The sequence below is a fragment of the Dictyobacter arantiisoli genome, assembly GCF_008326305.1.
In the GTDB taxonomy this organism is placed as follows: Bacteria; Chloroflexota; Ktedonobacteria; order Ktedonobacterales; family Ktedonobacteraceae; genus Dictyobacter; species Dictyobacter arantiisoli.
Genome location: NZ_BIXY01000005.1, coordinates 1 through 57671 on the forward strand (window position 1 = coordinate 1; position 57671 = coordinate 57671).

45 protein-coding genes and 1 pseudogene (1 of these 46 running past the window's edge) are annotated in these 57671 nt (G+C 49.1%); 27 read left to right on the forward strand and 19 right to left on the reverse strand.

Going from position 1 to position 57671, the window contains the following annotated elements:
- Window positions 1-195: 195 nt before the first annotated feature.
- The 9 genes from F1593_RS02800 to F1593_RS02840 all read left to right on the forward strand — a co-directional run bounded on the left by F1593_RS02800 (window position 196) and on the right by F1593_RS02840 (window position 11885).
- On the forward strand, window positions 196-1722 hold the full coding sequence (locus F1593_RS02800; RefSeq protein ID WP_149400048.1) for a sensor histidine kinase: 1527 nt from the start codon (window positions 196-198) through the stop codon (window positions 1720-1722).
- Between the two features lie 31 nt (window positions 1723-1753).
- Window positions 1754-2416 carry a response regulator gene (locus tag F1593_RS02805; protein WP_149400049.1) on the forward strand — a complete coding sequence of 221 codons (663 nt, stop codon included), beginning with the start codon at window positions 1754-1756 and terminating at the stop codon, window positions 2414-2416.
- A gap of 332 nt (window positions 2417-2748) precedes the next feature.
- Window positions 2749-2997, forward strand: a complete 249-nt coding sequence (locus tag F1593_RS02810; RefSeq protein ID WP_149400050.1) for a hypothetical protein — start codon at window positions 2749-2751, stop codon at window positions 2995-2997.
- 270 nt (window positions 2998-3267) lie between these two features.
- The gene (locus tag F1593_RS02815) at window positions 3268-4983 is read left to right on the forward strand and encodes a sensor histidine kinase (RefSeq protein ID WP_149400051.1); all 1716 of its coding nucleotides are present in this window, start codon (window positions 3268-3270) and stop codon (window positions 4981-4983) included.
- On the forward strand, window positions 4984-5637 hold the full coding sequence (locus F1593_RS02820) for a response regulator (RefSeq protein ID WP_149400052.1): 654 nt from the start codon (window positions 4984-4986) through the stop codon (window positions 5635-5637). It abuts the gene before it with no gap.
- Window positions 5638-5696: 59 nt separating this feature from the next.
- Window positions 5697-6821: a WD40/YVTN/BNR-like repeat-containing protein gene (locus F1593_RS02825; RefSeq protein ID WP_149400053.1), complete on the forward strand. Its 1125-nt coding sequence runs from the start codon at window positions 5697-5699 to the stop codon at window positions 6819-6821.
- Window positions 6822-6868: 47 nt separating this feature from the next.
- Entirely contained in the window at window positions 6869-9898 is a 3030-nt protein-coding gene (locus F1593_RS02830) for an FtsX-like permease family protein (protein ID WP_172631815.1), read from the forward strand.
- Between the two features lie 66 nt (window positions 9899-9964).
- Entirely contained in the window at window positions 9965-11149 is a 1185-nt protein-coding gene (locus tag F1593_RS02835) for an ABC transporter ATP-binding protein (RefSeq protein ID WP_149400055.1), read from the forward strand.
- Between the two features lie 19 nt (window positions 11150-11168).
- Complete coding sequence (locus F1593_RS02840; RefSeq protein WP_149400056.1) at window positions 11169-11885, forward strand: ABC transporter ATP-binding protein; 717 nt, start codon at window positions 11169-11171, stop codon at window positions 11883-11885.
- Window positions 11886-12318: 433 nt separating this feature from the next.
- On the opposite strand, the gene F1593_RS02845 is transcribed toward F1593_RS02840, so the two are convergent.
- Both F1593_RS02845 and F1593_RS02850 read right to left on the reverse strand, forming a co-directional pair.
- On the reverse strand, window positions 12319-13110 hold the full coding sequence (locus F1593_RS02845) for a nicotinamide-nucleotide amidohydrolase family protein (RefSeq protein WP_172631816.1): 792 nt from the start codon (window positions 13108-13110) through the stop codon (window positions 12319-12321).
- A gap of 339 nt (window positions 13111-13449) precedes the next feature.
- Window positions 13450-13596, reverse strand: coding sequence for a helix-turn-helix domain-containing protein (locus F1593_RS02850; RefSeq protein WP_149400058.1), 147 nt, complete (start codon window positions 13594-13596; stop codon window positions 13450-13452).
- A 37-nt stretch (window positions 13597-13633) separates the two neighbouring features.
- Between F1593_RS02850 and F1593_RS28150 the strand changes: the two genes are divergently transcribed.
- From F1593_RS28150 to F1593_RS02860, 3 genes are all read left to right on the forward strand, one after another.
- Window positions 13634-13777, forward strand: a complete 144-nt coding sequence (locus tag F1593_RS28150; protein ID WP_172631817.1) for a hypothetical protein — start codon at window positions 13634-13636, stop codon at window positions 13775-13777.
- An 86-nt stretch (window positions 13778-13863) separates the two neighbouring features.
- Complete coding sequence (locus tag F1593_RS02855; protein WP_149400059.1) at window positions 13864-14664, forward strand: metallophosphoesterase; 801 nt, start codon at window positions 13864-13866, stop codon at window positions 14662-14664.
- Between the two features lie 40 nt (window positions 14665-14704).
- The gene (locus tag F1593_RS02860) at window positions 14705-15571 is read left to right on the forward strand and encodes a MurR/RpiR family transcriptional regulator (RefSeq protein WP_149400060.1); all 867 of its coding nucleotides are present in this window, start codon (window positions 14705-14707) and stop codon (window positions 15569-15571) included.
- A gap of 76 nt (window positions 15572-15647) precedes the next feature.
- On the opposite strand, the gene F1593_RS02865 is transcribed toward F1593_RS02860, so the two are convergent.
- Entirely contained in the window at window positions 15648-16004 is a 357-nt protein-coding gene (locus F1593_RS02865) for a helix-turn-helix domain-containing protein (protein WP_149400061.1), read from the reverse strand.
- A 181-nt stretch (window positions 16005-16185) separates the two neighbouring features.
- On the opposite strand from F1593_RS02865, the gene F1593_RS02870 reads away from it, so the two are divergent.
- Entirely contained in the window at window positions 16186-17580 is a 1395-nt protein-coding gene (locus tag F1593_RS02870; protein ID WP_149400062.1) for an ArnT family glycosyltransferase, read from the forward strand.
- A gap of 111 nt (window positions 17581-17691) precedes the next feature.
- Here F1593_RS02870 and F1593_RS02875 read toward each other — a convergent pair whose 3' ends face one another.
- Window positions 17692-18324, reverse strand: coding sequence for a LysE/ArgO family amino acid transporter (locus F1593_RS02875; RefSeq protein WP_149400063.1), 633 nt, complete (start codon window positions 18322-18324; stop codon window positions 17692-17694).
- A gap of 565 nt (window positions 18325-18889) precedes the next feature.
- On the opposite strand from F1593_RS02875, the gene F1593_RS02880 reads away from it, so the two are divergent.
- The 3 genes from F1593_RS02880 to F1593_RS02890 all read left to right on the forward strand — a co-directional run bounded on the left by F1593_RS02880 (window position 18890) and on the right by F1593_RS02890 (window position 26306).
- The gene (locus F1593_RS02880) at window positions 18890-19933 is read left to right on the forward strand and encodes a hypothetical protein (RefSeq protein ID WP_149400064.1); all 1044 of its coding nucleotides are present in this window, start codon (window positions 18890-18892) and stop codon (window positions 19931-19933) included.
- Window positions 19934-20702: 769 nt separating this feature from the next.
- A complete protein-coding gene (locus F1593_RS02885) occupies window positions 20703-24710 on the forward strand; it encodes a glycosyltransferase (RefSeq protein ID WP_172631819.1) in 4008 nt (1335 codons plus the stop codon).
- 39 nt (window positions 24711-24749) lie between these two features.
- Window positions 24750-26306 (forward strand): ArnT family glycosyltransferase, encoded by a 1557-nt coding sequence (locus F1593_RS02890; protein WP_149400066.1) that lies wholly within the window; start codon window positions 24750-24752, stop codon window positions 26304-26306.
- Window positions 26307-26410: 104 nt separating this feature from the next.
- On the opposite strand, the gene F1593_RS02895 is transcribed toward F1593_RS02890, so the two are convergent.
- Window positions 26411-26875, reverse strand: coding sequence for a hypothetical protein (locus F1593_RS02895; protein WP_149400067.1), 465 nt, complete (start codon window positions 26873-26875; stop codon window positions 26411-26413).
- Window positions 26876-27251: 376 nt separating this feature from the next.
- Window positions 27252-28127 carry a COG4705 family protein gene (locus F1593_RS02900; RefSeq protein WP_149400068.1) on the reverse strand — a complete coding sequence of 292 codons (876 nt, stop codon included), beginning with the start codon at window positions 28125-28127 and terminating at the stop codon, window positions 27252-27254.
- A 718-nt stretch (window positions 28128-28845) separates the two neighbouring features.
- On the opposite strand from F1593_RS02900, the gene F1593_RS02905 reads away from it, so the two are divergent.
- Window positions 28846-30327 (forward strand): cellulase family glycosylhydrolase, encoded by a 1482-nt coding sequence (locus tag F1593_RS02905; protein ID WP_149400069.1) that lies wholly within the window; start codon window positions 28846-28848, stop codon window positions 30325-30327.
- A gap of 117 nt (window positions 30328-30444) precedes the next feature.
- Here F1593_RS02905 and F1593_RS02910 read toward each other — a convergent pair whose 3' ends face one another.
- Entirely contained in the window at window positions 30445-30849 is a 405-nt protein-coding gene (locus F1593_RS02910; RefSeq protein ID WP_149400070.1) for a nitroreductase family deazaflavin-dependent oxidoreductase, read from the reverse strand.
- A gap of 71 nt (window positions 30850-30920) precedes the next feature.
- Window positions 30921-32240, reverse strand: a complete 1320-nt coding sequence (locus F1593_RS02915; RefSeq protein ID WP_172631820.1) for an MFS transporter — start codon at window positions 32238-32240, stop codon at window positions 30921-30923.
- Between the two features lie 615 nt (window positions 32241-32855).
- On the opposite strand from F1593_RS02915, the gene F1593_RS02920 reads away from it, so the two are divergent.
- The gene (locus tag F1593_RS02920) at window positions 32856-33701 is read left to right on the forward strand and encodes an LLM class flavin-dependent oxidoreductase (protein ID WP_149400072.1); all 846 of its coding nucleotides are present in this window, start codon (window positions 32856-32858) and stop codon (window positions 33699-33701) included.
- A 167-nt stretch (window positions 33702-33868) separates the two neighbouring features.
- Here the strand turns inward: F1593_RS02920 and F1593_RS02925 are convergent, their stop codons facing one another.
- Window positions 33869-34840, reverse strand: coding sequence for a hypothetical protein (locus tag F1593_RS02925; RefSeq protein ID WP_149400073.1), 972 nt, complete (start codon window positions 34838-34840; stop codon window positions 33869-33871).
- 306 nt (window positions 34841-35146) lie between these two features.
- On the opposite strand from F1593_RS02925, the gene F1593_RS02930 reads away from it, so the two are divergent.
- The 3 genes from F1593_RS02930 (at window position 35147) to F1593_RS02940 (ending at window position 38411) form a co-directional block, all read left to right on the forward strand.
- A complete protein-coding gene (locus tag F1593_RS02930; RefSeq protein ID WP_149400074.1) occupies window positions 35147-36568 on the forward strand; it encodes a WD40 domain-containing protein in 1422 nt (473 codons plus the stop codon).
- 158 nt (window positions 36569-36726) lie between these two features.
- Window positions 36727-37281, forward strand: a complete 555-nt coding sequence (locus F1593_RS02935) for a hydroxypyruvate isomerase family protein (RefSeq protein ID WP_149400075.1) — start codon at window positions 36727-36729, stop codon at window positions 37279-37281.
- Between the two features lie 197 nt (window positions 37282-37478).
- Window positions 37479-38411, forward strand: coding sequence for an LLM class F420-dependent oxidoreductase (locus F1593_RS02940; protein ID WP_149400076.1), 933 nt, complete (start codon window positions 37479-37481; stop codon window positions 38409-38411).
- A 51-nt stretch (window positions 38412-38462) separates the two neighbouring features.
- On the opposite strand, the gene F1593_RS02945 is transcribed toward F1593_RS02940, so the two are convergent.
- From F1593_RS02945 to F1593_RS02975, 7 genes are all read right to left on the reverse strand, one after another.
- A complete protein-coding gene (locus F1593_RS02945; RefSeq protein ID WP_149400077.1) occupies window positions 38463-38882 on the reverse strand; it encodes a VOC family protein in 420 nt (139 codons plus the stop codon).
- Window positions 38883-39091: 209 nt separating this feature from the next.
- Complete coding sequence (locus F1593_RS02950) at window positions 39092-39895, reverse strand: helix-turn-helix domain-containing protein (protein ID WP_149400078.1); 804 nt, start codon at window positions 39893-39895, stop codon at window positions 39092-39094.
- Window positions 39896-40197: 302 nt separating this feature from the next.
- Window positions 40198-41565, reverse strand: coding sequence for an LLM class flavin-dependent oxidoreductase (locus F1593_RS02955; RefSeq protein WP_149400079.1), 1368 nt, complete (start codon window positions 41563-41565; stop codon window positions 40198-40200).
- Between the two features lie 88 nt (window positions 41566-41653).
- Window positions 41654-42646, reverse strand: coding sequence for an ABC transporter substrate-binding protein (locus F1593_RS02960; RefSeq protein ID WP_172631821.1), 993 nt, complete (start codon window positions 42644-42646; stop codon window positions 41654-41656).
- 59 nt (window positions 42647-42705) lie between these two features.
- Window positions 42706-43521: an ABC transporter permease gene (locus F1593_RS02965; protein ID WP_149400081.1), complete on the reverse strand. Its 816-nt coding sequence runs from the start codon at window positions 43519-43521 to the stop codon at window positions 42706-42708.
- A gap of 21 nt (window positions 43522-43542) precedes the next feature.
- Window positions 43543-44358, reverse strand: coding sequence for an ABC transporter ATP-binding protein (locus tag F1593_RS02970; protein ID WP_149400082.1), 816 nt, complete (start codon window positions 44356-44358; stop codon window positions 43543-43545).
- 90 nt (window positions 44359-44448) lie between these two features.
- Entirely contained in the window at window positions 44449-44982 is a 534-nt protein-coding gene (locus tag F1593_RS02975) for a flavin reductase family protein (protein WP_235932473.1), read from the reverse strand.
- A gap of 398 nt (window positions 44983-45380) precedes the next feature.
- On the opposite strand from F1593_RS02975, the gene F1593_RS02980 reads away from it, so the two are divergent.
- A complete protein-coding gene (locus tag F1593_RS02980) occupies window positions 45381-45590 on the forward strand; it encodes a hypothetical protein (protein WP_149400084.1) in 210 nt (69 codons plus the stop codon).
- Here F1593_RS02980 and F1593_RS02985 read toward each other — a convergent pair.
- On the reverse strand, window positions 45585-46592 hold the full coding sequence (locus F1593_RS02985; protein WP_149400085.1) for a LacI family DNA-binding transcriptional regulator: 1008 nt from the start codon (window positions 46590-46592) through the stop codon (window positions 45585-45587). The two genes, F1593_RS02980 and F1593_RS02985, sit on opposite strands and share 6 nt — an antisense overlap.
- Window positions 46593-47330: 738 nt before the next feature.
- Between F1593_RS02985 and F1593_RS02990 the strand changes: the two genes are divergently transcribed.
- The 5 genes from F1593_RS02990 (at window position 47331) to F1593_RS03010 (ending at window position 56823) form a co-directional block, all read left to right on the forward strand.
- Entirely contained in the window at window positions 47331-48716 is a 1386-nt protein-coding gene (locus tag F1593_RS02990; protein ID WP_149400086.1) for an extracellular solute-binding protein, read from the forward strand.
- A gap of 165 nt (window positions 48717-48881) precedes the next feature.
- Window positions 48882-49877 (forward strand): carbohydrate ABC transporter permease, encoded by a 996-nt coding sequence (locus tag F1593_RS02995; RefSeq protein WP_149400087.1) that lies wholly within the window; start codon window positions 48882-48884, stop codon window positions 49875-49877.
- Between the two features lie 6 nt (window positions 49878-49883).
- Window positions 49884-50858 (forward strand): carbohydrate ABC transporter permease, encoded by a 975-nt coding sequence (locus F1593_RS03000; protein WP_216368754.1) that lies wholly within the window; start codon window positions 49884-49886, stop codon window positions 50856-50858.
- A gap of 331 nt (window positions 50859-51189) precedes the next feature.
- Window positions 51190-54114, forward strand: a complete 2925-nt coding sequence (locus F1593_RS03005) for a malectin domain-containing carbohydrate-binding protein (RefSeq protein WP_149400088.1) — start codon at window positions 51190-51192, stop codon at window positions 54112-54114.
- A 237-nt stretch (window positions 54115-54351) separates the two neighbouring features.
- Window positions 54352-56823 (forward strand): glycoside hydrolase family 31 protein, encoded by a 2472-nt coding sequence (locus tag F1593_RS03010; RefSeq protein ID WP_149400089.1) that lies wholly within the window; start codon window positions 54352-54354, stop codon window positions 56821-56823.
- A 336-nt stretch (window positions 56824-57159) separates the two neighbouring features.
- Here F1593_RS03010 and F1593_RS03015 read toward each other — a convergent pair whose 3' ends face one another.
- Window positions 57160-57624 (reverse strand): ATP-binding protein, encoded by a 465-nt coding sequence (locus tag F1593_RS03015; RefSeq protein WP_149400090.1) that lies wholly within the window; start codon window positions 57622-57624, stop codon window positions 57160-57162.
- Window positions 57625-57665: 41 nt separating this feature from the next.
- Window positions 57666-57671, reverse strand: a pseudogene (locus F1593_RS03020) (acyl-CoA dehydrogenase family protein); its annotated part runs 111 nt beyond the window's last position; the annotation flags it as partial.

A 57671-nucleotide genomic window follows, 5' to 3' on the forward strand; every position in this document is an offset into this window, starting at 1 on the left:
CGACCTTTGCCCCACAACCTGCTCCTCGGAAGGGACGAACGGAGGGGCAAAAACGATGGGGAAGGCAAACTTTTTCGCGCCACGTTCTTCAAGAGGGCTCTGCAAAAAAATGAATGGCACCCTAACAGAACTACAGGTGCATGTGAGCGGATAAAGTTGTGTTATACTTTTATATCAGACGGGAGGATCAACGGCATGCAGCGCATCAAACGCCTATTTAGACAGCTTCAATGGAAATTGACCTTTTCGTATACGTTGATCACCATTGTTGCTATTTTATTGATTGAATTTTTGACAGTACTGGTAGTGCTCGGCTATTTTCTTTTCAACCAGGCCGAAATACAGGTTAGCAGCCTGCGTAATCAGGCAACGCAGGCACTTCCCTTCTTCGTTCACAACAGTCCTGACCAGGCGACTCTCGCGCATTGGTTAGCCAGTTCGGGAAAGCTCGTGACGCCACAGTTGGATGCCCATACGCGAGGATTTCTATGCGTGCTTGATATCCATGGTCGTGTACTGGCAAGCCTGGGCGATCATCCTCCAGCAGTAGCCTCTACGCTTACGTTGCCCTCCAGGGCGGTCTCGCCCACACAGTTGCACGCACTTCTGAATGGAGAGGTTGTCGCAATCTCATTGAGTGAACCAGAACAGATGCAGTTGATCGTGGTTCCGATTCGGGATGGTCAGCAGAGGCCGGTAGGCGCATTGGTCGCCCATCTTGAGCAACTCAATCTGGCAAACGTATCGACAAGCTATGGACGTTTGCTATCACTTTTCGGCGTAAACATACTCTTATTGACATTATTGGTAGGTATTGTTGGCACATTCTTCGGCTTTTTTACGGCGCGCAGCTTTACTCGCCGTTTTACGCGTCTGACTCTGGCTGCTGATCATTGGAGCAGAGGAGATTTCTCCTTGCTTGTGCGGGATGCTTCCCAGGATGAGGTCGGACAACTGGCGCGCCGCATGGATCGTATGGCAGAGCAATTGCAGCACTTGATGCAGACCCGTCAACAACTTGCTACGGCGGAGGAACGTAACCGCCTGGCTCGCGATCTGCATGATAGTGTGAAGCAGCAAATATTTTCTGTGGCGATGCAATTGGGATCGTTACGTGTGCTCCTCAAGCGCGATACCGATAAAGCTCTGCGCCGTCTGGACGAGATTGAGGGTGTTGTTCATCAGGCTCAACAGGAATTGACTGCTCTAATCCGTGAACTTCGGCCCGGCACTCTGGCAGACCGTTCGCTACCGCAGGCACTGCAGGATATGGCGATGCGCTGGAATCAGCAAACGTGGATCGCTATCCAGTTTGAGCTTGAGAATACTGTTGTGACGGAGCAGGATAGAGAGACGACGCAAAACATCTCTATCGCCTCTGAGATCGAAGATGCCTTCTTTCGGATCGCGCAGGAGGCGCTCTCTAATGTGGCTCGTCACAGCAATGCTACCAATGTCCAGCTTCAATTGCGTTATAGCGCGGAGAACATCAGCCTCACCATCGCAGATAATGGGTGTGGTTTCTCACCTGCTCGTGTTTTAGCGCGAAGTGAACAGAAGAGGCAGGGAGGCGTTGGTCTCCATTCGATGCGTGAACGTATACAGGAACTGGGTGGCCATATTGACATCCACAGCGCCGAAGGAAAGGGCACACGTATCACCGTTGCCTGTCCTATGCGACCAGTGGTTGCCAGGTTGCAACCGGAATCTTCTATTCTGTAAAGAGGAATAAACAGAGGAAAGCGGGCTTGTTATGGTTGAGCGGATTACATTGATGATGGTTGACGATCATCATCTGGTGCGCCAGGGAATTTTATCCCTGCTGGAAGTGCAGGATGATATTGAGGTGGTAGGAGAGGCCTCTTCAGGCGAACAGGCGCTACAAATGGTTGCAGTATTGACCCCTGATGTTGTGTTAATGGATCTGATGTTGCCTGGTATCAGCGGTGTAGAAGCGACGCGCAAGGTCAAGCAGCTTAGCCCGCAGACGCAGATAATTGTGCTGACCTCGTACCATGACGATGAGCATATTTTTCCAGCACTGAGGGCCGGCGCGCTCTCCTATGTCCTCAAGGATGTAGGACCCGATGAACTGGTTGCTACGATTCGTAAAGCTGCACATGGTGAAGCCGTGGTGCATCCACGCGTTGCTGCCAGATTAGTGCAAGAGATCCAGGGGGTCAAGAAAGAAGCCCATTCTGTTTTAACCGATCTCAGTGAGCGTGAGCGCGAAGTATTACGCCTCATCGCCAGAGGACATAGCAATGCGGTTATTGCCGAGAAGCTGGTTATCAGCGAAAAAACTGTTAAAGGACACGTCAGCAATATTCTCAGCAAACTGCATATGCTGGATCGCACCCAGGCAGCCGCCTTTGCCTGGGAACAAGGTGTCGTACAACGTTCGAATGAGGCATAACCTGTTTCCCCTGGTTGACAAGTAGTGCATGGCATGCTATTCTCGCTTTTTAAGCACTATTCAGATCTTCGAGACAGGAGGTGCCCCGATGGGTACCAGCATCATTATCCTCAACTAGTGCCGCTGTACTTGTTTGAGGGTGCATGTTTTTTTGTCATCGAAATACCTGCTATCCCCTTATCCGGCCTGATGATTTCGCTAGCGAAATCATGGCTGATTTTCTGGTATCCTCCTCTTGGCCAGCGACACTCCCATCATTGCTCCATTCCTTCTTTCCTGACAGTTCTTGCTTGCTATGGTTTTGTGTGTCACAGAACGGGGAAACTATGAAAATGACATCTGATAAGGATCAGCCTGGCGCCGTCGCTGGCAAAAAACCTCTTTTTCTCAATCGTTCCTTTGCACTGCTGTGGAGTGGGCAGACGATCTCATTGATTGGCTCACATATCAGCGCCGCGGGACTGCAAATAACGGCGGTTCTCACAATGGCAGCATTGACGCCACTCTTTGGTCTCTGGTTCCTGTTATTACCACGACATGATTTTGTTTCTACAATTGAGCCTGCTTCATCTTCGTTGTAATAAAACGAGGTCTATTTACCTTTGCAGGAGTCAAGTGCCCACCAGCAGCGGCGTATGGTGGACACCCTTATTTGATCTGGATAGGGAGATATCCCCCACACAGGGGATGGTGAACTGCTGGTACTTTGTTATACTACTTTACACATGGTTGTGTTTGACGATCTTGATTGAACGCAATGGCCTGTTTCACTATCTGGACAGCACAGGCTACCGACTGAGCAGTGTTTCTCGCTGCATACTCCCGCACCAGCCATAGAGAGGAAAGATATCGTGCAGCGTGAAAAAATGTATCGCATTCCCGTTTTTTTGTTTCTCCAGCTCCTCATCAGTTATGTGATGGTTGGCTTTGTGGTTGCCATACTGCTTTCTCGCTATGGGATAGTGCTTAGTCTGGTAATTGGATGTGGTGTGGGTCTCTTGCTAAGCGCTAATCTTTCTCAAGGCGTGTTTGCATTGCAGGTGGTACTGGATCGATTGGCGGAGGGGCTACCGGTGGAACTGACCGCTTTACGCCGTTATTGGCCGCTCCATACGTTATTCCAACGTATCAGCAGGCTAGAACAGCAGTACAGGTTGCGTAGTGGTCAGCAGATCCAGGTTGAGCAGCAGACAGTTGCTTATAAAGATCAGCTAATGCAACAGGTAATCAAGACAACTGCACAAGAGGAGCGGAACCGTCTGGCTCGCGATCTGCATGATTCGATTAAGCAGCAGATCTTTAGCATTACGATGAGCGCAGCAGCAGCCAGGGCGCGTTGGGAACGCGATCAGCCGCGTGTACGTAGCATTCTGGATGATATTGAGCGTACCGCACGTGAGGCTCAGGTGGAGATGCAGGCGATGTTGCAACAATTGCGTCCACGAGCTTTAGAGAATATCGGACTGATCGAGTCGTTGCGCATGCAAAGCCAGGCCCTGGAATATCGTACCGGGGCTAACGTGGCGCTGGAAATCAGTACTCTGCCTTCTGAAGAGGATCTTCCACCGGGATCGCAAGAGGTACTATTTCGGATTGTGCAGGAGGGCTTTGCGAATATCGCCCGCCATGCACGCGCCTCTAATGTATGGTTAAGTCTCTATCAGCAAGGACAATTTTTGTTGTTGGAAATTGGAGATGATGGGCAAGGCTTTAATATCTCTCATATGCCGAAACAGTCCAATGCTGGTGGCATGGGTATGCAGAATATCCAGGAACGTATCAAGGCATTGCATGGTACAGTTCAGATCTGGAGTGTAACTGGCACGGGAACAACGATACAGATTGCTATTCCTCTGGCGGAGCAGGCAGCGCCAGAGCGCATACCTGAGGTGGAGGAACCCGCGCTGAGAAAGTCTATGAAGCGTGTTCAACTCATGTTAGAGGTTGGTCTACGCATGATTGATGTGGCAGCGGCCTGTGTCTTGCTCTATACACCCATAGGTCTTGCTCGCCCGCTCCTGATCCTGTGTCTGTTCGGTGCTGGTTGTGCCTGGCTCATGGCGCAAACCTCGCGTATGCAGGTCGCGTTAAGCATGGGGAGCAAGCATATTCAGCATCTATCGTTGGTGGCTCAGAGTGATCAGCTCTTGATTGGTTTCCTCATCATTGGTACATGCTATATTGGCTATTCGCAGTACTATTATTGGCTGTTTGCTGGATTGTTCTATCTGTTTGCTGCGTTCGTGCTGGTGCTGGCGGTACACTATTACGTTGTGCGCTGGCGCTATAGCCGCAAGTTGACCCGATCGGAGCGACGAAAACTTATCCGTAAGCAAGCGCGGCAGATCGGATTGGATTTGCTCGTCTGGGCCAGCGTGATTGGCTACAGCATATATCGGGGGATCATCACTCTCAATGCCAGGATTTTTACATTTGACTGGAATCATTGGGCGCAAAGTATGGCTGTGCTTTTTTGCCTCTTATGGTTGCTTGTGATCCTGCTGAAGGGGATTGAGATGCTTTGCTGGCGCTGGTTGCCGCTAAGGCGAGAAAGGAGTGAGCGATAGATGGAAACTATTCGCGTTGTACTGGTCGATGATCACAAGGTGGTGCGCTACGGATTGCGCACCTATCTGGAATCATTTCTGGATATGGAAATTGTGGGAGAGGCCTCCAGTGGCGAGGAGGCTTTGCGCACTATTGAGCAATGGGTTCCGGATGTAGCGGTACTGGATCTCTTGATGCCGGGTGGCATTGATGGGATCGAGACAATTCAACGCATGCGTAAGTTGACTCCACTCACACAAATTGTGGCGTTGACGAGCTATACCGATGAGGCACGGGTGGTTGCTGTATTGCGGGCCGGTGCGATTGGTTATGTGCGTAAAGATGCCGCGCCCGAGATTCTCCTGGAGGCGATTCGCAGTGCGGCCAAAGGACAATCCTTGCTTGATCCACAGATCGCTGACGCTGTGCTCATGGAGTTATCCCAGAGCACAAAGTCATCGACAGTATTATCCGAGCGCGAACAGGAAGTCTTGCACCATCTAGCTCTGGGGCGTACGAACCGTGAAATTGCTGAACTTATGATTGTCAGTCCTGAAACAATAAAAACGCATGTTGGCAATATTCTCACCAAGCTACAGCTTGCCCATCGTACCCAGGCCGTCATTTATGCCTTGAAACAAGGCTTTATCTCTTTAGATGATATTGAATTATAACCAAGTACTCAGTTCTCAGTAAACCTCCCGAGAGCATCAGGAAGGAGTCCCATTCTCGTATGCGCCGTTATGCTTTACGTTATCTGCCCTTACTCATCATTGGACTGCTCTTGTGGCCTTTCCCGCAAGAGATCAACCATTCGGAGACAGCAACTCCTTCTGCTAACAATGGGGATTTTCCAATCGAAGCCTCACCTTTTACCGCAGGTTCAGCTCTCTACGGATTGGCAATGCCGTCCGCTCAAGATGTCTGGGCCGTCGGAGGTGTCTTTAAGATCGTGAAAAACCAGCAGGAACATCTTCAGAAAGTTGTGCCTGCGCAGGGCCAGATTCTGCATTACCAGAATGGTAGCTGGCTGGCAAATACGTCTTTGCAACTGCCATTACTGGCGATCTCAATGTCCTCGGTGCAGGATGGATGGGCTGCGGGCTATGGTGGTCAGCTTGCCCATTACGATGGTCATGCCTGGCAGGCAATGAAGGCACCAACTAATGCCATTCTTTGCAGTGTTGCAATGTTATCCGCTAGAGAAGGCTGGGCGGTTGGTTTTAATGGAACGATCCTGCATTTCCACGATCAGCGTTGGGAGCTGTTCCCAACTCCGACGACGGTGGCAGTAGATCTTTTAAGTGTCAAAATGGTGTCTGCTCAGGAGGGTTGGGCTGTGGGCAGAAATGGTACGATTTTGCACTATAGTCAGCAGCGCTGGCAACTCTACCATAGTCCGACCGACCATACATTGAATGGCGTCTCATTTCTCTCTCCTGATGAAGGCTGGGCCGTGGGAAATCAAGGCGTCATCTTGCACTATCGAGATGGTGTCTGGTCAACCGTTCGATGGTTTCCGCCGGATGGAAGTACGCTCTATCCAAACTTATTAGATGTAGCAATTACCTCAGAACATACTGGATGGATCGTTGGGGTCCAGTCAATGCTGACATATGACAAAGAGGTCTGGCAATCAATAGCAATTACTTCAGAATACACGGGATGGATTGTTAAGGATCAGTCAAGATTGACATATAACAAAGAGGTCTGGCAAGCAAAAGCATCAGGTAATGTTTCTCCAGGCATATTGTATGCAATCGTCATGAATGCCTCCAATGAAGGCTGGGCGGTTGGTGACAATAATAGTATTTATCATTATCGATCAGGTTCCTGGCAACTTACGTATGCCTATTAATAAACTAGTTTCTTATGATAAAGGACGATAAAAAGGAGCGCTTATTCATGGTAACCCATACTCAAAAGCTCAAGCGACAACGCAGTGTCGCGCTTCTTCCCGCGATTACCTTGCTCGCTAAAAATCTCTGTAAACAGACGTGGGGCATCCTATTGATTACCTTCTGTGGCATAGTGGCCTGTGTAGGGCTGGTTTGTGCCGTTCCCCTTTTCATGCAGACTGCCATTCAGACAGGTTTGCAAGGAGTCATCCAGCAAGAGCCAGGGGGAACAGCGATTATAAATTATGTCTCCACTGATCAGCCAACTCCTGCCTTTATTCAGAAGATCGGTGGTCGTGTCGATCAAGTTTTTCAAGCGCACCTGTCCAATTATCTGGCTGGTGGGGCTCAACTCTCGCTCAGTACTCCTAAGCTTCAAGTTCTAGATAGTCGAAGTGGTAAAGCTGTCTCTCAATTGTCTGTGAGCGTCTTTGGTTATGACCCGGCCCCATTGGCGCAGCGCGTTACCCTGGTAAAGGGACGACTTCCCCAGGCACATACGGCGGCGAAGGCGCTAGAGGTCGCGCTTACCCAGCCTGTCGCTGATAACCTTGGCTGGCAAATAGGAAGTTGGCAGCAAGTGCGCTTTCCCGTTGCGGCTAGCTCGACCGTCTGGCGCTTGCACGTCGTGGGCATCGTAGCGCCTGGTTCCGCTACGAGCGATATCTGGCATATCTCGAATCCCTCTGGTGACAATTATGCAGGTATGAATGGAGGAACTGATAACATTCTGGCCTCACTACCAGCTCTCTTGTCTAACTCAGCGGCGCTTCAAATTACTTCTGGTATATCTGGTATCGGATCAAACGTTGCTCCTCTCGCGCAAACAACCACAACACCGATCACAACGCGTCCTCTCCAATATACGATCCCGCATAGCGGAGGTCCAGGTACGGATCCAAGTGCGATCTTCATGGTATATTGGAGCTATCCTATCTCACTTTCACATATTGATGGTAATAATCTTAATACTTTTATACATCCCTATGGAACCCTGGTATCGGATTTATATGATTCTGTGCAGGATGCGCACATCATATCTCATAACACAATATCTCCAGTAGAGACGCAGTTGGAGTCTTATCAGCATGAGATGCCTTATGAGATGGTGGCCGTGATCCTCTTGTTGGTCTCTCTACTGGTGCTGGCATTATTCATGGTCAGTATGTTAGCCAATGTGCTGGTTGAGGGTCAACTTGCCACAATTGTCATGTTACGGAGTCGTGGGGCAACACAACGTCATATCTTTGGGGCATTCACCTTGCAGGGAATCTTGCTAAGTATCACTGCGCTCGTGTTGGGCCCTATCTGTGCGATATTCCTGGTGGGTGTGATCGGACAACTCCTGCTACCTGCGACCGCCTCATCAACTTTTGGTGCACTGATCGGTAATTTGCCGCACACATTTGGACAGATCTGGTTTATCGCGCTCATAACGGTTGTGGTTGCCCTGTTTGTCATGATCATGGCGCTACGGCGTGCTTCTCTGATTGATATTGTCGAGCTGCGACGCAACGCATCCCGGCCCAATCGCACTCCTTTATGGAAGCGGCTCTATCTGGATTTCTTCCTGTTATTGGTGATAGTTGCTGGTATTGCCTACTATCAACTGCTTGCCAAATCGGGTATCGGTGATCCAATTCTGCTGGCTCCGCTGGCATTTCTGGCGGCTCCCTTGACGCTGTTAGCTGTTTCGCTCTTCTTCTTGCGCATCTATCCCTTCCTGACACGGCTGGGTACCAGATCGCTGGCGAAGAGTAAGGCTGCCCCTGGCGTGCTGGCCTTCTCGCAGATGGAACGCCAACCACATGCGACCCTCCGTATGATTCTACTGCTGGCGCTGGCGCTGGCATCCTCAACCTATCTACTATCATTCATTGCCACGCAACAGTATCGCATCGAAGAAATAGCGGATTATCAAATTGGTGCTGATTTCAGCGGGAAGCTTGCTGGTATAAATGCCCGGCAGTCCTTCAAAGATCTTCAGCATCAATATTCCTCTGTTGCTGGTGTTGCATCCGCTACACTGGGTTATCATGACATCGCGAATTCGACGGTTACGCAGACGTATGTGCCACCAGTCGTGGTGAGTGCTATCGACGCCAGTACCTATGCTCAAACGGCTGTCTGGCAATCCTTTTATGCAAAGCAAACTTTACCATCTCTGACCAATCAATTGATTGATCACCGTGCTTCAGCCATTGCCAATGATGAGATCCCCGTGATTGCTGATACCCAGCTCTGGGATCGTCTGAATCTCTATCCTGGCATGCACTTCACGTTAACGACGGATAATGCGCAATTTCAGAATCTTCACTTTGTCGCTTTAGCTGAAGTCGATTATCTTCCCAGGGTGCAGGATGATATGGCGGATTCTGAGGTCGCTAATATGATGATGGATTATCAGAATTACTCTGCCGTCTATGCCAAAGATCATCATGGCGCACAGATACAGCCGAACTATCTCTGGTTGAGTACTCATGGGGATGTCCATTCAATCAGTCAGGTACGGCAGGCGTTTCCGACCTTGAAAGATCGACGAGCCAGTATTGCTCAGGCGGAAAATGAACCATTACAGGTCGCGCTTAAAGGGATACTCATACTTGGCATCATCATCGCACTGGTGCTGGCTCTGATCGGCGTTGGGCTGGCAGCCTGGTTGAGCGTAAAACAGCGCCGTATGAGCTTCTCTATTCTGCGCGCTCTGGGTATGGCACCCGGGCAGATAGCGAAGATCTTACTGTGGGAACAAGGCTTCACCTATCTGTTTGCGTTGCTTCTCGGATTGGGAGTCGGCTGGCTGGTCACGCTGGTAGTTGCACCGGCCTTTGGCCTGCTCGATCACATCTTACAGGTGGTTGGTATCGTCTTCAATAATACCAATTTACCGCTCCAGAAGAGCGCTCCCATTCCCACAACCTGGTTTGGTTTGATGATTGCCATCTTTGTGCTCATCTGTGGTATTGTGCTCCTCCTGATGTCTGGTTATGGAGCGCGACCGGCGGTAGGTCAGACATTACGCCTCAACGAAGACTAGGACGAAACGGAACGAATAGTGACAGGGCAGGCGAGGTATGAGGTCTCGTCTGCCATGGAGGAAATGATGCAAACTCAATTGGTGATCTGTGATAATCTCATCAAAATCTATAAAGCTGGTGAATTAGAGACGGTCGCGTTACAGGGTCTGGATCTGGATGTCTATCAAGGGGAGATGATTTCGATTGTAGGAGCCTCGGGCTCTGGAAAATCAACGTTGCTGAATATATTAGGGGGACTTGATGTTCCGAGTGCGGGACGCATTACGGTGGCAGGTCATGATCTGTCGCGTTTGAATGAAGAGGATCGGGCCAGCTATCGGAGACAGATCATCGGCTATGTCTGGCAGCAAAGTGGTCGCAATCTTCTGCCCGATATGACCATTGAAGAAAATTTAATCCTGCCTCAGATGCTTAATGGGATCAGCGCTGGCCGGAGTAAACGTCGGGCACACGAGTTACTAGAATTAATCGGATTAGCAACCCATGCTAGAAGGAAACCTGTCCACCTATCTGGTGGACAACAACAGCGTGTTGCCATCGCGGTAGCCCTCGCCAATCAGCCCGCGCTCTTGCTCGCTGACGAGCCGACTGGCGAATTGGACTCAACCACCACCCAGGAGATTATCGCGTTTTTTCGCTCCATCAATCAAAAATTGGGAGTGACGATTATTATTGTCACCCACGACATCGCCGTTGCCACTCAGGTTGATCGTACAATTGCCATTCGGGATGGACGCACAAGCACAGAGACAATCCGTCGTGAGCAGCCTATCAATCAGCAGCAACCATTCATCCCTGACGCTCTCTCGGCATTTCAACCAGCACAGAGTAGCGCGGTGATTGGATTGCCAGAAGCGACTCATCAGGAAACGATTTTTATTGATCGGGTTGGTCTACTGCAACTGCCTGCTGATGCTCTCGAACGTGTCGCTTTACGGGGACGTGCCGAGGTCCATCTTGCGCCTGACCATATTGAACTCTGGCCTGCGGGCATGGGGGAACAAATTTATCAAGGACTCCCTGGCAACCTGGCTAATCATAGCAGTGCAGTGATTGGATTGCCTGCACATTCGCATCGTGAGACTATTATGGTTGATCGCGTTGGACGTTTACAGCTTCCACAAAACGCGCTGGAACATCTCCCATTCAGTGGCCGAGCCTTTGTACGCACGGCCCGCTCACACATTCAATTATGGCCTGTACCTATGGCTGCGAACGATTTCTATCCAACCCCTGTTATCCAGCAATAATTGCGAGAGGAAGAGAAAGATGATGCAATATCCTATCCAGGAGCAAAGCAATACGGTTCCACAGGCGCAGGCAGTTGTCGAGGCAAGGAACGTCAGCCGTACCTTTCGGAGTGGTGACACGGTGATTCAGGTCCTGCGTGACATCAATCTCACTATTCAGTCAGGCGAATTTGTTACCTTACAGGGACGCTCAGGCTCCGGCAAGAGTACCCTGTTCAATATCCTGGTGGGACTGGACAATCCCACTCAGGGCGAGGTTGCGATTCTGGGACAATCGTTGCAGCCTTTGAACGAAGCAAAACGAGCAACCTTGCGCCGTGAGAAAGTTGGCCTGCTCTTCCAGAATGCCCATCTGGTCCCGGTTCTGACCGCGCGCGAAAACGTTGAAATCGCGCTCCGTATGCTGCTTGTGCCAGCCAGAGAAAGAAGCACGTTGTCCCAGGAAGTTCTCGAGCGTGTCGGACTCAAAGATAAAATGGAGCATCGCGGTATGGAACTGTCAGGCGGAGAGCAGCAGCGTGTGGCCCTGGCCCGCGCACTTGTCCATCGCCCCCGTTTCTTGATTGCCGATGAGCCGACCGGAAATCTTGATTCCATGACGGCTAGAAATATCATCCTACTACTGCGCGATATCGTCACCCAGACAGGTGTTGGCTTACTGGTCGCCACCCATGATCGCAATGTTGTCAGCGCGGCCCATCGCACCGTAAACATCCACGATGGGGCGCTGGCCTGAACGAGAGATTCATCATCTATCAGGTTGCTGGTGCGTGACCAGGCTTTTGCTCTTGCTCGCACCAACAGCTTATTCCCTGATATATTCACTACAGAGCGAACTATATCCCCTGCACAGCTTTCTTCTCTCCATTCCCGAAACCAGACAGGTCTTCGATGTGCCTCCCAAGCGACTCTGGGTGGCGATACTCCCTTCTGAATAGTTACTCTTATCGTTATGGCAGTAATCCTCCAGGATCGGATACAATGAAGTGCCATATATACTAGCCAAGGGCATAGCCATCCAAAGCTGGGACGCTATGGCTTTCTGGCCTCTGGATCATGGGGAAAGTAAGCCTATCAAATTAAAGCCAATCTTTTGGGAAAGTGAAAGGGATTCCGATTTGAAGTTGAATCTCCTTTCACTGTACGCAGGGTTCGTTGCTCAGCATCTGTTACGATGTTGATTGCGTTATTTTGCTATCGATGAGCGTCGGATCCTCATTTTGTTCCTGCTTGTCTCCCCGTTTTTCAAGATAGCGCCTGAGCAGGTTGAGGGCTGAAATTGTTGCCGCCTGCTTATTCTCTTCGCGGTCGAGCCCGGCACATTTTTCAGAGCCCATACAGCTTAATATGCCGTAAGGTCCTGCCACGGCAATATGCACTGTTCCTACTGGTTGATCTTCTTGCTTGTCAGGTCCTGCTACACCAGTGATGCCCAGACCAATTTCGATATCCAGAGCTTTCTTGACGGCTTTCGCCATCGCGATAGCCGTTTCGTTGCTGATCACCCCATAGCGCTCCATCGTCTCATGTGGTACACCCATGCGCTCTTTGAGCAACGTACTGTATGCGACAACCCCGCCGAGAAAATGGGCCGAACTTTCATGGGCATCAGTCAGTGCGCTGGCGATAAGCCCTCCTGTCAGAGATTCTATCGTGGCGACAGTCAATTTCTGTTCATCAAGGAGCTTGCCGATAATCTGTTGTAGTGTGGTATCTCCTGTCCCAAAGATATAATCAGCCAGCCTGGCGCGTATCTTTTGTTCTACGGTATCCAGCATCTGTTTGGCTTCCCGTTTATCCTTCAACTGGCTGGTAAGATGAATATCCACTGCGTCCTGGGATGGTTGCAGGGTAATCTCTATGTCTTTCATCTCAAAGAGCGAGCCGAGTTGTTTATGGATGGTTTCAGGTTTCAATTCTGCCACACGCAATATTTGGGTATGAGTATTGCTCTCTTGCATTGCTTCCCTCCAACATGTTACTACAAAGTTTGTTGTAGCTGTGTTTATGCCACGTTTCATCCTCTTGAATGGTTTCTACAGAGCGTTATCCATTTTATAATAGCGCCAGAAATGCTTCAGCCGCTCGCGAGAAGCGTTTCTTTTGAGGGAAGATGACGTTGCAGGCTAAAGTCATCCAGTGGAATTTTACTGAGGATATGGGATTGTATTGCCTGACTTTATGCACAAAAATGCATACGGCCCTGGTTGAAACACTTTGTCACATGTAGTCTTTATCTAATCCTACAGTTGTAGTTGTGCCCTTTGTACCGTTGTCCCATCCAGGTATGGTCTAAGGCGTCAGCAATCTTTCTCGAAGATCTGTTCAACCAGGGCATATTTATCCTGATAATAGCGATAGAATGCTGATCGGCTGACCATCGCGCGTTCCGCAATCTCCCCGGCGGTCAGCGCCTCAATACCGCGTTCTTCAGTCAACTCCAGCAAAGCCTCTCGTCAATTTGGTCCACCGGAAGTGTTACAGGTGGAAGAGGTAGAAGAGCCACAGGTCGGACCTGATCAGGTCATGATCGAGGTGTTGGCGGCAGGTGCCGCCTTTGGAAATACGGTGCTGCGTTCGGGGAAGGCTCCACTCCCCCTTCCGTTCGCGAAGTACGGCGATGTCTGAAATTTTTCATCAAAAAACCTTGACAGAAATAAAATTTTATTTTATATAATAGTTAAGTAATTTTATTTCTATGCAGGGAGAACCACATGGCTTTTACGTTTGTCCAAATTACTGATCATCATTTAGGCGCACGCGAAGATACATTGATGCATGGCTACAATCCAGCCCAGGCATTGCGTGCTGTTTTACGGCATATCGCTGAGCATGAGCAGTTTGATTTTTTAGTTTCAACTGGAGACCTGGTAGATCGTGCAGATTCGTATCACACATTCTGCCAGTTGTTCCAATTGCGGCCCGCCGCCGCTGCTCCTGGTCCAGCATTAGTAACCATCGAAGGACTGCGGGACTGTCCGATGTATTTCTTACCTGGTAATCACGACGACCGCGAGAACTTCTATGCCCATCTTTTTTCTAGAACTACACCTCCAGACACGTTGATGCACGTGGCATTTCAGCACAAAGGCATCCAATTCCTCTGCCTTGACTGGGGGCCCGGAGGCGTGGCTAAGGCGCATCCTGAGATGATCGCGTTTCTGGAAAGCTCTTTGAGTACTGGCTTGCCCTGCGTGATTTTCACCCATCATCATCTTGTCCCCACTGGCGATCCTTTCATGGATTCCTTTCTGCCCATCCCCGAGGAAGCTCAGGCGTTCTGGAAGATGGTAGAGCAGAATCAGAAACACGTCCTGGGTATTTTCAGCGGCCACGCTCATGTTACGTATGAGACAGTCGCCGCCGGGATACCGACATATGGACTGCGTTCAACCTCATATCAGTTTGCCACCCTGAAGAATGAAGTAGTTCGTCTTCTTCAGGCGCCGCATTATCGTGTGGTGACGATAGACCAGGGAACCATCACAGCGCGGATAGTAGAGACAGAAATATAATTATGCGAGTAAGAGATTTTTAGTGGGAGCAGACGGAACTATGTCACAGCAACCTCCGCTGGTGCCTGAAGGTGTTCAGGCTCGCTTGCGAGCGGCTTCGTATACGCTCACTGAAACTGAACAGCGCGTGGCGCAGTTTATTGATCAGTACCCAGAAGAGACGATCCATCTCTCTGTGCAAGCGCTGGCACAGCGCATCCAGGTCAGCGAAGCGACGATTGTGCGTTGCTGTCGCACATTGGGATATCACGGCTTGCGTGATCTCAAGCTGGCTCTGGCAGCTCAACACGCGCAGCCCTTGCAACGCATTCACGAGGACATTCTGCCTGAGGATGAGCCTGGGGTGGTAGCGCGGAAGGTGTTGCAATCTGACATCCAGGCGATTGCTGATACACTGGCAGTGCTGGATGAGCAGTTGTTCGCCCGCGCCGTGGAGATGCTGTTGCAGGCCACGCGTATCGAGTTCTACGGAATCGGTTCGTCTCTGCCCATTGTCCTGGATGCCTACTATCGTTTTGTACGTATCGGCCTGCCTGCTACTGTGGTCACGGATTCTGCCATGCAGGCGGTTTCAGCGAGTCGTCTGCCAGCAGGTGCTGTGGCTTTTGCTATTTCGCATTCCGGCCAGACTCGCGATACCCTGGCAGCCATGCACTGTGCTCGTCAGCAGGGGGCAACGATCATCCTGCTCAGCAGCCATTTTGGGACGCCGTTATGCGAGTTTGCTGATATCGCGCTGATTACGGCTGCTCGCGAGACGGCTTTTCGCACAGCGTCAATGACTAGCCGTATTGCTCATCTCAGCGTGATCGATGCCCTCTACGTTGCTCTCGCCCTACACAGACCAGAGGCCGCTCTCGCTGCGCTCGAACGCTCTGCGGAAGTCATGGCCGAACACTCGCTTTAAAAATACAAAGAAATGGTATTTCATCACTGGGCGAGCGCGTTGAAGAAACTCCTCCGGCTTCTGGATGTGCTGCCAACTATGGTAGCGCCAGAGGCGGATCTTCTCGGCTGCCGACGGTATTGTCGGAGAGAGCGAGAAGGGAAGGAGTGCGAGCCGCTTGGCGGGCGAGTTCGGCTCGACTCCAACGGCTGAAAGGCAGACCGTGAGAGCGCGGCAAACTGCATGCCAACGCTGTCACTTGTGCTCGGACCTCTGGAGAAAATCGGCGTGGTGCACCGGGCCGGGGAGCATCTTTGAGGACATGAGTCTGGTTCCAGCGTCGCCGCCATTTCCGTACCCAACTCTCATGGCGGTTCAAGATGTGGGCTAGTCTCTTGGTGCCCCAGTCGGGGTGAGTATGTGAAATCTCGATTAACTGTGCACGGCGAGCAATCGCCTGTGGAGTTCGGTTTTATGGCAGTGTGTACTAAGTAAATTAGAATGTTGAAAATGATCGGCTGGAAGCTACTACTGTATATATATTGCGCTGTGAATTTGAAGGTTGAAAAAATAGGGATATATGGTGTAAAATGCATTAAAAATGAATTTATAATTTTCAGAGAAAGTAGATCCGCATGCGATCGATCAAACAACCTATACCAGCCATTAGCGTTTTCTGCCTGGCTTTACTCGTGCGCGTCTTTTACAATCTCACGGTCGCGGATAGTTATACTCCTACCTTTGATGCTGGTGTATATAATATTCTGGCAAATAATCTTATACATATACATTGTTATTGTCGAGCTTTGCATCACTCAACGACGTTTCGCCCACCGCTCTGGCCATTTATTCTTGCGACTATTTATTTCTTTGCGGGAGAGCATAATGAGTATGCTCGTTTGCTTTATTGCGTGTTGGACTCAATAACATGCGTGTTTGCCTATCTTATCGCCAGCGATCTTTTTGGCAAACGGATTGCTCTAATTACTGGCATCATCGCCGCCACATACGTTGGTCTCTTTGTCTGGACTGGATGGCTCTACACAGAAACCTTGTATACCTTTTGTCTGACTGCGCTCATCTTTTCGCTTCATCGCTTACAGCAGCACATGCTAGCGGAGAATCCTGGGACCGGCAAAACATTTTTGACTGTCGCGCGAACTGAGTGGAGATGGATCATCGTGGGTGGAATTTTTCTCGGATTGACCCTTCTGACACGTCCAACGGGTTCTATTCTGATTGGTCTCCTCTGTATATGGGCTGTTTTCCTGATAACACACAAAGTATTGCTCTGGCGGGTAGCTGTCAAGAACGTTTTTATCTTGCTCAGCGTTGCTTTGCTGCTGAACGTTCCCTGGTTCTATCGCAACTATCTGGTGACACATACATTTTTCCCTGTCTCAGCCATTGGCACGACCCTGGTTGGAAATTATGATGATAATGTTTTACTGGGCCATAATGTTATTCGTGGAATGTGGGCGCCACCAGAAAAAACTATCAATCCAGACTTTCATGATTACACTCTGGCTGACGAGCAGAGTGATACTGCAAAAGCCTTCATCTGGATGCGCACCCATCTAAGCGAGGTCCCTATTTTGCTTGGACTGCATGTACTCAACATGTGGACCCCCTATCTCTATGCCCATGGTCTCCCTTTTGAACAAATTCAAAATCGCCCCTCTTCACAGATTATGTTTTACCTCATACCAATTGCCTCGATTCCTGTCTTCCTGCTGGCGGCAGTGGGACTTGTGGTCACCTGGAAGCGCAAGAAACATTTATTGGTGATCGTGTATCTTGTAATTGTCCTGACCATCTTGCAAAATATCGCCTTTTATGGTAGCCCACGCTATCGTGCCCCCATCGAGCCGCTTTTGGTAGTGCTTGTTGGAGGTGCGCTCTGGTGGTGGATGGGAAATGAGGATGAAGTGGGAGCGTGGAGGCATTTCAGATCTAGCAAAGCGAATGCGCAAGAAGTCACCGAGGGTATACAATCCGCTCAGGAGGTGGAGATTGTAAGCGGTAAATAGTAGGCAGAAGCGAGTAGTTATTGTGCTACCATTCTGCCTGGTGTTTTGCAAAACATATCTTGTGCGACTCAACTTTTCAAGCCGAAAGATAGTTTTACACTTTTGTCATTTTCAATGACCTGTTCCAACCCGGATAAGTGAAGCTGCAATGATCCACATGATACATCCAATCATGCCATCAAGTACTTTCCAGGCCAGGGGATGACGAAATAAGGGTGCCAGCCATCTGGCTCCATAGGCCAGGCTGAAAAACCAGATGAGTGAGGCAAGCATTGCTCCAATAGCGAAGAAAAGACGATCTAGCGAGTGATAATGTGTTCCAACACTCCCGATCAACACAACCGTATCGAGATAGACATGGGGATTGAGCAGGCTGAATGCAAGGACTGTCAGCACCGTGTCACGTAAACGAACTGGCTGGGCAGATGTCGCGTTACCCTCAAGTGTTTCAGGAGCTAATGCTGCCCTGAATGCCCGAAATCCATAGACGAGCAGAAATAAGGCCCCACTCCAGGTAGCAATGATGGTCAGAGGAGGGAAGGCGGAAATGATGACTCCCAATCCTCCGATACCAAGCGAGATGAGAACAGCGTCGCATAAAGTACATAAGCTTGCAACCACAAAGACATGGTGTTTCTTAATTCCCTGACGCAATACAAAAGAGTTCTGCGCACCAATAGCCACAATAAGACTCGCACCCAGCCCAAGTCCCTGAAATAGTGCCAGCACAAGTGCCTGGATCATGTTTTTTCAATCCCTTTACATTCAATGAAAGCAGTAATATATAGAAAAAAGACAATATAATTCAGTTTATCACAACACAGAAAGTGGTAGAGATAGGTAAATCTGGCGTATAAGCAGTAGTGATTTTCGGGCTGACCTATACGAGATACAGCCCGAAATGCAGTCAGGGCATATTTAGCAGCATGGATTAATCGGTTAGCTATACTTGATGGAACACAACGATTGAAAATTGAAGGGCTGGTTAAGAAGTCATATTATGGTAGCATGGAGTTAAGAATGAGCTATCTATACGTTATGTATAAAGGGTATTTATAATGCAAGCCGTAGTTGCAAATTCTTTAAATTGAATCGCGCAATTGTTGTATTATAACTGTGACAGTTTTCTCTTATTGGCAAATTTTTATTTTATTCGATAGATCCTGCTCTTATTTTTATAAGAAACCCTCTGCTTCAGACCTATCCGGTTCCATAGGTGATGAGGATGAATGCATATTATCATTGCTAGATGGGATAGTTATACGTTGCTAGAGACAATGCAGACAAATGGATTGGATTGTAAATAACTATGGATGAAAGAAAAAAATCGCCGTCGATTTTCCTTTCTATTGCTAAGGTTGCTATCGTCGTATATGTTTTATTTACGGGTTATAGTTCGTCCGTGTCTCGCATCGTTCCTGCCAGACTAACCCCTCCAGTGGTAAAGGTGACTCCTTCACCAATACCATCGCTGCATGTGCCTTATGTTCCTCGTCCTCTTCCTGGTCAACAAAAGTGGTCTGGTACTTCTTCTCTATTGTTTGGTGCTAATGATGCGTCCTGGGATTGGTCCAGTCAGAATATGGGGAATAATCCTGCTGTGCGTGCAACAGTAAAATCAGCCGGTGTTACTGTGATTCGGACTCCTCTGACCAGTAAGGATGCCTTACAGCGAGTGGCTGTGATAGAAGAGATCGGGGCTCGCTGTTTGGGCATTCTTCGTCCGCAAGATGCTTTACAGGTCGTACAAATGCTTGGACAACGTTGCAATCTTTACGAATGGGAGAATGAGCCAGATAATGGTGGCCCAAATGTAACTGCATATTCCCATACCTGGAATCAGCATATTCCTCAATTGCGTGCTATTAATTCCCATGCGGCTTTTATTGGTCCGGTGGTTGCCTATGGCGATATTTCTTATATTCAACGTTTTTTGCAGTTGGTGAAAGCAGCTGGTAATCTACCAGATGCGGTAAGTTATCATCTTTACCCCTGTACTGATCAGTCTATTGAAACCTGTCCCCAACATTTTGAGGATTATACGCAGGTGGCGCAACAAGTGAAAAAGGCGGTTACGCAAACTGTGGGCTATAGCCTTCCCCTGGCGGTTACTGAATGGAATTATAGTTGGAAGCCTGGCCAGACACCACATAATGATGCTTTTATGCAGAATTTTACAACCTCTTCTCTTCAAGCATTGGCAAAGGCAGGGATTGCTCTGGCTAATCAATTTGATCTTGCCAGTAATGCAGGTTATGGTTCACTCGATATGATCAATCCTTTAACGGGCATGCCATATCCTCAACTCGTTGCTTTTCAGGCAATGATTGAAGAATATAAGCCACATACTTAAGCTATGGATACGTGCTTTCCAGTAATTTAATCGAACAACAAAATGGAAAGAAGCATTACCTATACAAAAATGAATGCAAATTTAAATCAACGCTGTAGCTTATTGCAATAAATGTAATTGGTGTTTTGTATGGCATGTTTTTGAAGAATGGGAAAGTAACCTATTCTTGCTGATTTTTTTACATAAATCCTAGAGTATTGACAACTGTGGATATTCATGGTAAATATAAACATAAGGTTACTAGTAAATATGAATAAAACGGGATTGATTAATGGGGAGGCTTCTTTGGGTGTGCTAATGTATTCTTTTATATCTATGTTATTTTTTAGTCACTTTGTGGATGGGTAAAAAATCTTAAAATACGCTTACTGATGAATAATTATTGGCTTGTCTATTCCTGGATGTGTTATCCTCAGGCATAGCCGCCTCCCGAACCGCGTTGTCTCGCGTTTCGCTTCCTACACTCTTCCGGCATTGCAGCCACCCCTGTCACAACGACGTTTTTGTACAGGGCTGGAGGTTTCCTGGTCCTTATAATGTGTCATGCAGCGTCAAACGCCATGCACTCAATTTTCGTTTTCATTTTTTACTCTAGCACTGTGTGTTTTTTTATAATGTGTCTTGTGGGTAGATGTATAGTGAACTGGATGCACTCTTATAGTGCACTAAACTTTAATTTTTAATGTATGAGGGATAATAGATGATCAAGAAGCCTTTTTCATCTCCTGTAAACCACGCAGATGAAGGCCAAAGTTCCAAAAATTCTCATTTGCTTAAACTCAAAACTGCTATTTCGGCTGACCGCATATCAGGTCATACTGCTCATCCAGTTATTCCTGAAGACGATCCTGCTGAACTGGCTACCCTGACAGGGATAGCAGCTGCGCCGGATTTTGCAGAGGCTGCGACCCTTTCTTTAGATACCGTCAATACGATGCTTCCTACGCAAAAGATAGCAGCTGCGCCGGATTTTGCGGAGGTTGCGACCCTTTCTTTAGATACCGTCAATACGATGCTTCCTACGCAAAAGACAAAGGTGGTGCGGCGTAAGTCACATGCAGCCTTTGCGGAGACTGAACAGAAGAACGACTTATACGATTTGACTGTAGTAACTCCGACCAGAAATGAGCGTGATAATGTCAGACCTCTCTTGCAAATTTTGAAAGATGCTCTGGCTGGCGTGCGGGTTGAAGTTATTTTTGTTGATGATAGTGATGATGATACCCCGGCTGTTATTCAAAATATTACCCAGATTCTGGGTACACCCACCTTCCATATTCGCGTTGAGCATCGTGCAAAAGGACCGGCCCGGGCAGGTGGTTTAGCGACTGCGGTTGATCTTGGACTTAGAAGTGCGCGTGCGCGCTATGTGGCGGTGATTGACGCTGACCTGCAACATCCTCCAGCTCAATTGCGCATCTTTTATGATGAGGCAGTCAAACAAGATGTGGACCTGATACTTGCAAGTCGCTATATCAAAGGCGGCAGTACTGGTGGCCTGGATGGCGTGAGTCGTCTGCTCTTCTCGATTGGGCTGAAAACTACTGCTAAGATTTTATTTCCGGACCATTTAGCCGGAGTTTCTGACCCATTGGGCGGTTTTTTTCTACTCAGACGCTCATTACTCAATGACGTAGTTCTACGGCCTATTGGCTATAAAATTCTGTTAGAGATTCTGGTCCGCTGTCAGTGGAATAGCCTGGTTGAGGTTCCCTATCACTTTCAGCAGCGTGAACATGGACAAAGTAAGGCCGATTTTAAACAGGGAATTACCGCCTTACAACACATGTGGCGGCTCTTTAAAGAGGTTCCATCCGCTGGACGTGTCTGGAAGTGTGCAGGTCTGGTCATCACAAATGTCCTCTTGATGGGACTACTCGTTCTGCTGGCTAATGCGTTGCCAGCGATCTGGCAACCGATCAGCGTACTGACTTTTGCCTTGCTGGCTTTACTCAATTTCACCTGTATTAATCGCTTCATTTTCCCCGCGACCCCTGTGAAGGATGCGCCGCTTCCTGACTCCCTTTCTCTATTGATGGAACCTCCTATTCCTCATCCAGTGAAAGATACGTCCCTGCGTGGGCGAGCAGTCACGACGCTTTCACTGGTCGCAGTGGTTATCGCGATTGGTTGGATTAGTCTCACTCTGCCAGGTGCCTGGGTTGTTATTGGTGCATTGTTTGTGGGCTTTAGTGTCCTCAATCATAAACATGTGACTGTTTCGAAATTAATGCCAATGTTGCTTGGTATGCTGGTAGGTATCGCTAGCATCGATTATCTGAGCTGGCGCTTTGCTGTGACAAACTGGAGTGGTTGGTGGATTGCTATTCCATTGTTGGCTGCTGAGACCATGGGAGCCATTCATACCCTGGGTTTTCAATATACGCTGTGGCCGTGGCCCCATCCACGCTTACGCTTGACTGAAGATCCCACACGCTTCCCTGTCTATATCTTCATTCCCACGGTCAATGAAGGTGCCTCCATTCTTGAGCCAACAATTAAAGGAGCTCTGGCGGCTCGGGCGCGTTATCTTGCACAATATCCACATGGTCAGGTTACGATTGTCATTTGTAATGATGGCTACGTCGCGAAGAATCCAAATTGGGAAGAGATGGAGCATCTGGCACGGCGTATAGGTGTTGTCTGTGTGACGCGAACGGTGGGTGGTGGTGCGAAAGCTGGAAATATTGAGCATGCGCGCCAGTTCCTCAAGGCGACAGATAATGCGTTATTAGTTATCTTCGATGCTGATCAGATTGCCAGGCCCGAGTTCTTACTGAAGACGGTCCCCGCCTTTGGTGATCCCAGTATTGGATGGGTCCAGACCGGACAATATTATAGCAATCTTGAGAATCCGGTGGCGCGCTGGGCTGATGACCAACAATCGATGTTTTATAATCTTCTCTGTCCTGGGAAGGCATCGCTCAATTCTGCGTTTATCTGTGGAACCAATGTGGTACTGCGTGCGCGTGCATTAGATCAGATTGGTGGTCTGCCACAGGATTCAGTGACAGAGGATTTTTCAGCCTCGATTGCACTACATCCTACCTGGAGAAGCGTGTTCCTGACAGATGTCCTTGCAACTGGCATGGGTCCTCTGGATCTTCCTTCTTATCTCAAGCAGCAGCGCCGCTGGGCGATTGGTACTCTTGGTGTGTTGCGTACGAACTGGCGCGACATCTTTCTGCCTAGAAAAAATGGTTTGAGTCTCGCGCAGCGTATTCAGTACCTTCTGGCTTGCACCCACTACTTATGTGGAGTACGCGATCTTATCTACCTGATTTGTCCAATGCTCTTCGTCTTAACCGCTGTTCCGGCTGTGCGAGGTTCAACTCTGTTCGCTTTCGCCTGGCACTTTCTGCCCTATTGGATCGTCAGTCTGGTCTCACTCTGGTATGCGGGACGAGGAATTACAGGTTTACGCGGTATTGTGATTGGCTTCGGCAGTTTTCCGGTACTCCTCGAAAGCTTGCTCTCAGTTATCTTACAGCGTAAAGTCGGTTTCTCAGTGACCTCTAAGAGCCGCACCAACAAACGCTCATACAATCATCTCCTGATCTATGTCGTGTTCTTGCTGGCAGGTCTCTTCTGTATTGGCTTGACCGTAGTCTCTAAGAGCCGTCAACAGGCTTCGATGTTGATCAGTGAAATGTGGATTGTCTATTCGATGTGTATGTTGATCAGTTTTCTCTGGTTGGGTATCCGCGATTTGCGTTTCCAGAAACGGGCCGGCCAGGAAATGGAATTGGCTCATCTGAAAGATTATCCCTCTCGTTTGCATGGTAGGGAAAGTGGCCTGCGCCCGCTGGGAAATGTACTGGCAGCCCTGGCTCTAGCCTGTCTGGTCTTTGGAAGTGGTATTATTCATCCTGATGTGTCGCAGGCAACTCCATTTACGATTGCTTCGGTTTCGACGACCACTCCATTGACAGGTGTTTCGTTGCCAGTGCAATTGTTGCAACAGCGCCCGGCAGTATTAGAACAGACTTTAAATACACACTTTTCGATTGTTGGCCGTACCCAGGATGTACATGATCTGTTTAATCGGGATTGGGCCAATACTCTAGTGGCGCACAATGAACGCCCCTGGATTACATTAGAATTTGGAACTTTTGGGGCGAATGGCAAACCTCCTGCTGATGCCAGTTTGTCAGCAATTGCCAATGGATTACATGATAGTGATTTGCAACGCTGGGCTCAGAGTATTCGCGATTATGGAAAGCCGGTTTACCTGACTGCTCTGCTCCATGTGGATCGTAACTGGGCGCTTTCCTCTGCGGTAGCTAATGGTGGTATTCCACAGGATGCACCGCGAGCCTGGAATCACATTCAATCCATCTTCCATACTATGCAGGCCAATAATGTGGCCTGGATCTGGGCGCCTGCTGATCCCGCTCATGATACCGTCTATGCTCCACCAGTGTCTTCAATCAATGCTGTACTGCTCAGTATGATCAGCTATCCCAAAACTAAATGGGTTGATCCTGCTAAAACTTTACAAGCAGTGACTGCCCATTATAAGCATACACCGATTATTGTTGAGGTCAGCGCGGCTGGCGATGCAGCCCAAAAAGCTAGTTGGTTAACTAAAGTTGGTAATGCAGTCGACGCGGAACCGAATGTCTATGCTCTGATTTATCACGAAGGATCACCAGCCATCAATCCAACAGCGGCGCAAAATAAGCAATGGTCAATCTTGTCAGATCCTTCATCTGAGCAAGCCTGGCAGCATATTGTTTCAAGCCTGCAGATCGCAAAAACTACCGCTCATCGGTAACCCATTAAGTCGCAATAGAACAATAAAGGATAAGTCACTGTGTTAGAAACGCTTTCAAAGACATCTACAGGTGTATTGCAAACAAAAAAGGTTACCCGGCAACAACTTTTCTCAAAAGTTGTTGCCTCGCGCTGGTCGTTACCTGCCATCCTTTGTTTGCAGGCACTGATCTCACTTATTACACTGCATAATACCGCATTCCAGGACGAGGCCCTCTATCTGTTTGCGGGCAAGCAGATTGTGCATAGCTGGATGACGGGAACAAAAGTCATTGATCCCTATGCGCAATACTTCTCTGGCTTTCCCTATTTCTATCCTGTAATTGGTGGAGTGCTGGATCATTTCGGTGGCGTTGAAGCGGCGCGGGCCTTTAGCTTGTTTTGCATGCTGATAGTAACCTTCTGTGCGTATCAGGTGGCCCAGAGGCTGTTTAATCGCAACTGTGCTCTCTGGGCTGCTATCCTGTTCGCTTTTCAAGCACCAGTCTTGTTTATGGGGCGTCTGGCGACCTATGATGCCTTATGTCTGTGTTGTCTGGCAATAGCGGCAGCTCTCAGTATGCACGTCGCTCGTGCGCGTACCCCCTGGGGAGCTTTGCTGATTGGACCCCTTTTATTCCTGGCAATTGTCGCTAAATACGCTGGTATGTTGTTTGTTCCCTCGGTACTCGGATTACTCTTGTTTTACTCCCTGATCAGTCAGGGGATGCGGGCCATGCTGCTACGCGTGATCCTGGCATTATTGTCTTTTGCGCTGGTTGCTGCTGTAGGATTACTCTCTTTGAGTAAAGATGTCCTGACTGGCATTAGCGCGACAACGACGAATCGTGTCGCCACCATTTATAATTCTCCGAGTATCCTGCTCACGCATATTGTTGAGTTGAGCGGGATTGCGCTGGTGGTGGGATTCCTGGGCTTGTTACTCATCGGGCGCAAGCGCCTCTGGCTGGGACTGCTTCTGTTCGCATCGGCTCTCTTAGCACCGGCATATCACCTTTATAAGGGAGAACTGATATCGCTGGATAAGCACCTTGCCTTTGGTATGTTCTTTCTGGCGCCCCTGATGGGATACGCCGTAGCTTCACTGGCGAAATACCAGCGCCGTTTCTTCTCCAATTATCACTGGCTGGTTGGCCTGGCAGTGTTTCTGGTCATCTTTTCTCTGGGCTTGCAGCAGGCTGAGTATATGTACAATGAATGGATTACCAGTACCAGTATGACTTATACGATGGAGACGCAGACACGCCCCGGAAGCGGCCATTATCTGTCAGAGGATTATGATGTTTCTCGTTACTACTTGCAGCATGTAAGTGCTCCCTGGCAATGGAATAGTCTCGATTTCTTCCAATATACCGATCGAACGCATCAGCTATTGACCGGTCGACCTGCATATCAAGCAGCCTTACAAGATGGCTATTTTGATGCGGTTGAATTGAGTTTTGGATATAACGTCTCGTTGGCACAGTATATCAGTGGCGAAATTGCGAAAGACCATAACTATGATTTAGTCTCGAAACTTCCTTACCATGACGCGTATGGAAATGGCACCATCTGGATCTGGCGGAAACATACCCCCTCACCTCCTGTTTCTCACTAGAAAAGGAATAGCTTGGGTCCATCCTGTAAGGGACTTTCTGGCAAGTTCGAGTTGGATGGTGGCATCCAGAGTTGCACGCATCTCTCCAGTGGTGTTTGCTATGATTATCTATAGATAGCAGTATATACTCCCAGCAATATGCGCCCTACGCCAATAACGATCGCAAGGAGTTGGAAGCCAAAGAGGAGAGAGATATAAATGCTTGCGGCAATATTTTTAAATTGGCTGTGTGTTCCATTCATCCAGGTTAAAATGAGACCTATGAATAAAGAGAACAGGAACCAGAGCACTGCCCGAAAGGTATGATCCAGTACATCATGGCGTACATTGTTTTTTAACTTCAATTCTAGCTGGATAAAGACAAGGGAGGCGGAAATCAGGACACTCACCGCACTGACTGCAGCACTGTTAGCACTGGCAAGGATTGATGCTCCAGATTGTTTTTGTGGTAAGTCTTGTAAAGAAGGGATTGATTTTCTGGCTCGCCAGAGTGGGATATTAATGAAGGTAAGGATGCTTGAGAAGAGAATGAAGAGAAGTATATCCCACCACTGCTCAAAGAAATTCATGGTGAACTCCAATAATGATTTAAACGCTGCCCCTCTCATTATTGTACAGCGAAGATAAAACACTCTTTATCTTTTTGTTCAAGCTTCCAGAAGTGTCTTTGAAGTATGTTATCTGATCCATCGAGTGGACAGGTACTTTACGCACCTGCCCACTCGATTATTTATTTTTTTGGACAATTCGGAGCCACGTTTCAGCGTGCCCCCATTGGAGCGGAAAATACCTCTATAACACACTAGATCAAATCTGCAGAAGAAGGAAGCTGGTTCTGGAACGCTATAATGATTACCAACGCTTGTAGTTTATAGCCTCTTGCAACTCAGCTTGCGGTGCAAACATGCGTGAGTGTATGTAGCACCGCGAGCAGGCAAATCTTATTTAATCCATGCGATGGGAGGAGGTGGCCGTCCATTCTTCCGGTTCTCCTGGCTCATTTTCGAGTTCCGGTACAGGCAATTCCATTGTTACCATTGCATCTTTTTTCGTGATGGCGAGGTAGGTAACGGTGATTAAGATGGTAAGCAGGAAGAGCGCGCTTGTCATAACTGTCCCAAGTCCCAGACCTCCATCGTCGTGGGATTGGGATAGATAATCACCCAGTGAGGCACCGAGGGGACGCGTCAAAATGTAGGCGATCCAGAAGGCCAGGACTGCATTTAATTTGAAGCGCAGGTGAGCGACGGCGACGACAGCGATTACTGAACCGAATATGATTGCTGATATTATATAGCCCAGATTCAAGCTTTCTGCTACGAGGTCTCCCGCTGCAGTCCCTAAAGCGAAGGTGAATAGGATGGCGAGCCAGTAGAAGATTTCTCGACGTAAGGTATAAATGGTATGCACGGATAGTGTTTTCTCACTTGCATACCAGGACACAAAGGTTGTTATCAGTGCGGCACTGAAGACGATAGTGGTCGTTTCCAGTGATATTCCAAAGTTGTCGGTCAGATTATCTGTGATCAGTGTACCAACGACGCTTATTAAGACGACTGCGAGCCAGTAAATGCCCGGTACATATCTTCTTGTCGCGAATTGAAAGAAGAGCGCGATGATCAACAGGCCACCCATAACGAAGGATGTATTGGTCAGGCCCAGGTGCAAATTTGTATTCAGGAGATCTGCGGCTGTCTCTCCTACGGTCGTGCATAAGATTTTAATGATCCAGAAGTAGATAGTAACTTCAGGAACTTTATTCAACAGCTGACGGCCTATGACAGTGGCATCGTTTTGACGCCAATGCTTCGATGTCTTCATGAAGTGGGTAGTCTCCTTGTTAGAGATTGCTAGCAAGAGGGACAAGCACAACAGTCAAATTTGCTTGATAATCTGTTATGGTTGATGAGGCCAGCCGTAAGCGCTGGGATGAGCCATTGCAAAGTGCCTGTCCTGTATATTTGTGTGTTCCAGGTAGCAGAAATCGCCCCCCTCCCATTTGTTCATCCTCTCAAAGTATACTTGTGGTTCCAAGTTAATGCTTCATTGCTAGCAATGACTACACGACGTATCAAGATAGGTTCAATTGATGACAACTCCTATTTTCTTCCCGTTTGCCATCCTCCATCTGATCAGGAATAGTGCGTTAGAATCTTTTTGTGTGGACAATCTCAATTGTCTGCACAAGAATTTTAAATCCCATCTGTATTTTTGACGTAAACATAGGCATCTCAATGGCTCATCAATAGACAATTGTGGGCCATTTTTTGTTCTGTACAGACATGCGTTGGCAAGCCTCTCGGCAAGAAAGAAAGGGTGAACCAGAAATCCCGCACAAGTAGCTCACTGAGCCTATCAATCCAAGAAAATATCTTATAGCCATGACTCTTGAGACTGGTGGAATGCCAGTTCTCAAGAGTCTTTACTTTTTGTTCAGCGGGACAGGTTGCCTTGTCAATCTTGTCTGGGGGTAGGTATACTCGAAAAGGAGTAGGTTCAATTTGAGTGTCAACGTTCATCCAGGGAAGGAGAACGCGTAATGCGCTGGAAGTATAAAACACTGATAGCACCGTTGCTTATTGTGCTACTCGTCTCTGCATTGACTGGTTTTGTCGCGAGTATTCCAAAAGAGGCTCAGGCAGCAAGTTCAATTGCTGGTTTACACGTTGTTGGAAATACAATTGAGAATGCAAGTGGACAGGTCTTTCGTCCTCTAGGTGTCGATCGTGGTGGAACCGAGTATGAGTGTGATGCCGCTACTACAACAGCGGTTTTCGACGGTCCGAGCGATCTGGCTTCGGTACAGGCTCTTCAGAGTTGGGATATCAATACCGTGCGACTCCCTCTCAATGAGGATTGCTGGCTTGGTATCAATGGTTTTCCCGCGGGTTCGTATAACGCCGCACAGTATCAGCAGGCGATTGTTTCCTATGTGAACCTGCTCAATGCTAATAATATCGCGGTGATTCTGGACCTCCATTGGGCGGCCCCCGGTACACAGAAGGCAACCGCGCAAACGCCTATGCCTGATCTTGATCACACCAGTACATTCTGGACCTCGGTCGCAAATACGTTCAAGAATAATTCATCGGTGCTCTTTGACCTATTCAACGAGCCCTATATGCAAAGCTGGAGTTGTTGGCTCAATGGCAGTACGGCTGCGAATCAGGCACCTTGTGGCGATGTCAGCTTCGCCGTTGCGGGGATGCAAACAATGGTCAATGCTGTACGTGCAACAGGTGCGACGAATGTCCTGATGGCGGGCGGCCTCGCTTATTCTAATGATCTTTCACAATGGCTTCAAAACGAGCCGAACGACCCGTTACATAATCTTGCTGCCTCGTTCCATCTCTACAATTTTAATGCCTGCGCTAACGCGAGCTGCTGGAACTCAACCATTGCTCCGGTAGCTACCAAAGTGCCTGTCATTACTGGTGAGATGGGAGAGAATGATTGTAGTAGTAGTTTCATCAATACGGCAATGGCCTGGCTTGATCAGCACGGTATTGGATATCTTGGTTGGGGCTGGGATACCTATGATTGCGGAAGTTATCCTTCACTGATCTCTAATTATAACGGGACACCTACTGCATTCGGTGCGGGACTCAAGGCTCATCTGATTGCTCTGGCAGGAAGTGGTCCTTCTCCAACGCCGACGCCAACCCCAATTAATCCAACGCCAACGCCAACATCAACCCCACCTGCTTCTGGAGACGTCCATGTCGGGTATCAGGTAAATCAGTGGCAAGGAGGATTCTCAGCGAGTATCTCAATTACGAACAATGGTACTTCAACCATCCATGGATGGACCTTGCAATTTACCTTTCCTGGTGATCAAAAGATCACTCAATTGTGGAGTGGAAGCTATACTCAGACTGGTAAGCAAGTTTCGATCACGAATGTGAGTTACAATGGAACCATTGTACCCGGGCAAACCGTGACCCTTGGTTTTAATGGCACCTGGACGAGCAATGATACCAGTCCTACCTCGTTTACACTGAATGGAGCACCAACCAGTTAAGTAGAGCTTACATAGAAGAGGGTAGGGCATGACATGAACACTATGCCTTGTCCTCTTCTATTGATTGCTGAGAAGTTGAATTTTTGAAAAACTCGCGATACATCATAAAAGGATGAATTAGTGTCTTGTGATGGCGATTAATGGAATCTGGCGTGTTGTTTTGGCTTGATGATCGGCAAGAATCGGGAATTCTTCTGTTGTGCGTGCCCAGAGTTGTGTGCGCTGTTCTCCCTCAATAACTGTCGCAGTCGCCGGGAAGGTTTCGGAACCAAGTTCGATGGTAACTTCTGGATGAGCCACGATGTTATGGTACCAGGCAGGATTCTTCGGTGCGCCCAGCATAGAAGCGACAATAATCAGACGATCACCATCCTTCATAAATGCAAGAGGGGTCGTGTGCTGTTGTTTGCTTTTCGCGCCCGTTGTGGTAAGGAGGAGGAGCGGCCGGTTCTCATAGGTGCCCCCAACTTTTCCTCCATTTGCACGAAACTCTTCGATGATTTTGGTATTCCAATCACTCATAATTATTTGGTAATTATCCTTTCTTTTGTAGAACAGGTATGACTTCCAATAAGTAATTAAGTACAGTTATATCATACAATATTTTGCATCTTTTCAGCCATAGGCACATTTTGGGGATTCTTTAAGGCCATGATGGCAAAAAGAGTGATCAAGAGTGATACCCCTGTCGCGATAGTAAAGGTGATGGGTGGTGTAATCAACGGACTAATTGCGGCCTGTGCCAGCGGACCAATAAGGAGGGCCAGCGAGATAGCCGTACTGCGTATTCCCATGACTTGTGAACGATTCTGATCGTTTGTCTCGCTCAAGTAGAGCGTCCCGAGCGCTGGCATTAATAGAGCACTTCCGATACCTGTGATGGCAGAAGCTGCCAGTAAAAGCGGATAGGAATGCAGGAAGAGCATGCCCAGGTTGAGACCACCTCCAAACAGACAGCCAAGAACGACGAGCCATTTTTTCGGCAGAGCATCGCTGAGACGCCCCAGGACCAACGGGAAGATTGCCACTGTCAAGCCGTAAGCACTAATAATCAGACCATATTGCGCCGCCCCATAATGCAGGGTGTGCTGAAAAAAGAAAGGATACTGGGGCAACGAAAATGGAAAGACAAACAGCGATCCGAAATCGATGAGAAGGAGTGCTGCAAACAGCCAGGCCAGATGGAACAGACCAGGTGTATTTGCGGCGCGCCGCGTTTCTCCACGTTGTTTTTCGGCCTTGCGCTCAAGAGCCTGCGCCCGTACCTGTTCCGGCAAGGTTTCGGGGAGCAGCATGAGCGCCAGCAGCGAAGCAATGAGCGCAATGCCAGCGGAGAGCAAAAAAGGACTGCGAAAGCCCCAGGATTGATAGAGGATGCCGCCGATGGCCGGTCCCAGCGCAATACCGCCGGATTGCGCACTCGTCATCACACCAATCCAGCGTCCCTGTTTCGAGAGCGGAACCGCATCGCCAATCATAGCCATTGAGGCTGGCATAAAGCCTGCGACCAGCGTCCCTTCCAGGAAACGGACGAGAATGAATAATACGGGAGTGTTGACAAATGCGAGCAGTAGATTTGTCACAATAAAACCAGAGAGCGCCAGTAATACCAGCGGTTTCCGGCCAATGCGGTTTGCCATTATTCCCATTGGTGTACTGAAAAGGAATGTACCCAGTCCAAAGGCTCCCTCCATCAAAGCTAGCGTCTCTGAACCTAGTCCCAGCGACTCCAGGCGTTGTGGAAAGACAGGAATAATGATGCCAAAGCCCGTCATAATCAGAGCCAGACAGGCGGGCAGGATATAGAGTGCTTTGCTGATCTGCTTCTCCGGTGTGACAGGTGGACTAGTTGTGATGGCACCTGCCGATATTTCTATTTCCATTTCAGGGGTGATTGCATCTTCTGATGGCATTGTATGTATAAATTCCATTCTTTCTACGCTTTCTGTAGAAATAAAGCGACACGCCATCGTGGGAAAAAGACATCACTCGTCTTTTCGTGTTCTCGTATTCTTTTCTTCCGACTCCATGACAGATAGTCGAAATGTTTGTTGGTACGCGCACAACAGATAAGCATTTTACCACTCTTCATTCTATCTTTTCAAGCATGAATACTATGTTGCCAGCACGAACCTTTCAAATACACAATTTTTGTGAGCCTCGAAACGTACGCTTCTATTCATTAGATTCAAAAGTATAAAGCACTGGTTCTCCTTTTTCTTCTCCTAGCTTGCTCCTTTAGCAAATGCATTCGATCTGGTCACTGTCTTGATTGTATAGTTCTTATGGAGTGTGCAATGGGCCAGGATAACGGGTGGGTACTGGATAACAGGTGGGTGCTGGATAGATCAGAAGCAAGGCTGGATGCACATCAGGGATCAGGAAAGGACATCTCTTTTTGCATAGAGTGTGGTGTGGCTTTTGAGAGCGAGATACCATTTGGAGGTTCTTGAAAATATGCTAGAGGATGTCATGAAAGTTCAGTAAAATGAGGAAGAAAAATAAAGAGGAACAAGGAGAATTTAGCTATGCGTTATGGATTTATTCTGCCCGGTGGCGATGTTCAGACAATACCTGAAATGGCTGGCGAGGCGGAAGCAGCTGGATGGGATGGCGTCTTTATTGCTGATTGCATCTCAATTGACACTTCAGATAATCCTCCTGGTCCCTGGTATGATCCCTGGATTTTGCTGGCTCTTATGGCTACGCGCACCAGCCGCATCACACTTGGTCCGATGGTAGCTGCGATCTCGCGTCGACGACCCTGGAAACTGGCTCGTGAAACCATGACCCTCGATCATCTCTCACAAGGTAGAATCGTGCTGCCCGTCGGGCTGGGGGCAGCCAGGGATGATGCTGGTTTCTACAAAGTTGGCGAGGAAATGAGCCTCAGGGGACGGGCTTCTATTATGGATGAGTGCCTGGATATTTTAAATGCTGCGTGGAGTGGAGAGCCATTTTCCTATGAGGGTAATCATTATCATGTGCAGCGTATGCAGCTCTTGCCGCCTTCGTTCCAGCAGCCTCGTATTCCCGTCTGGCCGATTGGAGTCTGGCCGCATGAAAAATCGATGCAACGCGTTCTGCGTTGGGACGGCATTGTACCGCAAAAAAAGGATGGGAGCGATACACCGCTGACTCCCGATGATATCCGTGCCATCAAAGTCTATGTTGAGACCAATCGCAAGCTCACCACGCCGTTTGATATTATCTGGGAAGGTGAGACGCCTGCGAACGATCCCGAGCAAGCGGCAACTCTTGTCCGTCCCTGGATCGAGGCTGGCATCACCTGGTGGATGGAGTCGCGTTGGAACAATGCAACCCCTCAGGAGATACGTGAACGCATCCGCCAGGGACCACCACGCATCATATAATCCTGTAGCTAGAGGTGTGACCTGAAACAGATACCTACAGACAGAAAGACCCGCTCTTTATCGAACAAAGGGGCGGGCCTTTCTGTCTGTAAATGAGCCTGGCATGCGCACTGTGGCATCCCTGTTTTGGCCGGGATGCCACAGCTGCCAATATCTATTGGTCAGGTTTACCAGATCAGAGCTCCGTTGCCATTGTCGTTTTCAATGCCATTCAGCAGTTGTTGTTGCGAAATGGTATAGTGGCCCGCTCCCAGGGTTCCGCATACACCTGAGGTACAGGTTTCTGCGTAGGTAAAGGTACCAGCTGTGTTGTTATAACCAATCACAGCTATATCATGGCTCCCGCCGCGATAGGAGCTATTATTCCAATCAGGTAAGTAGGCATCATTCACCGAGACAACCGGAGGAACATTGTAGTTAGCGATGTCGGACGCAACGTCATTCTGCAGAGTTGTCAGGGTTAATCCACCTGGATTCACCAGGAGATAGAAGTAGGTGAACCAACTTGAGCTATTATGATTGGATGCTTCCCAGTTCAAGGCGTCGTCGACGTCCTGATTGGCTGTGTCTGCGTTCGCATAGGCACCATAGGACATCTCACCAGCCGAGGTATAGTAGGGTGGATAGACCTGAGTTGCGATATACATCATGTACGCGCGCTCATGGGTATCATTCCAGTAGGTAGTGACGTGGGGATCACTGTAGTTATGGCCTCCAACTGCACGGGTATTGACGTTGTTCCAGTAGTCCAGAGCGACTGTTGTTGCACCGGGACCACACATATTACCCATGTAATAGTCGGTATAAGCGTGTCCTGCAGCATCTGTTCCAACTGTTGGTGGTTCCCAGATTTGATCGGAATAGGATGTACTGAGTGTTTTGGATGCTGGCACCGCATTGGCGATGACATTGTAACCAGGCCGGGCGATCTGATAGGATGTTTTCCGCTTGACCCAGGCTGCGTTCTGTACATGATGCGACTTGCCAGCTGTATTTAATTGACCAGACGCTAGATTTTGTCCTGGTCCATATGCCGGGGTGCTCGCCGCAAAGGTAGCAGGCGTGCCCATTGCCATCAGGATAACCAGCGTGAATAACAAAGATAACCAGGGATGGAGCTGTGTACGTCTTGCTTTCATCGGTTCCTTCCTTGTATACGTGTGACAAACAAACAGTAAAGAGATGTAGATGCCTGGAGTGAATGGTATTGCATTGTGTCACTCCAGCAGCCGCTCACCAGCGGTTCCTGTATCGACTATAGCTGCTCACGCCGGTAGAAGCTATGCCTTTTTCCTACCTTTTCTCTATCTTTATGCTACCTTTTTGCAGTGGACAACATAAAAATATCCCTTTGCCAGATTTTGCTTCAAGATGAAGGCTCAATCCTGTATAATATCTTCATAGATACTACTTTTGGCAGCCAGAGATTTTATAAAGAGGTGTTCATGGATGAAGTCCGTAAGACACGAAGTCAACCAGCCTCAAAAAAGAAAATCCAATATGAACCAAATCTGAAACTGAGGCGCGAGCGAGAGCTGAAGGGCTGGTCTCAAACGGTGGTGGCCGAAAAGATTGGGGCGCAACCGAATTTGCTGACGCGCTGGGAGACTGGTTCAGCCTTTCCCTGTCCCTTTTATCGTCAGAAACTGTGCACGCTCTTTGAGAAAGATGCGGAAAGCCTTGGATTGATAAAGAATGAGCAAACTGATGCAGCACAAGATACCGTCTCGCCCCGTGATCCGCTGCAACATGAGACGCTGGACCACGCTGAAGTTGTTCATGGGGATACACCCGGACGAAAGATAGATTGGCAGCATGGTCTCTCGCGACGAACCATCTTAGGGATATTGGGGGCGGGTGGGATAGTATTGGCTGGCGCACTGGCAGAAAGTTTTTGGTGGCATAAAGATAGCGCGCAGCCGCCCCCGCATGCTAGTTTTCCTGCTCACGTATTGATGAATACTGTGCTCTACACCTATAAAACACAGCCGTTGGAGTATATCAATGATGTGGCCTGGTCTCCGCATGGGGGATATATTGTGTGCGCGGTCGGCGATAGCACGGCCAAAGTGCTTGATGAGCGAGCGGGAACCGTTGTTCGCGTTTATCGTGGGCATAAGAGCTATATTAATTGCGCGCAATGGGCATCTGATGGGCTACGCATTGCTACCGGGAGTGCGGACAAAACAGTCCATATTTGGAATGCAATGACAGGAAGCCTCCAGATGAAGTACATGGGCCATAAGCAGTCTGTGCTCTATCTGGCGTGGTCCCATGATGGAACGATGATCGCTTCTGGTAGTAGAGATGGCACAGTTCAGGTATGGGATGCCTTCACCGGTCAGCGTATCAGTACCTATACAAGACATAAGGGCAGCGTCTGGAGCCTCCGCTGGTCGCCCGATAATGGTAGTATTGTTTCCGGTGGCGATGATGGCATCGTCCACGTCTGGAGCGCAAACAGCGCCAAACCGAGCGTGACCTTTCGTTATACCGGACCGGCATCTGGTGGCATCAACGAGGTTGATTGGTCTCCGGATGGGAAGTGGATACTCTCCGCCCATGCGAATAGCAATGTCTATCTGTGGGATGCCCTGACTGGCAGCCATGATTTCACCTATCAGGGTCATACGGCTGCCGTGAGGACGGCCAGATGGTCCCCAACTGGCAAAATCATCGCCTCGGGCGGTGTGGATGATACAGTTCAGATCTGGGATGCCCTGACCGGCAAGCGCCTGCTCGAATATCTGAAGCAGACCAACGATATCCTGGAAGTTTCCTGGTCGCCGGATGCAACACGCCTTGTATCTGCCAGTAAAGATTATTCCATGATTGTTTATGCTGTATCTATCACGAAAATGGGATAATTTTTATTGTAAAAGTGAAATAGATATCTTCGTGAAGGGAGAGCAAAAAACATAAAATTCTAAAGAGAACATATTTCCATTAATGCTTCTCGTTTACTAAGAACAAAGGAAGATTTCATGGGATATGTTTATAGAGAGGTGAAGAGAAACTTTTCTAATTGCGTGAAACCATTCGGCTTGCCGAGCAATGGGATATTCCCAACATCATCGTCTTCAGTGGAAATCGGCAAGGGCTGGAGGATCGTCAGGGCGCAGAAATCGCCGCGGAAGGACTGGCGCGCCTGACCAGAACTGCCGAGGATGCAGGCGTCACGCTGATTATGGAGTTGCTCAATAGCAAGATTGATCACAAGGATTATCAATGTGATCGAACCGCCTGGGGCATAGAGGTTTGCAAGATGGTCAATTCTCCACGTGTCAGGCTGCTGTACGATATTTATCATATGCAAATCATGGAAGGGGATATTATCCGTACCATCAATGAGAATCATCACTATTTCGCACATTATCATACGGCGGGTAATCCCGGGCGTCACGAGCTCGATGAAAATCAGGAAATTCAGTATCCAGCGATCATGCGTGCTCTATTACATACCGGCTACCAGGGCTTTGTGGGTCAGGAGTTTATCCCCCTGGGTGATCCTGTGGCGGGTTTAAAGCAGGCTTTTGATCTCTGTAATGTCAGCCTGGAGCCGGAGCTAGAGAACGTTTAGCCCATAGAAACCTTCAGAGGACGCAGAACGCTTGCCTTGAAGGGCATTGTGATGATGGGCTATAATCAAGACATGCAGTCATAAGGATGTGAAAGGCAATGAAATACGTTGCAGTATTCCGGGTGGGAGTGAGTTGACTGAATTTGTTTTATCGCTTTATTGGCACAGATAAATTGTCATTGTGAAAGAGGGTATGTATGAAGTTTGGAGTTGCGCTTCCTAATGGTTGGAAGATGAGTCTGGTAGATATCAAAGATCCTGTTGATGCCTATGAGACGATGACCAATGTGGCAAAAGCTGCTGATGAGACAGGGTATGAGGCCGTCTGGATAGTCGATCACTTTCATACCGTTCCCCTACCAACCCAGGAAGTGACCTTTGAGTCGATGATGTCATTGGCGGCCATCGCACGTGATACTAAACGTATCCGTATTGGTCAGATCGTGACCTGTAACAGCTATCGCAATCCCGCTCTGCTGGCGAAGATGGCTAGCACTCTGGATGTGCTCAGCCATGGCCGCCTGAACTTTGGTATTGGCGCTGGCTGGTATGAGCATGAATATCGCGCCTATGGCTATCCTTTCCCTGATGCACCAGAGCGCCTGCGTATGCTACGTGAAGCCCTCCAGGTGATCCATGCCATGTGGGAACAGGAAGAGGCCACCTTTGAAGGAAAGTATTATCAGATCAAGGGCGCGATCAATCAGCCAAAGGGAGTACAGAAGCCCCATATCCCAATCCTGATTGGTGGTGGCGGCGAGAAGGTGACCTTGAAACTGGTGGCGCAATATGGTGATGCCTGTAATGTCGGTGGAGACCTGAAGACATTGCAGCACAAGCTCGATGTTCTCAAGCAGCATTGTGAGAACGTAGGACGTGATTACGCGAGTATTTACCGCACCACCGGCGCCTTCTGCTCTATCGCTGATAGCGATGAAGAGGCCCTCGCCCTGGTCCCAGAGGCTTTCCGGCAGGGGCTCACTGATACCTCTCTGGTTGGAAGTCCTGAGACGATTCGCCAGCGTATTGCCACCTTTGAATCCCTGGGTATCAATGAAATCATCATGGATTTCCCCAGCGCGACCGATCTCACCGTACTCCACCGCTTCGCCAAAGAATTCATCGCCTGAGCTCGTAGAGAAAAGGATGAGAAGACCGCTTCTCATCCTTTTCATCTCTGCTTATGCCTGTTGATTTTTATCGAAGTTAAATAACCATTTGACGCCAAATCTGTCGGTCACTTCACCATATATTGCGCCCCAAAATTCCTCTTTTAACGGATGCTCAATTTCTCCTCCAGCGGAAAGATTTGCGAAGTAGGTATTAATTTCTTTTTCACTTCCACAATCAAGGCAGAGGGAAATGGTATTACCTTTGATCGGTCTCACCTCTCCCATCAGGTCAGAGGCCAGCAGCGAAAAACCCTCTTTTACCAGGCTGGAATGAAGGATATTATCGCGCATTTCTGAAGGCATCTGGTCAGCCATTGGGGTTTCGCCGATGACTTGTAGCTGGAGTTCACCACCCAGGCACTCTTTATAGAAGATCATTGCTTCACGGCAGTTACCATTGAAATGTAAGTAAGCACTCAGTTGTGTCATATGGATCTTCCTTTCTCTGTTGTATGCCTTTTTCAACGTGTCATTGATATATTGGTGTATTGAGTCTTGCCGTATCTAGTGTCATGTGACGCTGCTCTTGCATAATTGAATGAGCAGTTCCAGTGTTCATCACATAAACATTATAGATGAGAAAGAAGCGAAAAACTTCTTCAATCTCCTCTTTTTCGAACATGCGTTCATTCTCGGGTTTACAGCAAGGGCAATCCCATCACGAGTGGTGGATCGGTCAGGCGAGGTGGATGCAGAATGAGATCTGGATCGCCAGCAATCTGTCCCTGGTGCAGGATCAGTGGACTCGTGTTGCTGCCAACCAACAATTGTGTGCCGGGTAGCAGGGAGGAATGGAGATCGTTTGCCACAGGAAAGGCGGCGCTTCGCAGATAGTATATGCCATCAGGAATGCTATGAAATAGATACGACCCTGGCGCGTGGAGCCTGGTACAACATACTGGTGTTCCCTGTGGAATGGGACCGGGGAAGAGGGCGATATAGATTGTGCCCTGAAAGGTTGCGGGTGCCGTGATCCGACCTCGCAGCATGTTGTTCTTGAGTGGAGTGAAAGTGGATACCGTGGGATGGTGTTTGCTTCTCTTTATTGAAGGCGGCTCGAATGCATGGGCTCGCTGACGCAAGAGGCGAGGTGATAGACCAACCAGATTGGTGAAACGTGTCGTAAAGGAGCCGAGACTGGTATAGCCAACCTCAAAGCAAATATCTGTTATGCTCAGGGATGTCGTTATCAGCAAACGTCGCGCCTCCTGAAAGCGTAACGCGGAGAGAAATTCACCCGGGGGAATGCCAATCATGCGACAAAAGATACGGTGGAAATGGGAGGGACTCAGGCAGGCCGCCGAGGCCAGATCTTCGAGAGTGAGCATTTCATGCAGATGGGTATGCATAGTCTGGATTGCGCTTTCCACAACCTGCGTATGTATCGCCTGGGTTATGGGATGTGTTTCGTCCTCACAGAAAATGGGCGTTGCTGTTCGCATAGTATCCTTCCTTCTGCCACAGAGCTTTTTCAGTAAGGCATTCTTTTTGTTCTGCTTAGAAGCGGAAGGTCAATGCAAGCCACCCTTGCAGCTCAAAGAGCGCTGAGAGCCCATAGTATTGCTCTCTTTACTCATGATTTTTCGCACCCGAGGTGTTCAACAAATTTTCATTACATAGTGGAGAAAAGGTGCACTGCACCCTTTTCTCCACTATGTAATGAAAAAAGCACAGGCGCGTGAGCGCCTGCTTGTGAGCGAGCAATGAATCTCCATGGGAGAGGCATTAAATATTTTGTTAGAGCTTAAGCGGTCACTGTGACGGAGGACTGCGCCGGGATGTTGTATTGGTTGGCTGGACGCGTCAGGCCCAGATTTTCTCGGAGCGTGCGCCCCTCATATTCGGTTCGGAATAAGCCACGTCGCTGGAGTATCGGGACCACCAACTCCACAAATTCATCCAGGCCAGCAGGCAAATAGGGAGGCATGATGTTAAAGCCATCGGCGGCATCTTGTACAAACCACTCTTCGAGTTGATCAGCAATTTGTTCTGGTGTTCCCCAGATCGTGCGATGACCGCGTGCTCCCGCGATAGCTTGATACAGTTGACGGATCGTCAGATTGTCCCTTCTGGCAAGATCGGTGACCAGTTGCAAGCGACTCTTTTGGAGATTCGTTTCAGGGATATCAGGCAAGGGACCATCCAGGGGATAGGAGGAAAGATCAAACCCACCCACCAGACCTGAGAGGAGTGTCAATCCTACTGTTGGATGGATTAGTTCCTGTAATTGATCGTATTTCTCTTTAGCCTCGGTTTCACTGCGTCCAATGACTGGAAATACCCCCGGCATAATCTTGACCTGTTCAGGGGTCCGTCCATATTTTGCCAGATGGCCCTTGATATCCGCATAAAACGCCTGCGCCTCCACCAGTGTCTGCTGGGCCGTAAAGATCACCTCAGCCGTTGAGGCGGCGAAGTCACGGCCATCCTCGGATGCTCCGGCCTGTACGATGACTGGATAGCCCTGTATCGGACGTGCCACATTGAGTGGTCCACGCACTCCGAAGTGCTTTCCTTGATGATTCAGGACATGTATTTTGTCAGGATCAACATAGACACCCGATTCTTTATCGCGTATGAAGGCATCATCATCCCAGCTATCCCACAGTCCCGTTACCACCTTTAAAAATTCTCGCGCACGTTCGTAGCGCAAGGCATGTTCCATATGGTGTTCGCGATTAAAATTATGCGCTTCCGCTTCACTTGCGGAGGTAACTACATTCCAACCGGCCCGACCACCGCTGAGATAATCTAATGAGGCGAACTTGCGCGCAATATGATAGGGTTCATTATAGGTCGTCGAGGCCGTTGCAACCAGACCAATATGCTCTGTGACCGTGGACAAAGCTGAGAGCAAGGTGAGCGGTTCAAAATGCACAATCTGGCCCGAACGACTCAACGCATCCAGACTTTGATCCCGACGTACCGCAACCCCATCGGCCAGGAAGACCATATCAAACCTGGCTCGTTCAGCCGTCTGTGCCAGTTGACGGTAGTGCGCAAACTCCAAACCACTCTCTGCCCAGGCATCGGGATGTCTCCATGCTGCGACATGGTGACCAGTATTCATTAAGAATGCCCCTAGTTTTAGTTGACCTTTGTGTGAACTCATATATTCTCCTTTAGTCAGGTGATCAAGCAGATCACCATCAACGCATCAGCAATATAAACAGGATGCGGTTATTATTAATGAGCAACTACTAGTTTCCCGTGCCGCTTACCGTGGGCAATTCCAAATCATTGGCGGAGCCAGGCACTTTGGAGATCAAGCCAATTGATTTCATAAAGGTGGCATAGGCAACCAGGCCAGAGGGTGTCTTCTCAAAGACCAGGCTCGTATCATCGAGTAAGCTTTTAAACTGCGCGACCGAGCCACCGCCGCCGCTGGCTTTATCTGCTGCCAGCGCCTGTGCCGCTTCAGTATGATGGTTTGCGACATACGTTGACTCATTCACTAAATCCTGATAGACAGTTTTACTGAACGAGGGATACTGGTTATAGAAACTTTGTGACAAGACTGTCAAACCAGCCCCAACCGGACCAAAGACATCTTTTGTATGCAGCACCACATGTCCGCCTGCGGCAATTTCCCGTTGCTGGAAAGGTGAACCTGACAATTGTGCCGCGATCTGCCCACTCAGCAGGGCTTGCTCACCATCAGCTGAGCCAATCGCCACCAGATTACGATCCAGGGCATGCGCATTTCCCAGTTGCTGTTGAGCTGCTTTACGCAGGACAATTGCTTGCTGCGCATCAGGGGCCACGACGCCGATCTTATCGTTTGGGCCAAAATCCTTCAATGTTTTAAACCTGGGATTTATTGCTATCAGCCAGCTATCTGATCTGCTGGTCGCCAGCAATACCCTCCAATCCATCCCTCTATCCCACCCCACCAGAAATGGAGGAACACCCAGGGTACCCAGTTGTCCTTGATTAGAGATCACTGCCTCGCGTACTGCGGAACCACTATTCACAATATCCCACTGGATTTTCGTGTCAGGGAATTGTTTTTCCAACGTCTTCTGGTTTTTTAAAATAATGAATGTCGCGGCCCCCAATCCTGGTTGATAGACAATGGTAAAGGAGGTGGGCGCGTTAGATGACGAACCGGCGTTTGCGTTATTGCCACAGGCGCTCAGGAAGAGAACCAGGATAATCAGAGAAATGGCTAGAGGCCATTGTCGTTTGCTCACGATACTACTTTCTCCTTTGGCTGAAAATGAGGAAGGTGAGAGTGAGAATGGGGCATCTGTTATTGGGCTTGTTTCATGCCCCATTTCACAATGGTTTGTTGTTCTATGAATTGGAAAAGGGTATCCAGGAGTACGCCTAACAGCGAGATGACGACCAGACCAGCGAAGATCGCAGGAGGATTGAGGAAATAGCGTGCGTTATTGATATACCAGCCAAGTCCGCCATTGGAGCCCGCCACACCGAATACTATTTCGGCCCCCACAACGGTACGCCAGCCAAAGGCCCAGGCCAGCCGGAGGCCAGAGAGGATATGGGGCAGCGCCGCTGGCAAGAAGATATCTCGCACCGTTTGTAGACGGGTCAGGCCCAGATTGAGTGCTACCATCCGTGTGGTTGTGCCAATCGTGCGGAAACCGGTATCGGTATTGGCTGAGATCGGCCAGACCGAACCGAAGACCACAACAAAGATGATCGCGGATGAGCTCAGACCGAACCAGAGCATCGTCAGCGGAAGAATTGCGATACCTGGCAGCGGGCTGAATACAGCAGTCAGTACCGTCAATAGATCCCGACCAAAGCGTGAAAATGTGGATAATGAGGCCAATATGAGGCCAGTGACAATTCCAATGCCCATCCCAATCGCCAGGTTTTGCAGTGAGACCAGTATTGCGCTGGGAAGCTGACCATTGGCAAAATCAGCAATCAGAGCCTGTAGCGTTGCGAGTGGCGAAGCGATCAAAAGCTGGCTGACACCACTCAATGAGACATAGAGCTGCCAGGCAATCAGAAAAATTGCGCCAATCAAAATGTAACGGAGCCAGCCAGGGAATGTAAACGTTCTCTTCTCAGCAGTTCGAAACAGGGGTACACTCATGCTTACCTTCCTTTTTACTCTTTACTGAACGATACTTAACGGTACAACCTGTTCTCTAATCAAGTCCTTGTCCTGACGAACCAGCAAGGATTGTAGATGGAGCGAGTGGGCGGTGAATGCGGGGCTATCCAGATCCTCAGCCTGACTGGTATCGACGATCTCAAGCACGCGAGCAGGAGAAGATGAGAGCACCAGGACGTGATGGCCCAGGAAAACCGCCTCTTGAATAGAATGCGTTACAAGGACAATGGTGACACCTGTGCGCCTCCAGATGGTGTTGAGCTCTAGTTGTAACTGGTTGCGCGTGATGGCGTCCAGAGCGCCAAAGGGTTCATCCATCAACAGGATATCGGGTTCCAGTGCCAATGCACGAGCCAGCGCGGCGCGTTGCTTCATCCCACCAGAAAGCATATGGGGATATTTATCTGCCGCCGCCGCGACATCAACCAGTTCCAGATAAAAGGACGCTTTGTCGATTGCCTGACGTCGGGGTAGATGTTTGGTCACCTGCAAGGCGTAGACAATATTATCGAGCACGGTACGCCAGGCAAACAACTGCTCAAAATCCTGGAAGACGAAGGCACGATCCGGACCTGGTTTCTTCACGGGCACACCATTCACTGTTACCTCTCCCTGACGCGCTTTCAAAAATCCACCGATAGCTTTGATCAGCGTCGTTTTTCCGCATCCAGAAGGTCCGATGATCATAAACTTCTCGCCACGCTGGATGGAGAGCGTCACATCTTCAAGTATCGTTGCGCTTTGAGCATGTCCATGCTGATAAGCCAGACTGACATGCGAAAGTTGAACTATTGGTTCCTTATCCGGTTGTCCCATACACATCTTCTCCTCTCAAGAAGTTCTGTGCCAGATACATATCTGTAACAGGGTTAATTAAAAGGAAGCAGTCTTTTACTATTTCCAATGTCAAGAATTCGCGTTTGCGGTGCTGACCGTAACTGCATTGGCAACCAGATTGGCTACATTGCTGTGAAAGCGGCCATAGGTACTGCGGAAGTAGACAAGTGGCTGGCTCTGCGCTTGCGTGCTGGTTGCCACAACCTCTCCCACGAAAATTGAATGATCGCCACCGGGATAGCGGGCAACCAGCCTGCACTCTAATCTAGACACTGCATCATCGAGCAATGGAGCACCCAGTGAACCCAGTCGATAAGAGACATTGGAGAACTTGTCGGGGAGACGGCGCGCGAAATGCCCGGATAGAGCCTCAGCGTGCTCCGCCAGAATATTGACCGCAAATATCTCACTTTCAAGAATCAGATCATGGATCGTGGCCTGGAGATCGATCCCGATCAGGATTAAAGGAGGTTGCAAGGAGAGCGAACAAAAGGAACTTACCGTCGTACCATGCAATTGTCCTTGATGTTGAGTCGTGACCACAGTTACTCCTGATGCCAGACTCCCCAGAGCTTGACGAAATTCAATTGGCTCTATACTCACGGAAATACTCCCTTTCTCAACTCGCATAGTGATTATTGACTTAATTGATCAACTTTATTAATAATTATAGTAACTGATAAGATTATTGTTTGTCAATGGTATTTGGCACCATTATAATAAATGCGAATGACTTCCATGAATCTGAAGAATGGATTGTGAAGGATGTCATGACCTCGTATCCGGCGTCTTCCAGTATAATTTGCATCGCAAATGACGATATAATATAAGGCATCTGCGATGATAACTTTATTCTTTCTGATTAAAAATCACTAAAAACAACGTGATCTTATAAATGTCACAGCTTTGCGACATTTATAAGATCACGTTGTCATATTTTTCTTCTACACTGGTCACATGTTCATGTTTTCACTATCACTCTGAACTGGAGAAGGTGCTGTATGTTCGTTGATCGCTTGCGTTATGAGCTGCGAATTCTAGGTGGTTGGATCTTTGCTGTTCCATTAGCTATTATGCTGGCTGTGACGGTGCTGGCTCTCTTACTATCACACGCACAGATTATGCCCATCCGTATTGCGCAGGTTCTCACTGGCAGTATTGAAATGATTCTTCCTCCTCAATACATCTATGAATGCAAGACCTTTCTATAACGAACCATTGCGCGGTCGGGCACAGGAATTTCTAATTACCAGTGAGGTTGAGAGTTCGATATGGTTTGAGTCGAGCGGCTGTCCATTGATGAGGTTGAGCAACATATGAGTTGCCATTTTTCCCATCTCCATCAATGGTTGTCGAATGGTAGTCAGGGGCGGTGCCATCTGAGCAGTGTACATGACATCATCAAAGCCGATTACACTGATGCCATCGGGTATGCTGATATTGCGCTGGTAGAGGGCCTGATAGACACCTGTTGCCTGGGCATCATTGCCAGTGAAGATGGCAGTTGGCGGATCTGACAGGTCAAGTAAGGAGTGTGTCTGCTGAATGCCATCTCCTAATAGATAATTTCCTTCACAGATCAGGGCAGGATCTACAGGGATACCCGCTCGCTCATGTGCCTCGCGATAGGCGGCCAGACGGGCGCGGGATGTCATGAGATGAAGTGGACCTGTGATGATGCCAATGCGCCGATGCCCTAATGAAATCAAATATTCGGTCGCTGTATAGCCTCCTAACCAGATGGTTGATCCTATCGTGGGGAAGGCTGTGGTTGGTTCATTGCGATCCCCGATCGCGACAAAGGGAATATGTTGCGCCAGCAAGGCATCGGTAATCCCGACCTGCTCATAAGGGAGGAGCAGGAGGACGCCATCCGTTGATTGATCAAGCAGGCGACGTAGCCATAAACGCTCGGTTGATTCATCTTCATTGGTTGCGAAGACCACCAGACGATGCCCACTCTGCTTCAGGGCATCCTGAATACCGTGCATAATACCAACATCATAGCCGCCTTCTAAGCGCATCAGAACCAGATCAATGAGTCCGCTTTGTCCTTTGCGGAGATGGCGCGCGGCATGATTTTGCACATAGTCATAGCGCTCAACGACCTTTTGGATACGCTCACGTGTCTGGTTCCCCACTCCTGGCATATTATTGAGCACTTTGGAAACAGTTGTTATTGAAACGCCGGTTTCCTGAGCAATTTGCGCCATCGTTAAACGTTTGGATTGTTTCAGTTCCAGCGTCGTACCTTCCTCTTCACTTTAGGTAAACGATAACTCTTCTTGTTGCGTTTATCGTATCATGTTTTTCTCTGCATTGTCAACCGCTGAAGGAAAACAGACTTATCATGCGCCTCAACTGTCGGAAATGAAATAACGATACCTTAGCATTTTTCCACGCCAAAAAAATATTCGATTCTGGGAAATGGCACTTTTTGCCTTATTCACGCTATCTATTGACATTCACACTTTTCTATGTTACCTTTTCTTACAGACAGTAGGTTAAACGTTAACCTAAATCTATCTCTTAATTGCAGTAGGGCAAGGGAGAAACATTGTGGTTCCTTGTTCCGGTAAACAGGTTTAACGTTATCCTATCAAATTGTACATTTGTGGCGTTTGGCTATTTCGTCATTGTACGACGAAATTATCTCTCTGGAGGTCGATAAGCTATGGTGCTGTCTCCATCATTTAGATACTCACGCTTTTCTAACCACATCCCGCTCTCCGGCACGGTCCTTATTTGTGCACAGCCCCATTTGCTGCTGGCACGCAAGTGACGCGATCTTCCTGATTATCCAGCTTGTTTTTATGTTGTATAAACCAGCGTAGAGACAACGGGACTGCTCTCCCTTTGTTCGTTGTTTTTGTTATGTTGTGGCATACACACGCTGACATGCCAACAACATGATGTTATGACCTCATGCAGTTTTATAAGGAGACTTTATCATGGATAGCACATTTCGCAAGGCACCATTTCTCGACCGTCGCGACTTTTTGCGTTACTCGGCCACCCTGGGTGCCGGTTTGATGAGCCTGGAGGCTCTGGCTGCCTGTGGCTCTACCGCTCCTGCGGCCACCACCGCCTCGGGAGGAACAGCGTCGATAAACTCGTTACCACCGACCAATGAGCCAGACGCCGTCAAAGAATTCAATGCCACCATCCAGGCCTTCCAGAAAGCGTATCCAGGCGAAAAGATCATCGCGAAGAATGATCCCTATGATCCAACCACCTATTTTGCGAAACTGGCAGCGGGACAGGTTGAGGACGCTACAGAGAGCTACTTTACTGAACCCCCACTGATGATCCAGAAGCACGCGGCAGCTGATATTACCAGTCTGGCCAAAGGATGGAAGTATTTTGCCAGCTACGATCCAAGCATCCAATCCATTATTACCGATCCAGCCACCGGCAAGATTTATGGAATCCCTGCAGATGGCTATGCTTTGACACTCTGGTACAATCGAAAGATGTTCTCGGCTGCTGGCCTGGATCCAGATAAGCCCCCCACCACCTGGGATCAGTTCCGCGCCTATGCTAAAGAATTGAAGACTGCGACCGTGGCGGGTTATGCTGAGACCAGCGCGCAAAATCAGGGAGGCTGGCATTTTACTAACTGGATGTATACGGCCGGCGGCGATATGCAATCCGCCGATGGAAAGAAAGCTCTCTTCAATAGCGCTCAGGGCACCAGTGTCCTCCAGTTGCTGCATGATATGCGTTTCACAGATCAGTCAATGACCAAACAACAACTGTATACCCAGACCGATCTGTTGCAGTTATTGGCGACCAACAAGGTTGCGATGGTCGTGATGGCACCCGATGAGATGACCAGTTTCAAATTTCAATACCAGGCAAATCTGGATAACTACGGTATTGGACCCATGCCTCAGAATGGCGGCAACGCCTCTCTCACCGGTGGTAACGTCTTTGTCTTCAATCCTAAATCAGCGCAAAATGTCCTGAAGACGGCGGTCGATTTTGTGCTCTATTCTAAATTTGATCTGGGAGCATTGGAAAACCAGTATAAAAATGCTAACTCCAATGGCCGCCTGGTTGGATTACCCATCAATGTCATTTTTGTTGGTGAATTCCGTCAGAAACTCAACGACCTTGCCAATAAGTATAAAAACGTCCCGGTGCAGAACTATCAACCCTTTGCTTCGTCCACTTTAAAGCTCCGCGCCGAGCCGCGTAACCAGACCCAAAAGATGTACGCTCAGCTTGACTCGGTTATGCAAGCAGTCTTAACGAATGCGAATGCCAATCCTCAGTCGTTATTGGATCAGGCAGCCCAGCAGTTCCAGCAAGTTCTTGATCAGTCAGGTTCCTAGTACTGCGTTACCCTTCATTTGAAAAGCGGGGATGCAAGGGGCCGCAAGCCCCTTGACTGGGGTCTGGGACTGTGCCCCAGTCTCTCTCCCATTCCCGCCGCCGCAGGCGGCACTCCTTCAAATGAAGCGTAACAGACCATTGGTAATAGAGAAAAGGAGCTATGTATGGAACTGCATTCGCATGCATCGGTATCTGTGCCTGCGCAAGATGCACCCCCTTTGTCACAAGAAGGGAAGGAGAAGAGCACGTTGCAGAGGAAAAACTCTCGGTCGCGTCTGCAAAATATAATGCGCGCTATCCGTCGCAGTTGGGCGGGATATCTCTTTTTACTCCCGGCCCTCGCTACGTTTCTCATCTTTGTCTGGTATCCTATTGTGCTGGGTTTCGTGATGAGTTTTCAGAATGTTGATATGATTAATCCGCCTGCCTGGGTTGGCTGGTTAAACTATCAACGTGTCCTCTCTGATCCACTCTTCGTGATTGCCTGGCGGAATACCTTTGAATTTACTATTTATGCCTTGATTTTTGGCTATATTATTCCAGTGATCCTGGCCTTGTTGATTAATGAAATGCGGCATGCCAAAAGCTTCTTTCGTCTCGCTTTCTATTTACCAGTCATGTTACCGCCTATTGTTACTGTTTTTCTCTGGCGCTGGATCTACAATCCTGATGCGGGCTTACTAAATTCATTGTTAGCCTTGCTTCATTTGCCTGCGGGTCTCTGGTTAGAGAATGCCAGCACCTCCTTGCCATCCCTGGTGGTGGTGGCCACGTGGAGCGCGGCTGGTTCTACCATCCTGATCTATCTTGCGGCCTTGCAGGGAGTATCTGCCACGCTGTATGAAGCAGCAGAGATTGATGGTTCGAATCTCTGGCAGCGTCTCTGGAATATTACGCTCCCGGCTATTCGCCCGGTGATGTTGCTGATGCTAATTCTGCAAGTGATCAGTACTATGCAAGTGTTTGTGGAGCCATTTACTATCACTAGCGGTGGACCTCAAAACTCGACGATGACGATCCTGTTATTGATTTATAACTATGCCTTCCAGCAAGGTGAGTTTGGACGTGCCAGTGCCTCCGGCGCCATTCTCTTTCTTGTTCTTGCTGTGTTCTCACTGATCTATATGCGTATAACACGGAACTTCATGCAAGGAGATTAAATAAAGATGAGTCTATTTGTAAAGGACACGCAGGAGCCAACAGTGCGGTCACGCTCGCTAAGACACAACCTTTTCCGTCGTATGCAGGATAATACGGATGCCAGTGAGCGCACGCTTATTTCACCCCTGACGCTCCAACGTCCTGTGAGTCGTACTTTGTACTGGCTGGTGTTTATTCTGCTCGCCTTATTTACCGTGGTATCTCTGGGACCAGTTTATTGGATGTTCAGCGGCGGCTTGAAGACCAGCAGCGAGATTTTTCAGACTCCTCCTACATTCTGGCCTGTGCATGCGCAATGGAGTAATTATGTCCAGGCCTGGCAGGTCATGGGTTTACTGCTCTATTTTACCAATACCTTACTGCTGGCCCTGGGCGCGGTAATATTACAGATTCTGGTCTCGGCTACGGCTGCCTATGCGCTTTCCAAATTGCAACCGGCCGGGAAAGATGTGATTCAGTTCTGTTTCTTTTGTACCTTGATGGTGCCGCCGGTGGCCTATCTGGTGCCACAATTTGTAAATATCAGCAATCTTCCTTTTATCAATGTCTCACTGGTCAATTCCTGGAGTGGTGTTCTGCTGCCTGAAGCTGCCAATGCTTTTAACATCCTGATCCTCAAAAGCTTTTTTGATGGTATCCCTGCCGAACTGTCTGAAGCGGCGCGTTTAGATGGTGCGAATTCCTGGCAATTATTTCTGCGTATTATCATCCCGCTTTCTCGTCCTGCCCTGGCTGTGGTGACGATCTTCACGGTCGTGGCGACCTGGAAAGATTTCCTCTGGCCTTTATTGGTTCTGTCGGATAGTAATGTCCAGTCCTTGATGGTGGCGCTGTATCACGAATCGCAACCCAATGCGGGTCTGCCTTTCAATTATTTTATCGCTGGACTGGTCATGGCCAGCGTGCCACCGATCCTGTTGTTCTTGCTGTTCCAACGTCAAATTATTCGCGGTATTAATTTGACCGGGCTTAAAGGATAGCTCTGTGGATGATGTTTTCTGCTTCTCCTTGCCTCACGGCCCTGATGCTGTCTGCAGGGCCAGGAGGCGAGGAAACCTGGTTCGTGGTCCTCCCTGCTAAGGTGGAGGTTTTGTACATCCTGGCAGGATCGCTGTTGATGCTGTCATGATACGTAGAAGAACCACAGCAGTGCAAGATGCATTGCATGAGATACCGACATACCGTTCACCTGATGAGTCAACCAGATGATATGGTAGAAGTTGGTCAATTTTTACAAAGTAGTATATTCTCCTCCCATTTGACAGGCTGCCACTAGGGTGTGGATAAGAAGCCTGGAAAGGAAGTTGCACGATGCACAATCCAAAGAGCAACGGGAAAAATAAAGCTCTGGGAGCATTTATTGCCTTTATCTTATTACTAAGTACAGCTGGAGTGGTTCTTACTTTTCCGCGAAGCGCGAGCGCTTCACGTTTGCCAAACGCAGCCAGCGCCACGACAGGTGGTAGTGGCGCCACGCTTCCCTATACCGAATTGGAAGCTCATAGCGCCAGCACCAACGGCACCATCACTGGTCCTGATTATCAATTAGGGGATTTAGCCTCGGATGCCGTAGATCGTACGATTGTCCAGTTGACCTCGGGGAAATACGTTCAGTTTACCCTTCCTCAGGCCGCTAACTCGATCAATCTGCGCTATAGCATTCCCGACTCTGCCAGCGGTGGTGGTATCAATGCCTCACTTAGTGTCTATATCAATGGAGTGAAGCAGCCAAACGACCTACAGCTCACTTCGAAATATAGCTGGCTGTATGGCACGCCACAATTTTCGGATTGTAATAGCAATGGTTGGTCAGATACTCCTGGCGGCGTTGCTCATCATCAATTTGATGAAGTACATACTCTGTTACCACAGATGGCTGCCGGTACCACAGTAAAACTGCAAGTTGATTCTGAGAATACTGCTTCATGGTATGCCATTGATGTCGCTGATTTCCAGCAAGTGGCGGCAGCAATAGCCAGGCCAACCGGCGATATCTCAGTTACTGACGCGCCGTATAACGCTGATCCGACCGGTGCGGTGGATTCCACGACGGCCATCCAGAACGCCGTCAATGCTGGTGCATCCCAGGGTAAGGGTGTCTATATTCCACAAGGCAATTATCTGGTCACCAGCCACATTCTTGTCGACAATGTCACTCTAACGGGTGCTGGTCCATGGTATTCGGTCCTCGGTGGCGCTCCCTCGAGTAGCACTGGCACCGGTGTGGGCGTCTATGGAAAAGATACCTATGATGGGCCTGCTAGTGCCAATGTCAATCTGTCGAACTTTGCTGTTGAGGGCCAGATCAAAAACCGCATAGACTGTATTCAGGACAACGGTATCGGCGGTTCACTGAACAATTCGACCATCTCTAATGTTTGGATTGAGCATACCAAGGTTGGTATGTGGTTTGATGGTCCATTCAGTGGTCTGACCGTCACCGGCAGCCGTATTGATAGCACGACGGCTGATGGTATCAATTTCCATCGTGGTATCAGCAACTCGACCGTCTCACAGAGCATCATTCGTGGCACTGGTGACGATGGTCTGGCGATGTGGTCTGATCTCGGTGGTGCGTCAACCGGTGACACGAGCGATACTTTCGACCATAATACTGTACAGTCGGCGTACTTAGCTAACGGTATCGCCATTTATGGTGGTGCTAGCAACAGTGCCACGAACAATATTGTCTCTGGCTCACAGTATCGCGGCGGCGGTATCATGTTGGATTATGAAAACTTTGGCAATCCAACTGCGCCTTTTAGTGGTACTACAACGGTCTCGAACAACACTATCCAACTGGTAGCTGGTTGGGGAGATCAGGGTATCCAACAATTTGGTGCTCTCATGTTCTGGGCTGATACTGGCTCTATCAATGCGCCTTTCACAGTCTCAGGGGATGAGATCGATAACAGCTACTTTGCTGCGATTTCGTTTGATGGTGGCAATCCCATGAGTACCATCGCCTTTAGCAACGTCAACATCAATGGTGCTGAGTTTGCTTTTTCGAATAAGGTGAATACTATAACTGGATCAGCGACCAATGTAACGGCCAGCAACTTGAGTGTGGGTAGCCTGGAGAGTTGTGAAGGCTCACAATCCTGGCAGATAACGCTGGGTTCAGGTAACACTGGTTGGAGCCCTGCGACACAGACCTGTGGCTTCCCGACCGGTACACCAACACCAGCGCCAACACCTCCTCCTGGATCAACCCCGACACCAACGCCACCAACGCCCACGCCAACCCCGGCCCCAACCCCGACGCCTGCGCCAGGTGGGACATTAGTGAGCGCGATCAATGCTGGTGGCGCATCCTCGGGTAGTTATGTTGCTGATACCTACTATAATCAGGGCAACCAGTTTTCGGATGCTTCTACCTCGATTGATACCAGTGGGGTCGGGAGCCCTGCTCCACAATCCGTCTGGCAGACCTGTCGTTGGAACAGCGCGTTTACCTACACGATCCCTGGCCTGACGGCTGGAAAATCCTATTCCGTCCGGTTAGACTGGGCCGAATTGAGCTTCCAGGCTGCGGGACAACGCAAGTTTAACGTCGCCATCAATGGCAGTCAGGTTTTGAGTAGCTTTGATGTCTATGCGACTGCAGGCTACAAAAAGGCCGTGGCTAAAACTTTCACTACCACTGCCAATGGAAGCGGACAGATCGTGATCGCTTTCAGCCAGGGCGGTGCAGATAATCCTTTCATCAATGGCATCGAAGTCTGGGATCCTGCTGGCGGCCCGGTAACCACGCCGACCCCAACACCCACGCCGACTCCTAAGACATTGGTCACAGCCATCAACGCTGGCGGTGGTGCAAATGGAAGCTTCGTTGCCGATACTGACTACAATCAGGGCAATCAGTTTTCGGATACCTCTACCTCCATCGATACCAGTGGCGTAACCAATCCCGCCCCGCAGGGGGTCTGGCAGACCTGTCGTTGGAATAGTTCGTTTACCTATACTATTCCAGGCTTAACCGCCGGGAAATCCTACACGGTACAGCTTGACTGGGCCGAGTTGACCTTCCAGGCTGTGGGACAGCGCAAGTTTAACGTCGCCATCAATGGTAGCTCGGTTTTGAGTAGTTTTGATGTCTACGCGACCGTAGGCTACAAAAAAGCCCTGACGAAACAGTTCACTGCCACTGCGAATAGCAGCGGTCAGATTGTAATCGCGTTTACCCAGGGTGGAGCGGACAATCCGTTTATCAACGGTATTGAAATCTACTCCTAGTAGAGCCATCTAGCGATCTGGATGTACGAAGGCGGGGAGGGCCTGCGCGAACTCGTAAAGGTTCTTCATCGGCTTCGTACATCGCTTTTGTATAGTAAAAGTACTGAAAAAAGTTCATTTTCTGTCTGTACAGACCGATAATTTCTGGCGACGAAGAGGAACAGAGCGCTGGATGGCTACTCATGAATAATGTACAGGCACGATAGAGAGACATTTAGTGGAAAGAGAAATGTATTTATGGATATAACACTGCCCACAGATGTAAATAATCAGGTTGTTCCAACTGGTTATAACGCGCTTGGCAAGGCCAGGATTATCACATGCGAACGTGGCAAGGTCCGTCTGGCTACTGATGCGGAGAACGTTGAAGTCACTGCCCTGGCTCCTGATCTCTTTCGGGTTGCTTTATTCGCGCATGGACGCGCTATTACGTATGATTCTGAGGCGGTGCTGGCTCGCGAATGGGATGGAGAAGCTGCTCGTATTTCTGGAACGGAAGAGGATGGTGTTGTCTCTCTCTCGACCTCTTTCGCGACCGCGCACATCTCACTTAATCCGCTTCGGATTGGCTTTTCGGATGTGAGTGGGCGCACCTTTGCCGTCGATGATCCTGACCTGGGTATGGGCTGGCTTAAGGGTAACGAACAGGCTGCTTTAATCGATATCCCCAATCCATTGGGGACGCTCGGTACGCCGTTGCGTGTCTATAAACAGCACGCGGCTGATGAGCATTATTTTGGCTGTGGAGAACGGACAGCGGGATTAGATAAGACAGGCTCTCATCAGATATTCTGGAATGTTGATCCTCCTCGTGGGCATACGGCGCTTCAGAATAATCTCTATGTTTCCATTCCCTTTACACTGGTCGTGGGTGGCGGAAAAGCCTGGGGGTTCTTTTTGGATAGCCCAGCGTTTTCCGAGTTCGATCTGGCGGATGAAGATGCTTGCCGATCATGGTTTGGCACTGCCAGTGGCGACCTCGTTTATTATCTCTTCTGTGGTCCCACACCGCGTGACGTACTGGCGCGCTATACAGAATTAACCGGCTATACGCCTCTTCCTCCACTGTGGTCGCTCGGCAATGGTCAGAGCCGTTTTGGATATGAGACGGCAGATGAGGTGCTACGCATTGCCCGGAGTTTTCGTGAGCATGACATTCCCTGTGATACCCTCTATCTTGATATTGATTATATGGATGGTTATCGGGATTTTACCTGGGATCGCTCACGTTTTCCTGATCCAGAAGGAATGCTGGTGGAACTACGCGCACTGGGCTTTCATACTGTAGGTATTATCGACGCTGGCGTAAAGGTTGATGAGAACTATTGGCTCTACCGGGAAGGCCGGGATCGTGATCTGTATTGTAAGACGACCGAGGGAAGTGATTATCAGAATGCCGTCTGGCCTGGCCTCTGTGTCTTTCCCGACTTTATGAATGCTGAGACACGTTCCTGGTGGGGGGGACAGCATCAGACACTGTTGGATACAGGTATTGCAGGCATCTGGTGCGATATGAATGAGCCTGCTCTGTTCATTCCCTTGAATTCGACCATGCCTCCAGGTGTGATTCACGCGGTAAACGGCAAGGTCAAGTATCATCTACAAGTACACAATGCCTATGGTTCTCTGATGTCTCAGGCGACGCGTGAAGGTCTGTTGCGCCTGCGTCCTGAGCAGCGGCCCTTTGTTATCTCCCGTTCTGGTTATGCGGGCATTCAGCGCCATGCCTTATTGTGGACCGGCGACAACTCTTCGACCTGGGAGCATCTGGCGATGAGCATCGCGCAGCTTCAGAATCTTGGTTTATCGGGAGTTGGCTGGGCTGGTGTTGATATCGGTGGCTTTTATGGCGATACGAATGGGGAATTATTGACGCGTTGGATCGAATGGGGTATCTTCCAGCCTTTTTGCCGCAACCATGCTGAAAAGCTCACGCGCCATCAGGAACCATGGGTCTTCGGAGAACCCTATACCTCTCTTTGTCGCACTATGCTCAAGTTCCGCCAGCAACTCATCCCTTATTTATATACCCTCTTCGAGCAATGTCATCGCACCGGAGCGCCTTTGTTGCGCCCCCTCTTCTGGTCACATCCTGAAGATAGTAGCGCCTATACAGTGGATGATGAAGTTTTATGCGGTGATGTTCTATTGATTGCGCCGATTACGAAGCCTGGGATTGAGTATCGCTATGTCTATCTTCCCGCTGGCACCTGGTTCCACTTTTGGAGCGGGGAACGGCTGGAGGGTCCAGCTCATATTCTGGCCCACGCCCCCCTGGGACAGCCCGCCCTCTACATCCAGGCCAATGTCGCCCTGCCTCTGGGATCACCAATGAGCTATGTGGGAGCCGAGAAGACAGACTTCCTGACGCTGCTCTTGTATCCCGCCCAGGGAAGCGCTATATCATATCTCTATGAGGATGCCGGCGATGGGTATGAGCAGATTCAGGGAGTCTATGCGCGGCGTACGATTATTTGTGAAGTCGTCGAGCCAACCACTATCCGTGTCACGCTCGGCGTCCGTGAGGGGACATTTACTCCAGAGCGCAAATATCTACGACTCGAGTTGCGTGAACTGCTCACCGTGCCTGCATCTGTTATGTTGGGAGAGAAACAGCTTGCCTGGCAGTATTACCCAGAACTGAGGAGCATCGTGATCGAAGTGGATGAAGGGTCAGAGGAACAAGTAATACAGCTTGCTTTCCATTAAAGCGAGCTCTTATCCATCAGTAGTGATGGATAAGAGCTGCATATTGGGAGAATGCAAGTATGTGTTTGATTCCCATGCTCTCCACGATCTCTGTGCATGAGTTTTCGCACCTGCGGTGCTCAAACTTCTTTTTAGTGTGTGGTGTCGGAAAAGTTCTTCGAACTTTTCCGACACCACACACTAAAAAAGGCGCAGGCGCGCATGCGCCTGCCAGCAGGTCAAACAGTAAGATCCCGATGGTACTGGGAGTCCGACACATTCTGAGCACCGCAGGCGCAAAAAAATTATACGTAAAGATCACAGAAGATCTGAAAGGCCCCATCTTTATTAAGATAATCACACTTGAGTAGAATTGATGGGCTGAATGTCAAATTGCAGGTCGGCGGTAGGTCGCACACGATAAAGTTCATCAAACCCTTCCTTATATAGAGGTGCGGTGAGACGCTTGAGAGTGGCAAAGATGCCAATGCGAGGAACATGCGCTTTGCCAGTACGCTGATCATTCCAATCCAGGCTGCGCTGTACCTGCGTTTCAAACAGATAGCCGATGACACGAGCCCCATATTGATGTCCCAGAGCAATTAAAGGAGCACGATCTTCAGGCGTGGGATTGGTATTGTCGATGACAACAGAATGTCCAGCCTGGAGGGCTTCTTCGAGCAGTTGCAGTTGCCTCTGGGCTGGTTTTTTGTTGTTACGCAAAAGATCCTTGCTGATATAAGCATGGGTTGCGGCGAAACTGGTGCGATATAAGGTACTCTTGCCTGATGCTTGCAGGCCAATAAAAATAAGCAAATCCATACTATCTATAGTACCTTAGTATGCATGAAATGGATAGCAGATCAGGC

Bases quoted from the DNA above. Each gene is read 5' to 3' on its own strand.
- F1593_RS02800 (WP_149400048.1), top strand. From the start codon at position 196: ATGCAGCGCATCAAACGCCTATTTAGACAGCTTCAATGGAAATTGACC.
- F1593_RS02805 (WP_149400049.1), top strand. From the start codon at position 1,754: ATGGTTGAGCGGATTACATTGATGATGGTTGACGATCATCATCTGGTG.
- F1593_RS02810 (WP_149400050.1), top strand. From the start codon at position 2,749: ATGACATCTGATAAGGATCAGCCTGGCGCCGTCGCTGGCAAAAAACCT.
- F1593_RS02820 (WP_149400052.1), top strand. From the start codon at position 4,984: ATGGAAACTATTCGCGTTGTACTGGTCGATGATCACAAGGTGGTGCGC.
- F1593_RS02825 (WP_149400053.1), top strand. From the start codon at position 5,697: ATGCGCCGTTATGCTTTACGTTATCTGCCCTTACTCATCATTGGACTG.
- F1593_RS02830 (WP_172631815.1), top strand. From the start codon at position 6,869: ATGGTAACCCATACTCAAAAGCTCAAGCGACAACGCAGTGTCGCGCTT.
- F1593_RS02835 (WP_149400055.1), top strand. From the start codon at position 9,965: ATGCAAACTCAATTGGTGATCTGTGATAATCTCATCAAAATCTATAAA.
- F1593_RS02840 (WP_149400056.1), top strand. From the start codon at position 11,169: ATGATGCAATATCCTATCCAGGAGCAAAGCAATACGGTTCCACAGGCG.
- F1593_RS02845 (WP_172631816.1), bottom strand. From the start codon at position 13,110: ATGCAAGAGAGCAATACTCATACCCAAATATTGCGTGTGGCAGAATTG.
- F1593_RS02855 (WP_149400059.1), top strand. From the start codon at position 13,864: ATGGCTTTTACGTTTGTCCAAATTACTGATCATCATTTAGGCGCACGC.
- F1593_RS02860 (WP_149400060.1), top strand. From the start codon at position 14,705: ATGTCACAGCAACCTCCGCTGGTGCCTGAAGGTGTTCAGGCTCGCTTG.
- F1593_RS02870 (WP_149400062.1), top strand. From the start codon at position 16,186: ATGCGATCGATCAAACAACCTATACCAGCCATTAGCGTTTTCTGCCTG.
- F1593_RS02875 (WP_149400063.1), bottom strand. From the start codon at position 18,324: ATGATCCAGGCACTTGTGCTGGCACTATTTCAGGGACTTGGGCTGGGT.
- F1593_RS02880 (WP_149400064.1), top strand. From the start codon at position 18,890: ATGGATGAAAGAAAAAAATCGCCGTCGATTTTCCTTTCTATTGCTAAG.
- F1593_RS02895 (WP_149400067.1), bottom strand. From the start codon at position 26,875: ATGAATTTCTTTGAGCAGTGGTGGGATATACTTCTCTTCATTCTCTTC.
- F1593_RS02900 (WP_149400068.1), bottom strand. From the start codon at position 28,127: ATGAAGACATCGAAGCATTGGCGTCAAAACGATGCCACTGTCATAGGC.
- F1593_RS02905 (WP_149400069.1), top strand. From the start codon at position 28,846: ATGCGCTGGAAGTATAAAACACTGATAGCACCGTTGCTTATTGTGCTA.
- F1593_RS02910 (WP_149400070.1), bottom strand. From the start codon at position 30,849: ATGAGTGATTGGAATACCAAAATCATCGAAGAGTTTCGTGCAAATGGA.
- F1593_RS02915 (WP_172631820.1), bottom strand. From the start codon at position 32,240: ATGCCATCAGAAGATGCAATCACCCCTGAAATGGAAATAGAAATATCG.
- F1593_RS02920 (WP_149400072.1), top strand. From the start codon at position 32,856: ATGCGTTATGGATTTATTCTGCCCGGTGGCGATGTTCAGACAATACCT.
- F1593_RS02925 (WP_149400073.1), bottom strand. From the start codon at position 34,840: ATGAAAGCAAGACGTACACAGCTCCATCCCTGGTTATCTTTGTTATTC.
- F1593_RS02930 (WP_149400074.1), top strand. From the start codon at position 35,147: ATGGATGAAGTCCGTAAGACACGAAGTCAACCAGCCTCAAAAAAGAAA.
- F1593_RS02940 (WP_149400076.1), top strand. From the start codon at position 37,479: ATGAAGTTTGGAGTTGCGCTTCCTAATGGTTGGAAGATGAGTCTGGTA.
- F1593_RS02945 (WP_149400077.1), bottom strand. From the start codon at position 38,882: ATGACACAACTGAGTGCTTACTTACATTTCAATGGTAACTGCCGTGAA.
- F1593_RS02950 (WP_149400078.1), bottom strand. From the start codon at position 39,895: ATGCGAACAGCAACGCCCATTTTCTGTGAGGACGAAACACATCCCATA.
- F1593_RS02955 (WP_149400079.1), bottom strand. From the start codon at position 41,565: ATGAGTTCACACAAAGGTCAACTAAAACTAGGGGCATTCTTAATGAAT.
- F1593_RS02965 (WP_149400081.1), bottom strand. From the start codon at position 43,521: ATGAGTGTACCCCTGTTTCGAACTGCTGAGAAGAGAACGTTTACATTC.
- F1593_RS02970 (WP_149400082.1), bottom strand. From the start codon at position 44,358: ATGGGACAACCGGATAAGGAACCAATAGTTCAACTTTCGCATGTCAGT.
- F1593_RS02980 (WP_149400084.1), top strand. From the start codon at position 45,381: ATGTTCGTTGATCGCTTGCGTTATGAGCTGCGAATTCTAGGTGGTTGG.
- F1593_RS02985 (WP_149400085.1), bottom strand. From the start codon at position 46,592: ATGGCGCAAATTGCTCAGGAAACCGGCGTTTCAATAACAACTGTTTCC.
- F1593_RS02990 (WP_149400086.1), top strand. From the start codon at position 47,331: ATGGATAGCACATTTCGCAAGGCACCATTTCTCGACCGTCGCGACTTT.
- F1593_RS02995 (WP_149400087.1), top strand. From the start codon at position 48,882: ATGGAACTGCATTCGCATGCATCGGTATCTGTGCCTGCGCAAGATGCA.
- F1593_RS03000 (WP_216368754.1), top strand. From the start codon at position 49,884: ATGAGTCTATTTGTAAAGGACACGCAGGAGCCAACAGTGCGGTCACGC.
- F1593_RS03005 (WP_149400088.1), top strand. From the start codon at position 51,190: ATGCACAATCCAAAGAGCAACGGGAAAAATAAAGCTCTGGGAGCATTT.
- F1593_RS03010 (WP_149400089.1), top strand. From the start codon at position 54,352: ATGGATATAACACTGCCCACAGATGTAAATAATCAGGTTGTTCCAACT.
- F1593_RS03015 (WP_149400090.1), bottom strand. From the start codon at position 57,624: ATGGATTTGCTTATTTTTATTGGCCTGCAAGCATCAGGCAAGAGTACC.